The sequence below is a fragment of the Segatella buccae ATCC 33574 genome, assembly GCF_000184945.1.
GTDB classification, from domain to species: Bacteria; Bacteroidota; Bacteroidia; order Bacteroidales; family Bacteroidaceae; genus Prevotella; species Prevotella buccae.
This window is the reverse complement of the sequence record NZ_GL586311.1, coordinates 507,367-565,037: the sequence shown is the minus strand read 5'-3', so window position 1 is coordinate 565,037 and position 57,671 is coordinate 507,367. Positions and strand designations below refer to the sequence as shown.

Annotated in this window: 34 protein-coding genes (1 of these 34 running past the window's edge); 19 read left to right on the top strand and 15 right to left on the bottom strand. The window is 54.0% G+C overall.

The window, feature by feature from the left end; translation table 11 throughout:
• The 6 genes from HMPREF6485_RS02180 to HMPREF6485_RS02150 all read right to left on the bottom strand — a co-directional run.
• A protein-coding gene (locus HMPREF6485_RS02180; RefSeq protein ID WP_004344349.1) for a BACON domain-containing protein crosses the window boundary here: on the bottom strand, window positions 1-742 show its 5' portion. The gene continues 413 nt to the left of window position 1, outside the view; the window shows 742 of its 1,155 coding nt (coding positions 1-742); the start codon lies at window positions 740-742; its stop codon lies off the left edge, out of view.
• 13 nt (window positions 743-755) lie between these two features.
• Window positions 756-2,369: a DUF4302 domain-containing protein gene (locus HMPREF6485_RS02175; protein WP_004341272.1), complete on the bottom strand. Its 1,614-nt coding sequence runs from the start codon at window positions 2,367-2,369 to the stop codon at window positions 756-758.
• 15 nt (window positions 2,370-2,384) lie between these two features.
• Window positions 2,385-3,293: a zinc-binding metallopeptidase gene (locus HMPREF6485_RS02170; RefSeq protein WP_004344346.1), complete on the bottom strand. Its 909-nt coding sequence runs from the start codon at window positions 3,291-3,293 to the stop codon at window positions 2,385-2,387.
• A gap of 29 nt (window positions 3,294-3,322) precedes the next feature.
• Window positions 3,323-4,909: a RagB/SusD family nutrient uptake outer membrane protein gene (locus HMPREF6485_RS02165; RefSeq protein WP_004344345.1), complete on the bottom strand. Its 1,587-nt coding sequence runs from the start codon at window positions 4,907-4,909 to the stop codon at window positions 3,323-3,325.
• An 18-nt stretch (window positions 4,910-4,927) separates the two neighbouring features.
• The gene (locus tag HMPREF6485_RS02160) at window positions 4,928-8,236 is read right to left on the bottom strand and encodes a SusC/RagA family TonB-linked outer membrane protein (RefSeq protein ID WP_004344343.1); all 3,309 of its coding nucleotides are present in this window, start codon (window positions 8,234-8,236) and stop codon (window positions 4,928-4,930) included.
• A gap of 790 nt (window positions 8,237-9,026) precedes the next feature.
• Complete coding sequence (locus HMPREF6485_RS02150; protein ID WP_004341264.1) at window positions 9,027-9,476, bottom strand: peroxiredoxin; 450 nt, start codon at window positions 9,474-9,476, stop codon at window positions 9,027-9,029.
• A 232-nt stretch (window positions 9,477-9,708) separates the two neighbouring features.
• On the opposite strand from HMPREF6485_RS02150, the gene HMPREF6485_RS02145 reads away from it, so the two are divergent.
• The 8 genes from HMPREF6485_RS02145 to HMPREF6485_RS02110 all read left to right on the top strand — a co-directional run bounded on the left by HMPREF6485_RS02145 (window position 9,709) and on the right by HMPREF6485_RS02110 (window position 21,330).
• Window positions 9,709-10,935: an SGNH/GDSL hydrolase family protein gene (locus HMPREF6485_RS02145; RefSeq protein ID WP_004344336.1), complete on the top strand. Its 1,227-nt coding sequence runs from the start codon at window positions 9,709-9,711 to the stop codon at window positions 10,933-10,935.
• Between the two features lie 296 nt (window positions 10,936-11,231).
• The gene (gene rimP / locus HMPREF6485_RS02140) at window positions 11,232-11,699 is read left to right on the top strand and encodes a ribosome assembly cofactor RimP (protein ID WP_004341261.1); all 468 of its coding nucleotides are present in this window, start codon (window positions 11,232-11,234) and stop codon (window positions 11,697-11,699) included.
• Window positions 11,700-11,703: 4 nt separating this feature from the next.
• Window positions 11,704-12,969, top strand: a complete 1,266-nt coding sequence (nusA, locus tag HMPREF6485_RS02135; protein ID WP_004344334.1) for a transcription termination factor NusA — start codon at window positions 11,704-11,706, stop codon at window positions 12,967-12,969.
• Between the two features lie 153 nt (window positions 12,970-13,122).
• Complete coding sequence (infB, locus tag HMPREF6485_RS02130; RefSeq protein WP_004344333.1) at window positions 13,123-16,014, top strand: translation initiation factor IF-2; 2,892 nt, start codon at window positions 13,123-13,125, stop codon at window positions 16,012-16,014.
• A 234-nt stretch (window positions 16,015-16,248) separates the two neighbouring features.
• Window positions 16,249-17,697, top strand: a complete 1,449-nt coding sequence (sufB, locus tag HMPREF6485_RS02125) for a Fe-S cluster assembly protein SufB (RefSeq protein WP_004341255.1) — start codon at window positions 16,249-16,251, stop codon at window positions 17,695-17,697.
• A gap of 142 nt (window positions 17,698-17,839) precedes the next feature.
• Window positions 17,840-18,595: a Fe-S cluster assembly ATPase SufC gene (gene sufC, locus HMPREF6485_RS02120; RefSeq protein WP_004344331.1), complete on the top strand. Its 756-nt coding sequence runs from the start codon at window positions 17,840-17,842 to the stop codon at window positions 18,593-18,595.
• A 4-nt stretch (window positions 18,596-18,599) separates the two neighbouring features.
• Window positions 18,600-19,943 carry a Fe-S cluster assembly protein SufD gene (sufD, locus tag HMPREF6485_RS02115; protein WP_044126202.1) on the top strand — a complete coding sequence of 448 codons (1,344 nt, stop codon included), beginning with the start codon at window positions 18,600-18,602 and terminating at the stop codon, window positions 19,941-19,943.
• Window positions 19,944-20,049: 106 nt separating this feature from the next.
• The gene (locus HMPREF6485_RS02110; RefSeq protein ID WP_004344328.1) at window positions 20,050-21,330 is read left to right on the top strand and encodes an aminotransferase class V-fold PLP-dependent enzyme; all 1,281 of its coding nucleotides are present in this window, start codon (window positions 20,050-20,052) and stop codon (window positions 21,328-21,330) included.
• 101 nt (window positions 21,331-21,431) lie between these two features.
• Here HMPREF6485_RS02110 and HMPREF6485_RS02105 read toward each other — a convergent pair whose 3' ends face one another.
• Window positions 21,432-21,740, bottom strand: a complete 309-nt coding sequence (locus HMPREF6485_RS02105; protein ID WP_004344327.1) for a hypothetical protein — start codon at window positions 21,738-21,740, stop codon at window positions 21,432-21,434.
• Between the two features lie 140 nt (window positions 21,741-21,880).
• Here HMPREF6485_RS02105 and HMPREF6485_RS02100 point away from each other — a divergent pair, with 140 nt between their 5' ends.
• The 3 genes from HMPREF6485_RS02100 (at window position 21,881) to HMPREF6485_RS02090 (ending at window position 24,861) form a co-directional block, all read left to right on the top strand.
• Complete coding sequence (locus HMPREF6485_RS02100; RefSeq protein WP_004341243.1) at window positions 21,881-22,486, top strand: ribonuclease HII; 606 nt, start codon at window positions 21,881-21,883, stop codon at window positions 22,484-22,486.
• Window positions 22,487-22,678: 192 nt separating this feature from the next.
• A complete protein-coding gene (locus tag HMPREF6485_RS02095) occupies window positions 22,679-23,569 on the top strand; it encodes a helix-turn-helix transcriptional regulator (protein ID WP_004344326.1) in 891 nt (296 codons plus the stop codon).
• 269 nt (window positions 23,570-23,838) lie between these two features.
• Complete coding sequence (locus HMPREF6485_RS02090; RefSeq protein WP_044126198.1) at window positions 23,839-24,861, top strand: transposase; 1,023 nt, start codon at window positions 23,839-23,841, stop codon at window positions 24,859-24,861.
• A gap of 158 nt (window positions 24,862-25,019) precedes the next feature.
• Here the strand turns inward: HMPREF6485_RS02090 and HMPREF6485_RS02085 are convergent, their stop codons facing one another.
• From HMPREF6485_RS02085 to HMPREF6485_RS02050, 8 genes are all read right to left on the bottom strand, one after another.
• Window positions 25,020-25,856, bottom strand: a complete 837-nt coding sequence (locus tag HMPREF6485_RS02085; RefSeq protein WP_004344324.1) for a hypothetical protein — start codon at window positions 25,854-25,856, stop codon at window positions 25,020-25,022.
• Between the two features lie 33 nt (window positions 25,857-25,889).
• Window positions 25,890-27,548 (bottom strand): RagB/SusD family nutrient uptake outer membrane protein, encoded by a 1,659-nt coding sequence (locus HMPREF6485_RS02080; protein WP_004344323.1) that lies wholly within the window; start codon window positions 27,546-27,548, stop codon window positions 25,890-25,892.
• Window positions 27,549-27,576: 28 nt separating this feature from the next.
• Window positions 27,577-30,816 carry a SusC/RagA family TonB-linked outer membrane protein gene (locus HMPREF6485_RS02075; protein ID WP_004344322.1) on the bottom strand — a complete coding sequence of 1,080 codons (3,240 nt, stop codon included), beginning with the start codon at window positions 30,814-30,816 and terminating at the stop codon, window positions 27,577-27,579.
• A gap of 1,046 nt (window positions 30,817-31,862) precedes the next feature.
• Entirely contained in the window at window positions 31,863-33,821 is a 1,959-nt protein-coding gene (locus tag HMPREF6485_RS02070; RefSeq protein WP_004344319.1) for a RagB/SusD family nutrient uptake outer membrane protein, read from the bottom strand.
• Between the two features lie 170 nt (window positions 33,822-33,991).
• A complete protein-coding gene (locus HMPREF6485_RS02065) occupies window positions 33,992-37,039 on the bottom strand; it encodes a SusC/RagA family TonB-linked outer membrane protein (RefSeq protein ID WP_407636079.1) in 3,048 nt (1,015 codons plus the stop codon).
• A gap of 368 nt (window positions 37,040-37,407) precedes the next feature.
• A complete protein-coding gene (locus tag HMPREF6485_RS02060; RefSeq protein ID WP_044126195.1) occupies window positions 37,408-39,075 on the bottom strand; it encodes a GH35 family beta-galactosidase in 1,668 nt (555 codons plus the stop codon).
• Between the two features lie 62 nt (window positions 39,076-39,137).
• Window positions 39,138-41,165 carry an alpha-glucuronidase gene (locus tag HMPREF6485_RS02055; protein WP_004344315.1) on the bottom strand — a complete coding sequence of 676 codons (2,028 nt, stop codon included), beginning with the start codon at window positions 41,163-41,165 and terminating at the stop codon, window positions 39,138-39,140.
• A gap of 73 nt (window positions 41,166-41,238) precedes the next feature.
• Window positions 41,239-45,162: a two-component regulator propeller domain-containing protein gene (locus HMPREF6485_RS02050; RefSeq protein ID WP_248622198.1), complete on the bottom strand. Its 3,924-nt coding sequence runs from the start codon at window positions 45,160-45,162 to the stop codon at window positions 41,239-41,241.
• A 388-nt stretch (window positions 45,163-45,550) separates the two neighbouring features.
• Between HMPREF6485_RS02050 and HMPREF6485_RS02045 the strand changes: the two genes are divergently transcribed.
• The 8 genes from HMPREF6485_RS02045 (at window position 45,551) to HMPREF6485_RS02010 (ending at window position 57,450) form a co-directional block, all read left to right on the top strand.
• Window positions 45,551-46,714 carry an SGNH/GDSL hydrolase family protein gene (locus HMPREF6485_RS02045; RefSeq protein WP_004344312.1) on the top strand — a complete coding sequence of 388 codons (1,164 nt, stop codon included), beginning with the start codon at window positions 45,551-45,553 and terminating at the stop codon, window positions 46,712-46,714.
• 12 nt (window positions 46,715-46,726) lie between these two features.
• Window positions 46,727-48,175, top strand: coding sequence for an MFS transporter (locus HMPREF6485_RS02040; RefSeq protein WP_004344311.1), 1,449 nt, complete (start codon window positions 46,727-46,729; stop codon window positions 48,173-48,175).
• Between the two features lie 21 nt (window positions 48,176-48,196).
• The gene (locus tag HMPREF6485_RS02035; RefSeq protein WP_004344310.1) at window positions 48,197-49,612 is read left to right on the top strand and encodes an MFS transporter; all 1,416 of its coding nucleotides are present in this window, start codon (window positions 48,197-48,199) and stop codon (window positions 49,610-49,612) included.
• A 15-nt stretch (window positions 49,613-49,627) separates the two neighbouring features.
• Complete coding sequence (locus HMPREF6485_RS02030) at window positions 49,628-50,749, top strand: endo-1,4-beta-xylanase (RefSeq protein WP_004344309.1); 1,122 nt, start codon at window positions 49,628-49,630, stop codon at window positions 50,747-50,749.
• Window positions 50,750-50,933: 184 nt separating this feature from the next.
• Window positions 50,934-51,896: a glycoside hydrolase family 43 protein gene (locus HMPREF6485_RS02025; RefSeq protein WP_004344308.1), complete on the top strand. Its 963-nt coding sequence runs from the start codon at window positions 50,934-50,936 to the stop codon at window positions 51,894-51,896.
• A gap of 142 nt (window positions 51,897-52,038) precedes the next feature.
• On the top strand, window positions 52,039-53,481 hold the full coding sequence (locus tag HMPREF6485_RS02020) for an emp24/gp25L/p24 family protein (RefSeq protein WP_004344307.1): 1,443 nt from the start codon (window positions 52,039-52,041) through the stop codon (window positions 53,479-53,481).
• Window positions 53,482-53,555: 74 nt separating this feature from the next.
• Complete coding sequence (locus HMPREF6485_RS02015) at window positions 53,556-55,907, top strand: glycoside hydrolase family 3 C-terminal domain-containing protein (protein WP_004344306.1); 2,352 nt, start codon at window positions 53,556-53,558, stop codon at window positions 55,905-55,907.
• A 229-nt stretch (window positions 55,908-56,136) separates the two neighbouring features.
• Window positions 56,137-57,450 carry an ATP-binding protein gene (locus HMPREF6485_RS02010; protein ID WP_004344305.1) on the top strand — a complete coding sequence of 438 codons (1,314 nt, stop codon included), beginning with the start codon at window positions 56,137-56,139 and terminating at the stop codon, window positions 57,448-57,450.
• Window positions 57,451-57,671: the final 221 nt, after the last annotated feature.

Genomic DNA, 57,671 nt, shown 5'->3' with positions numbered 1-57,671 from the left:
CATTGAAAGTGACGGGAATACTCCAGTTGAACGACGGTATTTCGAGGAAGAGTTTGCCTTTCTTGTCAACGATTTTAGCGACATAGGCTATCAAGGGGGTCCCCTCCTTGAAATAGTTCTTGCCACCGAGCAGATATTGCTTGTTGGTAATGTCTGCCAATGCTCCCTGGGTCACCACGATAGAGTCTTTCAAATTGCCGCATTGGTAGTGGAGCACTCCGGTGCGGATGCTGCCCGTTGCGTTCTTGCCATAGTTGACGAACAGGCTGTCGTTGGTGGCGGTTCCTGTGAGCCAGTCGGCGGAAGAGGTGAAGGTGACCTTGTTGGAAGTGGAAATGCGGTAGCCCACTTTTGAGGCTTCATCGCCCACAACAATGGAACTGTCGACATTTATGGAGACCACCATGCCCAGCTGCTGGACCGTGAGCTGCACGGAGTCTTCTCCGCACCGGACGGTGAGCACTGAGGCACGCCCCTCATAGGCTTCGTTGGCTGTAGCCACGACACGCACACTGTCGCCTTGGACGGTGGCTGTGGCCCATGAACTGTTGAGCGTAGCCGTGATGGCCGACGGTGCTTCGAACTTGACGAAACCTGTACCTCCTTTGGAATCAAACAACACGCTCGAGCGCAAAACCTTCAGTTGTGACGTTCTTTCGTATGGATTGTCGGTGTCGTCGTTGCACGAGGTGAAGGAGACTGCTGCTACAAGGAGCAGCATGAGATAATATATCTTTTTCATCTTTGTCTGATGTTTATTGCTTGGAGTTAAAAAGTGGAGCAACTGCTGAAAGAGAGGTGGACGATTGGACCTCCGGAGCTTTCAGATAGGAGAATGCTATCCCCGCCTTGGCAGGTGCAGCTCCATATTGTCTGACAAGTATTGGGGAGGTGATGAGATCCAAAGTTCCTTTGTCATTAGCCTTGGTGGGCGATTTTGCCGTGAAGATGCGGAGCAGGAAACTGCCGAACTCTCCCTTGCCGACTTGTCCTGTGAACCGGGCTACTGTGGCATTGTTCTTTTCGTCATAGTTGAAACGCGCGTTCACGAATACCCCTTTGTTGTATGAGGTCCATAGTCTCTGAGTCTTGTCGAGGAGTATGTCGTAGACGTAATAGGTGCTTCCATCTGTTGTGGAAATCGAACCCCAGTACTGTCCACTTTCTACAGAGAGGGTGGCAGTCTTCTCATCCCACGTTACGGGAACGGTGAACATGGCAGCCTTTTGATAAACCCAGCGGAAACGCACATTCCCCTCATGGCGGTCCAATGTGGCCGAAGCTGTTGACTTCACATTGTCGCCATCCACATAGGCGAGCGTGTAGGTGCCGGCAATGTCTTTGTCAAATTCCACCTGTGTCACCCTGATGATAACCGAATCGCCACCGTTCTTGGTCAGCTTGACTCTTCCTGCACGTGGATGGCCGGTTGTGTTGGCATCGGCTGCCAGTGTGATACCGTTTTCGGTCTTGGTTGCTTTGAGCCAACTTCCACCGGTCTTGACTTCTACTGCGGTCAAGTCCTTTGCAAAGAAATTGCGGGAGAAAGCTTCATCATTGACGACGAGGTTGGTTGGCAGATTATAGAATACTACGCCGTCTGCATCAGTGGCGGTCAGCGAAAGTTTTGCCGCGTCGAACTTCAGTTCCGAGAAGGTCTTGCCGGCGATGGTGACAGGCTGGTAGAGACGGATGCCCTCATTATAGAAAATGTAAGCTTCTGTAACGGATGTCTCACCGGCTGTGAAAGTGACTCTGCGTCCTTCGAAGGTCAGCGAAACCTTCTGGTCGTTGACAGTGCCGTCGGCCTCGGTCAAGTCAAACGAATTTTGAACGCCTTTCACTTCTGCCAGATACAGGGAGGCAGGCTTGGCGAGCTTGCGCAGATACATGGTGTTGAGTGAGCGTTTGCCGTGTATCTTCACGATGTCGGTGCCAACGCTGTCGATGACAAACTCGAAATCGCCTCCGTATGCCTTGGTGTGCTCACCGTTGGGAGTGGCGAAATAATGGATAAAGTCGTTCCCCGAATCAAACGAAAGTACAGGACCGTTGTCTGCCGTCATGCGATAGAGCGATGTCAGTTCGGCAGTGGCATCGTTGGCCAGTTCGCAACCGACAGTGGCCTTGTCTTTTGTGAACTTCACAGTGTAGACAAAACCTCCGTAGAGTTGATTGTCGTCGGGAAAATAATCCAGCACCCAACCTTCTTCCGAGGCTGTCAAAGTGGATTGGGCATTGCTCAAAAACTTCTCCATGCGTTCGGAAGCGGGCTCGGAAAACTTGTCTTCCTGATCTTTCAAGCAGGACTGGAGAAACACAAGTGGAAGTGTTAACAGCAGATATGTTAATGTTTTATAGTTCTTCATAACCGTTTACTTTAATTATTTGACAGTCAAATTCGACGATACATCCACTTTGCCCGACACCACGTCGTCTTCGCGCTGCAAGACGGCGTCACGGAGTCTGTCGATGTCAATATTCCACTGGTTCTTCATATACTCGCGCACGATGTCGAGTTTAGAGGTGATGAGCGGGCCGCCTGTGGTTCCGGCTTCTTTGATCCATTTGTCCCATTGTGCGGATGTGTTGGTGACATAGATGGACAGCATCTCGGCAAAGTCCTCCTGATGGGAGTGCTGCGAATAGGCCGAGATGAAGCCATGAGGCAGATAATAGGATTCCTTTCCGTACTTCTCGGTGCTCCAAGAGTCGCTCACATAGCCGGTACCGGTAATGAGCTGGAAGTCTGCCGAGTAGTTTTTTGTCTGGTTGAGAATGTGGGTGAACTCATGATGAATAGTCTTCAGATACAACTCATTCAACGCGTCACGATCTTTAATGTAGCGTGTGAGGTAGTTGGTGCCGGCCAGGAATATCTTCTTTCCTCCTTCAGCCGTACCAAGAATCATCGTGCCGTTGTTGCGATACTGGAAGTCTCCTGTGGCATAGAGCATCTTGGGGAAATAGGAACGGGTGAAAGTGATGCCGGCCACTTGGTCGTAGGCTTCCACACAAGTGTATTTCACAACCTTTGCCAGCATGATGGCTTTGTCATAGTCGGCCGGCACGTTGTAGTAGTTCATGTCGGTCTCGTTGTGGTTGTAGCGATAGAGGAACTGGATGTTGTAGGGTTCCACATAGTTGTTCTGGAGCCACTTGTCGAAGTCGTTGAGCTCGACATTCGACTTTTTGATGACGCTGACGGAGTTCAGGTCGTCTTCCGAGCAGGAAGCCAGACCCAACCCAACCGAAGTCAGCAGCAGTAGTGTATATATAAAATGCTTTTTCATAAGAAATTCTTTGTTAGAAAGTTATTGTCTTATTGGTTGCGTGGATTGGCTGCCATACCGGCTTCACGTACTTGCATCGGAATCTGGATGGCACGACGCGGATCGTCTTTTTTCATCACGTCGAGCAGTTTGGAAGGCTTTCCGTCAGCTCCCATCTCGCGGCGTACGATTTCAATGCCGTAGCGTTTCACATCCCACCAACGGTTGCCGTAGTGCATTGTCTCGATGCGGCGGAAGCCGAGCACGCACTGCAACATGGTCTCTTGTACAGATCCTTCCTCGTCGATGCTGAAGGCCGGGTGCAGGTGCTTCTTCACGGTAGACATGATGCCGGCTTGGTCGGAGTAGGAATAAGCGACACTCTCGTAGAACTTCTGAATGACTTTCGGGGTCAGCTGTACGGAGGTGTTGGTGATGTTGTGCATCCATACGTTCATGTCAGCAGCCGCCTTGTCATACTGCTTGAGCATGATGTAGGCCTCGGCGCGGTTGAGCAACGTTTCGTCCATGGTGAAGAGAGCCAGCACCGTGCGGTTGTAACCGGTCCGGGCAACGGGATCTTTATATTCGAACAGGTCGGGTATTTTCATCATCAGACAAACATCGAAATTACTGCCGGCCATGGAAAGTGGCTTCTCGTAATAGTCGGCCGTTCCCCATACATTGACGGCATTCATGTCCTCGTTGTCTCCAAGATAACGACCGTGGGAGTATCTCTTGTAATAGGTGTATGCTCCAAGATATAATCCGGCAGACGTATGGAATGTCGAAAGCAGCAGGTTGCAGTTCAGCGAAGCGTCAATGTAGTGGTTGGCAAGTGCCTCCTGCTTCTGTGCCATGCCGCCCAACACCTTCCAGTCGCGGAGGTTGGCTCCCGGGTTGGTTCCCAGACACAGGTTGGCATATTCCACAGCCTTGTCCCACTTTTCATAGAAAAGATAGAAACGAGTGGCAAAAGCATAGGCGGCACGCTTGTTGAAATGGTATTTGGGCACAGTGTAGTTGTCGCTCATCAGTGGCAGAGCAGCTTGAATGTCACGGTCTATCTGTTCGTAGACCTGTGCCACGTTGCCCCGGTCTTTCTTGACATTGATGGCTTCCACAGAGGTGGTCACGGGAATGCCCGGGTCGGTAGCGGAAGTCTTGGAGTTGTAGTTGAGTGAGAACTCGTTCACGAGTACGAAATGGGCGTATGCCCGGCAAAGCAGAGCTTCGGCACGGGAGGTGCGCGCCTGCTCGTTGTCTTGCTTCAACTCGTCGAGCGAGGCCAAAGCCTGGTTGGCCGCGGCTGCGGCCTTGTAGCAGCTGAGCCACAGGTTGTAAGGTGCTTCGTTGCTCGCTTCGGTGATGTCTTTCCAGAAAAACAGCTGGTCGCCGAAGCGGTCGCCGTTGGGATTGGTGGCTCCGTAGTAATCGGTGTTGTCGGAAATCAGCTCGTTGATCACGGCATACTGGTTGGAAGGATAGGCTGTGACCAGCAGGTCGGATATCTTTTCCTGTGAGTCCAGCGTGGTGCGGTTGTCGGGCATGGTGTCGAGAAAATCGTTGCACGATGTCAGCGTAAGTGCCGAGACGATACCGAGCAATACCGGATAGATGATATTCTTCGTTTTCATTGTTGTTCTTTTTCTAAATTAAAGACCTAATCTTACTGTAAGCGTAAACTGTTTGGGCACCGGAACTGCCACACCGCCGGTGTTGAAGAATTCCGGATCCTGTCCGTTGAGCTTCTTGTCGGCATAGATGAGGAAGAGGTTGGTGGCCTGCAGCTTCAATGAAAGATTGTTGACGCCCATGGGATTGAGCCAAGGCTTGGGGAAGTCGTAGGTCAGGGCGATTTCCTTCATGCGGATGAAGTCTCCCTTGGCCACACGCACATCCGAGTAGTTGTAAGCATTGTAGGCGTATTTCAGATTCTCATCTTGGGTGTTCTGCCATCTTGAGGCAATCACGGGCACATCAGTACGCTTTTCGTCTCCGGCGTGAGTCCAGCGGTTGCGGAACTCCTTGGTCATGGAGCTGAGGTCGTCATATTTGCTCTTGAAGACATCATCCAGTCGCACCACATTGCCAAACGAGTAGGTGAGGAACACGTTGAGTGTCCAGTTCTTATATTTGAACACATTGCCCAACGAGCCTGTCACCGTAGGATCCACCGGACCTTCATATTTCAAGAACTTGGTTTTCGACTGGTCGCGAGTCTGGAAGTAAATGCCGGTCGTGGTGATGTTTCCGTCCTGATCGAGGAAGGTGGGCAGTCCGTCTCTGTTCAGTCCTTTGAAGGGAATGGAGAAGATGGAACGCACCGGATAGCCCACGAGGGGATAGCCCGTGCCCTTCACGAGGTCGATGATGCGGGCGGGCGAATAGAGATCGGTGATCTCATTGTGGGCATACGAGAAGATCAGATTGGTGTTCCAAGAGAAATCGGTCGTCTTGATGTTTTGGGTGGACAGGCTGAACTCTACACCATTCGATTTCATTGAAGCCACGTTGGCCACTTGTCCCTCGCCATAGAGCTGGGTGTTGGCATAGCCAATGAGGTCGTAGTTGTTACGCCAGTAGGCATCGATGCTGAAATTGATGCGGTTTTTGAGGAATCCGAGGTCGAGGCCGACATTGAACTCATGCTTCTTCTCGTAGGTGAGTTCGGGGTTGCCCAGTGTCTGTGTCAAACCGGACTCCTGCACGCTGGTGAACGGGCGCCAGGGATTCTCGCTCTTGTAGATAGGCAGGGCGTTGGTCACCGGGGGGCGGTCACCGGTCAGCGAATAGCTCAAACGGAATGTCCCGTGAGTGAGCACATCTTTAAAGGTGTTGGCAAACCACTTCTCTTCATGGGCGTTCCAAGCACTGGAAACGTTCCATGTGGGCAACCAACGGGCCGATGTGGCCTTGCCCAGATAGTTGGTGCCTTCATAGCGCATGGTGCCGGTCACCTGATAGCGTCCCTGATAAGAATAGGTGGCGGTGCCGAAGAAGGCCGCACTGCGATAGTGGGTATTCTTCATGTTGAAGTAGTCGGAACCCTCTTCCAGACCTCTCTTGAACACCTGGTAGGCATACAAGGGCACCTCACCTTTGGTGTATTGAAGGCCCCAGCCGCGGAACCATGTGGTGTGGCGGTCGGTGTAGTTGGTCTCCATACCGGCATAGAAGTTGATGATGTGCTTGTCGGCAATCACATCGTTGTAGCTGGCCGAGATACGCGTGTCCCAGCCGAAAGAGCGGTTGTCGGTGCGCTCGTAGATACCACCGTAGGGCAACACGGAGATGGGCAGCGCATAGACATTGTCGGGATCCTTGTAAAGGAACGGGTTGCGGTCGCGGATGGCGGCAGTGGGCATGGCCCGGTAGGCCTGTGCCTGATTGGATTCGTCCCTGATGTAGTGCTCCTGTGAGGTGGAAGCACCTTTCATGGCTCCGAGCAAGGTCAACTTCAACTTCCTGATAGGTTTATAGTCGATGCTGGCCGAGACGCGGAAATCATTCACGTTCAGGTCCAGATAGTTGTTGTCCAACTCATGGAGAATGTTGAACGGTGCATAGTTGCGCGTGTAGAACTCGTTGGGGTCGAGCGTGCGCGAGGTGTTGATGGCGTAGGAGTAGGGGTTGATGTCGAAGTCACGCTTCACCTCGCCGTTTACGGGATCCACCTCGGAATTGAGCGTTCCGGGAGCTTTCTGCTTACGATAGGAAGCGTTTCCGATGAGGTTTATGTCAATGTATTTGCTCACATTGTAAGTCGTGTTGAGGTTGGCCGTGTAGCGTTGCACTTTGCTCGCTTTGGTCCATCCCGGGTCGAACATGGCCGACAGCGATGCGTAATACTGCGACTTGTCCGTACCGCCGGAGACACTCACGGAGTGGTTGTGCATCACGGCGTTGGAGAAGAGCTGGTCAAACCAGTTGGTGTTTCTGTACTCGGCAGCCCGGAGGTAGGCCAGTTTGGCTTCTTCCGTGTTGGCTACGGCAAACTGCCCCGTGGTGGCATCATATTGGGAGAGCAGCTGGTAGAGCTTGCCATAGACGCCGCTGTTCATGGCCGTGGCTGTCTCGGCATAGTTGAGGAATCCTTTCTGCTGGAGCTCCTGATACACTTCCATCTGGTCTTGCGAGTTCATGATGTTGAAGTTGCTGTAAGAGGGCTTCAGTCGCATGGTGTATTCACCCGTGTAGCTCACGTGTGCCTGTCCGGCCCGTCCTTTCTTGGTGGTCACGACAATCACGCCGGCCATGGCGCGGGCACCATAGATAGAGGTGGCCGAACCGTCTTTCAGAATCTGGAAGCTCTCGATGTCGTCGGAGTTGAGGCCGGCTATGGCGGACGAAATCAGCGTGTTGGCATCACCCGAAGAGAGGTCGTCGGCATCCACGTCTACCACGTCTTCCATGATCACGCCGTCTACCACCCACAGCGGTTTGGAGCTACCGAAGATGGAGGTGGCGCCACGCACGCGGATTTTTGGGGCCGTACCGAATGTTCCGGACACGTTCTGCACGCTCACACCGGCAGCGCGGCCTTCGAGCGAACGGCTGATGTCGGCCATACCGTCGAGTTTGGTGGTGCTGGCATCGAGCTTGGTTGTCGCTCCGGAAAACAGCCGCTTGTCCATGGTGGTCAGACCCGTGACAACGACTTCTTGCAGCGTTTTGTTATCCTGAATGAGTGCCACTTTCATGTTGGCACTGGCATTGATCGTCTGCGTTTGCATACCGATGTAGCTGATTACGAGTTTCTTGCCTGCCGGCACGTCAAGAGTGAAGTGGCCGTCCACATCGGTCACAGCTCCGACCTTGCTGCCTTGCACAAGTACGGAAGCACCGATGATGGGCTCGCCATCCTCTTGAGAAACCACGGTACCTGAGATTTTGGTTTGAGCGAATGCCATTCCTGCGGACAGGAACAGGCCGACCAAAAACAAAGTGAATCTTTTTTCCATAGATTTCCCTTAATTTAATTGAATATAATAGCTTTAAAATTTATGTCGCTGATGCGTGCCATATCAACATGGCATGGCTGGCTTCCGCAAATGTGGGTGGGCGTGGAATGCCGGAAATATATTAAATCTCTGTCTCGTCTTTTTAGGAAAAAATATATAAAACAAATGTAGAAGCGGGCTACAAATTTAAATAATATTTAGAATAGATCCAAATTTTTTTATGCAAAAATTGACTGAAACGGTTAAATCTACCACAAAAATGTGAGTTTTTGATAAGAAAAGTTGTGATTTAAATGTTAAAATTAAGATTGCCGGGTCGGGCCGAAGCGTTTGAAGCCAACGTGGCGGAGCGCTGCGTGCCTGTTTGTCTTTGAGCGGCGAGGGGGCAGTTGTTTTGCCGTTGTTCTGTTGCCGTGTCTTTAAACGTCGTACCGCCGGGGGCCTTGCATGGTGCCGGAGGGGCGTATAGTGCGAAGTATTAAAGAATTGGAAAAGGCTTTACAGTGTGTCTCCCCCTGGGTGTTGCAGCGAGGCGGAAAATGGCTTTCGGAAGTTGGAAAAAGCCGAAACGCATGGTCGTTCGGGCCAAACGACCATGCGAAAGGGCCACACTTGGAAGCCCGTTTGGGCCGGGCGAGAAGCCCGAAGAGGCCGGATGGAAAGGCTAAAGAGGCCCTTTGACCTCGGAGAATGCGGCAAACAACAAAAAAGGAGAGCGTCTGCACGCTCTCCTTGCTGATGCAAAGATACGATGAAATCGGGGGAAATCCAAATCGGAAGGGAAAAAGTTTTACGCCAATATCTGTTCGGCGTGCTCCTTCACCTTGATTTGCCGGGGTGTGAAAATCTGTTCCACGACTCCGTTCTCATCGGTGATGAAAGTGGTGCGGAAGATGCCCATCGACACCTTGCCATACATCTTTTTCTCTCCATACACCCCCAACTCGTTGACGAGTCTTTTCTCCGTGTCGGCGATGAGGGGGAAGGGGAGGTTGTACTTGGCGATGAACTTTTTGTGCGACTCCGCACTTTGCGGGCTCACCCCCACCACGGCATAGCCCCGGGAGAGGAAACGCTCGTAGTTGTCGCGCAGGCTGCAAGCCTCGCTGGTGCATCCCGGTGTGGCGTCGCGGGGATAGATGTAGAGCACGAGTTTCTTGCCTTGGAAGTCACTGAGTTTGATTTCTTTGCCGTCTTGGTCGGTGCCGAGCAGTTCCGGCAGTCTTTGTCCTATTTCCATTTGTCAGTCGTATTTGTTGTTTTGTAATAGATACAAATATACATATTTCCCGTGAAGAGCGTATGGGAGTGGTGGAATTTTAAACGTTATTTAAGGAAAGCGGGGTCGGCAGACTTGTTGGGCGGTGTGCCCGCTGTTTTTCCGCCACCGGCAAAAACGGAGACCGATTATTTGGTGTTGACTTCCACTTTGCGTAACTTTGCACCCTGACAGGATAAAAAAGCGAAAAAGAATGAGACGGATTATGCTATGGGCATGGCTGATGGGCTTGGTGGCAATGACCGCCGGAGCGCAGGGAGTGGCCAAAAAACTGCCCGAGTTGAAGGAAAGTGCCTACACCCACTGGGTGGGCACATGGGCCACGGCGCAACAGCCGGTGGTGAAGTCGTTTATGCCTTACAACAACAATATGAGCAACCGCTCGGTGAGGCAGATCGTGAAGGTGTCTATCGGGGGCACCATGCTGCGCCTGCAGTTGAGCAACGAACTGAGTGCAGAGCCCGTGGTCATCAAGTCGGTGTACATCGCCCACTCCAAAGACTCGTTTGCCATCGATGCCCGCAGTGCCAAATATCTGCGTTTCGGCAAGAACCTCGGTGTGACCATTGCCCCCGGCAAGACCGCAACGAGCGACGCGCTGGTGTTCGACCTCCGGCCGTTGGAACGACTGGCCGTCACGATCAACTATGTGTCGGCCCCGGCCCTCCCCACGGTACACATGGGTTCGCGCACCACCTCCTATGTCATGCGTGGGGTGACAACCGCCCACACCGATTTCAGTACGGCTTTCCGCGAAAACCACTGGTTCAACATCGCGGCCATCGACGTGTTCGACCTCACGGCTTCGGCTGTGGCTATCATCGGCAACTCCATCACCGACGGCAAGAACAGCACCGACAACCGGCACAACCGGTGGCCTGACATGATGTCGGAATACCTGCAAACGAAACTCGGTGTGACCGGCATGGGAGTGCTCAATCTGGGCATCGGCAACAACCGTGTGGCCACGCCGGGCGGCTTCGGCACGATGGCCCGCGAACGTTTCGACCGCGACATTCTGGCCCAAAGCGGGGTGTCGGCGGTGGTCATCTTTGAAGGGGTGAACGATATAGGCGGTGCGCGAGGCAACAGCGAGACCGTGGCCCGCCAGTTGATAGAGGCCTACGAGGAGATGATCAGGAAGGCCCGGGCCCATCGGCTGAAGGTGTTTCTGGGCACCATCACGCCGTTTAAGGGGGCCGGCTATTACTCCCGGTTCCACGAGGCGGCGCGGCTCTCCGTGAACGACTGGATAAGGGCGCAGAAAGGCAAGGTCGACGGCATTCTCGACTTCGACGAACTGCTGCGCGACCCGGCTGCCCCCGAGCAGATGCGTAAGGAACTGCAAAGCGACTGGCTGCACCCCAATCCCGAAGGTTATAGGCTGATGGGCGAATATGCTGCGGAAAAAGTGAAATGAGCGAGGAGTGTTGAAGGCTTTGCTTCCGCATCTCTGTGTTGGGTAAAATGTTTTTCTCCTATTGGGAACATAATTAAGGCTTATGGTAAAATGACCTATTCTGATTTTATTAACATACACCATGCGGCCCTTCCAAGAAAGTAAAGAAAACACATGCGGATACTATAAAAATCGCGCGTGGCATGAAGAAAAACAATGAAATCTTTGCAGGGTAGCGAAATTATTCGTACTTTTGCAGCGTTCAGTGGAATGAGGGGCTCCGGGAGAGCTCCTCATTTTATTTTAATCAGACTTATATGATAGACAAAAACGTCGTAAAAACATTAGTTGAAGAATGGCTCCAAGACAAGGAATACTTCCTTGTGGACATCCAAATCGGGCAGGACGACAAGATAGTCGTGGAGATAGACCATGCGGATGGCGTGTGGATTGAAGACTGCGTGGAGCTCAGCAAGTATATCGAAGACCGGCTGAGCCGCGACGAGGAAGACTACGAACTGGAGGTGGGCTCGGCCGGACTGGGCCAGCCGTTCAAGGTGGCGCAGCAATACATCAACTTCATAGGCAAGGAAGTGGAAGTGCTCGACGGCGACGGAAAGAAGGTCAAGGGACTGCTGAAATCGGTAGACGGAAACGACTTCGTGGTGAGCGTGAACGAAAAGGTGAAGGTGGAAGGCAAGAAACGCCCTGTGGTGCAGGCGGTGGACCACACCTACCGGATGGATGAAGTGAAATATACAAAATATATAATAAGTTTCAAGTAAAGCTATGGCAGCAAAAAAACAAGGTGAAGAGACGATCAGTATGATCGATACGTTCCGCGAGTTTAAGGAAACCAAGAACATCGACCGTACGACACTGGTAAGCGTGCTGGAAGAAAGCTTCCGCAATGTGCTTGCTAAAATATTCGGCAGCGACGAGAACTTCGACGTGATCGTGAACCCCGACAAGGGCGACTTCGAGATCTACCGCAACCGCGTGGTGGTGGCCGATGGCGAGGTGGAAGACGAGAACAAGGAGATCAGTCTGACCGAGGCACAGAAAATAGAACCCGACTACGAGGTGGGCGAGGATGTGAGTGAGAAGGTGGACTTCAACAAGTTCGGCCGCCGGGCCATCCTGACGCTCCGCCAGACGCTGGCTTCAAAGATTCTGGAACTGGAGCACGACTCTCTTTACAATAAATATAAAGACCGCGTGGGACAGGTGATCAGCGGCGAGGTGTACCAGATGTGGAAGCGCGAGGTGCTCATCGTTGACGACGAGAACAACGAACTGATACTGCCCAAGGCTGAACAGATACCCGCCGACCAATACCGTAAAGGCGAGACCGTGAGGGCCGTGATTCTGCGCGTGGACAACGAGAACAACAACCCCAAGATCATCTTGAGCCGCACGAGCCCGATGTTCCTTGAGCGGTTGCTCGAAGCCGAAGTGCCCGAAATCAGCGACGGACTCATCGCCATCCGCAAGATAGCCCGTATGCCGGGCGACCGCGCCAAGGTGGCCGTGGAGAGCTTCGACGAGCGCATCGATCCGGTGGGTGCCTGTGTGGGTGTGAAAGGTAGCCGTGTACACGGCATCGTGCGCGAACTCTGCAACGAGAACATCGATGTCATCAACTACACTTCCAACGTGAAACTGTTTATCCAGCGCGCACTGAGTCCGGCCAAGGTGTCTTCCATCAACATCGATGAGGAAAACCACAAAGCCGAGGTCTACCTGCAACCCGAGGAAGTGAGTCTGGCCATCGGGCGCGGCGGCATGAACATCAAGTTGGCCTCCATGCTCACGGAATATACCATCGATGTGTTCCGCGAAATCGACGAGAATGCCGCTGATGAGGACATCTATCTGGAAGAGTTCTCCGACGAGATAGACCAGTGGGTGATCGATGCCATCAAGAGCATCGGTCTCGACACGGCCAAGCAGGTGCTCAACGCACCACGCGAGATGCTGATCGAAAAGGCCGACCTTGAGGAGGAAACCGTAGACAACGTGCTCAACGTACTCAGGGCCGAGTTTGAACAGTAACGAAACGCAGTTGACGGTTGTTGGGTGATGGCAGTTGGCCGGTAGCTAAAAGGGTGTGACTACCGGTAGTGCCATGTTCGGACTCCCAACGCCATAGACCATAATCCGACAACCACAATCAACAACGAGCACCCGCAACATCAAAGGAAATACATGAGCATCAGATTAAACAAAGCATTACGTGAACTGAACATAGGACTTCAAACGGCAGTTGAATTCCTTGAAAAGAAGAACCACCTGGGAGAGGTGAAGGCCGAACCGAGCTTCAAACTCAACGATGAGCAGTATAATGCGCTGGTCAACGAGTTCAAGCAGGATGCCGAAGTGCGCAGCCAGGCTGAAAAACTGTTCCAGAAAAAAACAAAAGACAAGAAGCGTGAGCCCTCCCGGAAAGAGACTCGTGCCGATGGACTTCTGAAATCGTCCACCCAGCAGCAGTACAAGCCGTTGGGCAAGATGGATCTCGACAACATCGGCAAGAAGCCTGCCGAGAAGTCTGCTGCTCCCGTAGCACAACCCGAAACAAAGGTGGAGGCTGCTGCCGAGAGCCCTGCCGAGACGAAGGAGGCCCCGAAGGCTGAGGCTAAGCCGGTGGAGACGAAGCCGGAAACGGTCGCCGTTGGGCTTGAAGAGGTGAAGGTGGAAACTGCCGTTGCCGATAAAAAGACCGAAGTGGCCCAACCGGAAGCTCCAATCGACAAGGAGGAAAAAGACCGTCCGGAGCCTGTACACCCACAAGAGGAGGTGTCCCGACAACAGACCGAGGACACTGCCGGAACTGTGGCTGAGCCTGAGACCTCGGCAGCTTCGGAGAAGCCTGAGCTGTTCACGCTCAAGAGCGAGCGAAAACTGTCGGCCAACGAACCCAAGGTGCTGGGCAAGATAGACCTGGCCACGCTCAACCAGAGCACGCGCCCCAAGAAGAAATCGAAAGAGGAGCGTCGCAAGGAGCGTGAAGAGAAGGCCCAGCAGGGGCGTGGCGGAAACGCAGCGGGAGGCGAGCGCAAGAAGCGTCAGCGCATCAACAAGGAGCGTGTGGACATCAACGCCGCTGCCAACCAGCAGCAGACCGGTGGCGGAGGCAAAAACTCGGGCAAGAAGAACAAGGGCAAGAAGCGCAACCAGAAACCGTTGGAGGTGAATGAGGAAGATGTGGCACGTCAGGTGAAAGAGACGCTCGCACGCCTCACCAACAAGCAAAACCAAAACAGGAAAGGTGCTAAATATCGCAAGGAGAAGCGCGAGGCCGTGCAGGAGAAACTGGCAGAGGAGGCCAATGCAGAGCGCAAGCAGAGCAAGACGCTGAAACTGACCGAGTTTGTAACCGTGAGCGAACTTGCCACAATGATGGGCGTAGGTGTCAATCAGGTTATTGGCACGCTCATGGGCATCGGTATCATGGTGTCCATCAACCAGCGTCTGGATGCCGAGACCATCAATCTCGTGGCCGATGAGTTCGGCTTCAAGACCGAATATGTGAGTGCCGAGGTGAGCGAAGCCGTGAGCGAGGAGGAAGACGATGAGAACGATTTGGTGCCCCGTGCGCCGATCGTGACCGTGATGGGCCATGTGGACCACGGTAAGACATCGCTGCTCGACCATATCCGCAATACCAATGTCATTGCCGGTGAGGCCGGAGGCATCACTCAGCACATCGGTGCCTACAACGTGAAGTTGGAGAACGGCCGCCGCATCACGTTCCTTGACACGCCCGGTCATGAGGCGTTCACGGCCATGCGTGCCCGCGGTACGCAGGTCACCGATATTGCCATCATCATCATTGCCGCCGACGACTCTGTGATGCCTACCACCAAGGAGGCCATCTCCCATGCCCAGGCAGCCGGTGTGCCAATGGTGTTTGCCATCAACAAGATAGACAAGCCGGGAGCCAATCCCGACAAGATACGCGAAGACCTGTCGCAGATGAACTTGCTCGTAGAGGAGTGGGGCGGTAAGTATCAGTGTCAGGAGATCAGTGCCAAGAAAGGCATCGGTGTGGACGAGCTGCTGGAGAAGGTGCTTCTTGAGGCCGACATGCTCGACCTCAAGGCCAACCCCAACCGCAAGGCCACGGGATCCATCATCGAGTCGTCGCTCGACAAGGGGCGCGGCTATGTGAGCACGGTGCTCGTGAGCAACGGCACGCTCCGTCAGGGCGATGTGGTGATTGCAGGAACGAGCTGGGGACGTATCAAGGCCATGTTCAACGAGCGCAACCAACGCATTCAGGAGGCCGGCCCGTCTGAGCCGTGTATTATCCTCGGATTGAACGGTGCGCCCACGGCCGGTGACACTTTCCATGTGCTGGAGAACGAACAGGAGGCCCGCGAGATAGCCAACAAGCGCGAACAGTTGCAGCGCGAGCAGGGGCTGCGCACCCAGAAGCGTCTGTCGCTTGACGACATTTCCCACCGCATCGCCCTCGGTTCGTTCAAGGAGCTCAACATCATCGTCAAGGGCGATACCGACGGTTCCATCGAGGCACTCAGCGATTCGTTCATTAAGTTGTCCACGGAGAAGGTGCAGGTGAATGTCATCAGCAAGGCCGTGGGCCAGATCAGCGAAAATGACGTGATGCTCGCGAGTGCCTCCGATGCCATCATCGTGGGCTTCCAGGTGCGCCCGTCAGCCGATGCCCGCAAGTTGGCCGACCGTGAAGGCGTGGAAATCAACACCTATTCTATTATCTACGATGCCATCGACGATGTGAAGTCGGCCATGATTGGTATGCTCGACAAGGTGAAGAAAGAAATCGTCACCGGCGAGATAGAGGTGAAGCAGGTGTTCAAGATTTCCAAGGTTGGCACGGTTGCCGGCGGTCTGGTCATCGAAGGCAAGGTACACAACAAGGACAAGGGCCGCGTGGTGCGCGACGGTATTGTGGTGCACACGGCCCCCATCGATGCACTCAAGCGTTACAAAGACGACGTGAAGGAAGTGCCTGCCGGCATGGAGTGCGGTATCAGCCTTGTCAACTGCAATGACATTCTTGAAGGCGATATCATTGAGACCTTCACGGAGATCGAGGTGGAACAGAAACTGTAATGGACAAAAAATAACCCGTCGGCATTCCTTCCCTTGCGCAAAGGGGAGGAAAACCGACGGGCGAAAGATACTATCATGACCACGGTAGGGGTGCTGACAAAATGCACTTCTACCGTTGGTGGTTAGTGATACCGGCATTGTCGGGCTGCAGAGTGGCTCCGGAAACGGTCACATAAGTTACCGGTAATGATGTTGGTATGATATTTGTTATATCCCAGACAAAGGATAAAGTCAATGGAAGAGAACAAAGAAAAAAACGCGTTTGTCAAGCAGGTGGCCGAACAGAAATATGCATTCGGCTTCACGACCGACGTGGATACGGAGATCATAGAGAAAGGACTCAACGAAGAGGTCGTGCGGCTTATCTCGCAGAAGAAAGGCGAGCCCCAATGGATGCTCGACTTCCGCTTGAAGGCTTTCAATCATTGGAAGACGCTCCGGCAGCCCGACTGGGCACATCTCCACATTCCGGAGATTGACTATCAGGCCATTTCCTACTATGCCGATCCGCTGGCCAAGAAACCGGCGAACAAGGAAATAGATCCCGAATTGGAGAAAACTTTCGACAAACTCGGCATACCCTTGGAAGAGCGGCTTGCGTTGAGCGGTACGGCTGTGGATGCCATCATGGACTCCGTTTCGGTGAAGACCACCTTCAAAGAACAGCTCCGTGCCAAAGGTGTCATTTTTTGCAGCATCGGTGAGGCCGTCAAGGAACATCCCGAACTGGTGCAGGAGTATTTAGGTTCGGTGGTGCCCTATCGTGACAACTTCTTCGCTTCGCTCAACAGCGCCGTGTTCAGTGACGGATCATTCGTCTACATTCCCAAAGGCGTGCGTTGCCCGATGGAGTTGAGCAGTTATTTCCGCATCAATGCCCGCAACACCGGACAGTTTGAACGCACGCTTATCATTGCCGACGACGATGCCTACGTGAGCTATCTTGAAGGCTGCACGGCACCCATGCGCGACGAAAATCAGTTGCATGCCGCTGTCGTGGAAATCATCGTCAAAGACAATGCCGAGGTGAAATACTCCACAGTGCAGAACTGGTATCCCGGTGATGAAAACGGTAAAGGCGGTGTGCTGAACCTCGTGACCAAGCGGGGAGAGTTGCGTGGAGTCAATTCCAAACTCTCATGGACGCAGGTGGAGACGGGATCGGCCATCACGTGGAAGTATCCTTCCTGCATCCTCCGGGGCGACAATTCGGTAGCTGAGTTCTACAGCGTGGCCGTCACCAACAACTATCAAGAGGCTGACACGGGTACGAAGATGATACATATGGGCAAGAACACGAAGTCTACCATCATCTCTAAAGGCATTTCTGCCGGGCACAGCCAAAACTCCTATCGCGGTCTTGTGCGCGCCACTCCCAATGCCGAAAATGCCCGCAACTACAGTTCGTGCGACTCTCTTTTGCTCGGTAGCCAGTGCGGAGCACACACTTTCCCCTACATGGATGCCCACAACGAAACGGCAGTGTTTGAACATGAGGCCACGACTTCGAAGATCAGCGAAGACCAACTGTTCTATTGCAATCAACGCGGTATTCCCACCGAGCAGGCCGTGGGACTCATCGTGAACGGTTATGCCAAGGAAGTGCTCAACAAACTTCCGATGGAGTTTGCCGTCGAAGCCCAAAAACTGCTTAGCGTTTCACTTGAAGGAACAGTTGGATAATGAGGGTAAAAGACAATCAATAGTGTCTCAAGGAAGAAATACAATCACGAAACATAAAATATGAATAAAGGGTGAAGGGGTGGCAGAAGAGAAGTGTCCACAACTTCTTACTGCTCACCCCTCACTCCTAACTTTTACAACCATGCTTGAAGTAAAAAATCTGCATGCCACGATTGCCGGCAAAGAAATATTGCGAGGTATCAACCTCAGTATCAAAGATGGAGAAATCCACGCTATCATGGGCCCGAACGGTTCGGGAAAGTCTACGTTGAGTGCTGTGCTCACGGGCAATCCGCTTTATGAAGTGACCGAAGGACAGGCCATCTTCAACGGTAAAGATCTGCTGGAGATGAAGCCTGAAGACCGGGCCCGGGAAGGACTCTTCCTCTCGTTTCAGTATCCCGTGGAGATTCCCGGGGTGTCGATGACCAATTTCATGCGGGCAGCGATCAACGCCAAGCGTGAGTATCAAGGTCTTGAACCGCTTAATGCGGCCGATTTCATGAAACTCATGCGGGAGAAGCGTAAGCTCGTCGACCTTGACAGCAAACTCTCCCACCGCTCCGTGAACGAGGGATTCTCAGGCGGAGAGAAGAAACGCAACGAGATTTTCCAAATGGCCATGCTTGAACCGAAGTTGTCTATTCTCGATGAAACAGATTCGGGACTTGATGTAGATGCCATGCGTGTGGTGGCCGACGGCGTGAACAAGATGCACACACCGGAGACTTCTACTATTGTCATCACGCACTATGAACGGCTGCTTGATATGATTAAGCCTACCGTAGTACATGTGCTCTACAAGGGCCGCATCGTGAAAACAGCCGGTCCGGAGTTGGCTCGGGAAATAGAACAACGCGGGTACGACTGGATAAAGGCGGAAGCCGGAGAGGAGTAAGATGATGGGGAGCGAGAAGCAATATATTGATTTATACCGCGAGACGGCCGGAATGATAAAAAGCCATTCGGCCGGTGTCTTGAATGGCGTGCGTGACAAGGCGTTTGAAGATTTCTGTCGGCAAGGTTTCCCTTCGCGTAAAGTGGAGCGTTACCGGTACACCGACATGTCGAAACTCTTCGAACCCGATTATGGTCTCAATCTAAACCGGCTCGAGATACCTATCAATCCCTACGAGGCTTTTAAGTGTGATGTGCCCAACTTGAGCACTTCGCTCTATTTTGTGGTCAACGATGCGTTCTACACCAAACAGTTGCCCAAGACTGAATTGCCCGATGGGGTCATTGTGGATTCCCTCTGTCGTGTGGCAACGGAGAATCCGGGGCTTATTGAGCGATACTATGCCCGCATGGCCAAGACCGAAGATGATTCCATCACGGCACTCAACACGATGTTGGCGCAAGACGGACTGTTGGTTTATGTCCCCAAGAATGTGAAACTTGACAGGGCCGTGCAGGTAATCAATATCCTCCGTTCGGATGTCGATTTGATGGTCAATCGTCGTGTGCTCATCATCTTAGAGCAGGGGGCAGAGGCTAAGTTTCTTTTCTGCGACGACTCAGCCGACGACCGCCATTTTCTCACTACGCAGGTGATTGAAGCCTATGTGGGCGAAAATGCTTCCCTTGACCTCTACTGTCTGGAGGAAACGCATGTCAAGAATACGCGTGTAAGTAATGTCTATATTGAGCAGCAGGCTTACAGCCGTGTCAACCACAATGTGATTACGTTGCATAATGGTGTCACCCGCAACAAGCTCGATCTGGTGTTCAAAGGGGAAGGTGCGGAGTGTTTTGCCAACGGTTGCGTGATTGCCGACAAGACCCAGCGTGTGGACAACAATACGCTGATTGACCATCAGGTGCCGCATTGCACGAGCAACGAACTATACAAGTATGTGCTTGATGATGATGCCGTGGGGGCCTTTGCCGGTCGTGTGCTTGTGCGCCACGATGCCCAAAAGACCAACTCGCAAGAGACGAACAACAATCTTGTAGCTGCCAAGACCGCCCGTATGTACACCCAGCCGGAGTTGGAAATCTATGCCGACGATGTGAAGTGTGCCCATGGCTGCACGGTAGGGCAGCTCAACGATGCGGCTATGTTTTACATGCGGCAGCGTGGCATCAGTGAGAAAGAAGCCAAATTGCTGCTTGAGTTTGCTTTCGTCAATGAGGTGATCGATAAGATGGAACTTGCGCCGTTGCGCGAACGCCTCCATATACTTGTGGAAAAACGTTTCCGCGGTGAGCTGAACAGGTGTGAGGGATGCCGGCTCTGCAAATGAGTATCCCCCTTGTCTTTCCTCAGCGGATAAGAAGGCAGCCCCATTGCAGGGCTAAGGGAAAGCGTTTGGGCTTTCAAAGAGGAAGTAACCGTGAGACTATAAAGCAATGAAAGAAAACAACGACATATATAATAAGGAGAAAGGTGGCATTCTTTTGCCTGCTGCCGGAGCTGTCGGTGAGGCTGTGCGGGCAGATTTTCCTATCCTCTCTCGCACTGTTTACGATAAGCCATTGGTCTATTTCGATAATGCGGCCACCACACAGAAACCTCTCTGTGTGCTTGATGCCATGCGTGAGGAATATCTCAACGTAAATGCCAATGTGCATCGGGGTGTCCATTGGCTGTCCCAACAAGCTACAGAATTGCATGAGGCTGCCCGCGAAACTGTGCGTCGGTTCATCAACGCCCGCTCCACCAACGAAATTGTTTTCACCCGCGGCACCACCGAAGGCCTCAATCTTATAGCTTCCTGTTTCAGCGATGAGTTTATGGGGGAGGGTGACGAAGTTATCATCTCGACGATGGAGCATCACTCCAACATTGTGCCGTGGCAGCTCCAAGCGCACCGCAAGGGTATTGTGCTGAAAGTGATTCCGCTCACTGAATCGGGGGAGTTGGACATGGAAGCCTACGCCCGGCTCTTCACCGACAAGACTCGCATCGTGAGTGTGACGCATGTAAGCAATGTTCTTGGCACGGTGAATCCCGTGAGAGAATTGGTGCGTATAGCCCATGAGCATAATGTCCCCATCGTGATAGATGGTGCTCAGAGTGCCCCTCATTTCATGGTTGATATGCAGGCCATTGATTGCGACTTTTTTGTTTTCAGCGGTCACAAGACTTATGGGCCTACCGGCATAGGTGTGCTCTATGGCAAGGAATCATGGCTTGACAAGTTGCCACCTTATCAGGGTGGGGGAGAGATGATAGAGCATGTGAGTTTTTCCCATTCCACTTTCGAGCGGCCTCCGCTCAAGTTTGAAGCCGGAACTCCCGATTATGTGGCCACTCATGGTCTTGCCACGGCCCTCGACTACTTGTCGGCCATAGGTATGGACAATGTTGAGGCTCATGAGCAGATGCTCACAAATTACGCTTTGGAGCGGTTGGCTCAAATCGAGGGGATGAAGATTTATGGTCCTTCAGGACATTCGCACGATGCAGTCGTCTCATTCCAAGTGGGTGACATCCATCACATGGATCTCGGTACACTCCTCGACCGGCTTGGTATTGCCATCCGCACGGGGCATCATTGCGCGCAACCGCTTATGGACAGTCTCGGCATCTTGGGTACAGCCCGTGCCAGTTTCGCTCTTTATAATACGAAAGAAGAAATAGACATTCTTGTGGCCGGCATTGAGCGGGTTGCAAAAATGTTTGGTTAAAATGAGGATTAGGAGTCGTGGAGATGAGTCCGTAACGGAGTTGTGGCTTGCTCCCCTTCCCTTTCTTAAACTCCTAATCCTTCTCTCCTCACTCCTCACTCTTAACTTTTCATCTCTTTTCCGTTTCTCCACACGCTCCATGCAAACCAGCCGGCAAACACTGCACGCATGGGGAGGGAGCAGTCTGTGAAAGTCGTCAAAATGAAAGCCCCTTGTGCCTCTAACAGCAGTAGGGTTTGTTTCAGGCTGACCGGTTTCTCCAACACGTAGGAGTAGTATCCCTGTAGCATATCTACCGGCTTTTTCACCTTGTTTATTATATATGCGGAGAGACTGCCGCACACTTCTTTCACATTGGGCATATCCATCCCGTTGGCACTCTCCACATTCAGCATCATGTTCTTTTCCATATTTTCTGTTGTTTAATTGTCTGTAATAGGTAATCTTGTTTCTATGCACAAAATTATTGCCTGTTGGTGCAATATATGTTCACTTTTTGAGTTAATGTGTTAAAGTATTGTTAATTTTAAGACTCGTTCACAAATTCGATATGCTTCAACCACATTTTTATACCAACCTTGTAGAGGCCGGATGCGATGAAGCCGGACGTGGCTGTCTGGCCGGAAGTGTCTATGCAGCGGCTGTCATTCTGCCTCGCGATTACAATAATCCCGCGCTTAACGACAGCAAACAGCTTTCGCACAAGCGGCGCAACGAATTGCGAGAGCAAATCATGCACGATGCCGTGGCGTGGGCTGTGGGTGTCGTTACTCCCGAAGAGATAGATCGTATCAATATTCTCAAGGCCAGTTTTCTTGCCATGCACCGTGCCCTCGATGCCCTCAATGTACGCCCTGAGGCAGTCATCGTCGACGGTAATCGTTTCGTGCCCTACGGTGACCTTCCATACACCGCCATCGTCAAAGGTGACGGAAAATACCAGTCCATAGCTGCTGCAAGTATTCTCGCCAAGACTTTCCGTGATGATTATATGTGCGACTTGGCTCGTCGGTATCCCTACTATGACTGGGAACATAACATGGGCTACCCCACAAAGAAGCATCGTGAGGGGATCCGCCTGCATGGTATCTGCCCCTATCATCGCAAAAGCTACAACTTGTTGGGAACCGGTGAACTGGCTCTTGAGTTCAGGTGATGGGGAGAGGTGTTGGGTGTTAGGTGGTAGGTGTTAATGCATTCTCCTACATCTGAGACCTTTTCTTCCCCACTCCACATTTCAACCTACCATCCATCATCTATCATCTTCCACTTGTTCAGTCCCCCAATCCCCTAACTTAGGGGCTTTGGACACTCCATTATCACCTACCACCTACCACCTTATCCTCCCATGCGTCACGATAAACTTGAAAAGGAGCTGTCGCTTCTGCTCTGCCTCACGGAGAATCACAACTACACCATCAACGAACTTTGCGAGAAACTCTCCCTTTCCCGCCGTATGCTCTATTATTATCTGGAGAGCTTCCGCGACTGGGGATTCATTGTGGAGAAACGCGGACATTACTACAGCATCGATCGTCGTTCTCCTTATTTTAAGCATCTCTTTGAGACTATCAACTTCACCGAAGATGAGGTGCTCACCATGATGAACATATTGAGTAAGGTGGGCGACCGTAACGCTGTGGTGGAGCGTATTAAGCGCAAGCTCGACCAATTCTACGACTTTAACATCCTTGCCAATTCGGAGTTGCGCGAACATGTTGCCCACAATGTCAGTTTGCTCTATGAAGCCATCAAATACAAGCGCATGGTCAAGATACACAACTACTCTTCGCCTCACAGCCAAACGGTCACCGACCGCATCGTGGAACCGTTCCTCTTCATGAACAACAACAATGACGTGCGCTGCTACGAACCGGCCAGCCGCATGGGTAAGACATTCAAGGTTTCGCGTATGGGCGAAGTGGTGGTTCTTGACCGCGAGTGGGAGAACGAAGGTGCGCATAAGCAAGTCTTCACCGACTTGTTTATGTTCAGCGGTGAGGAGAAATATCCCGTCAAACTCCGCCTCGGGCAGCTTTCCCGCAATCTCATGTTGGAGGAATATCCGCAGTCGGCTCCCTGTCTTACGCCCGACGGTCCCCACCATTGGGTCTTTGCCACCGAGGTGGTGAGCTACCTCGGCATCGGTCGTTTCATACTCGGCCTCTATGATGATATCGAGATACTCGGAGACGAGGGGCTGAAAGGGTATATTGAGGGGAAGGTGGGGAGCTGGTGATGGGGGAGCATAGAAGAGAGAGATAAAGGCTGCAACGGCGTTGCAGCTTACTCAACCCTCCCTTGTCCTTTGCTCCTCATTCTCTTTTTCCTTTCCTCCTTGTTCCTTCTCGGCTTTCATTTTCTCTTCTTTCCCTCCTTTTCCTCTTCTTATCCTCTTTTCCATCCCTCTTTTCACTCCGTAGGGTAGGCCAAAACAGCGTTTTGGCCCCTCCCTCAAAGAAACCCTCCTTTTTTCTTGCTTTTCTCCTGATTATTTTCTATTTTCGCATGATTAAGACAGCTACCATGCATCAAAAACCTGAAAACCTCCACAAACTCTACGCCACCGGCAAAAAGCCCAGTATGTTGCGCCACTGTGAAAACCACGACTACACCGACCGCCAAATCTACCTTCTCACCCTCGTCACTGAAGGTCGCCGTCCCCTTTTCGGCCGCCTCCATTATGACATCCTCGGCCATCTCCCCACCAATCCTCGCATTCTCCTGTCCCCTTTAGGCCAAGCCGTAGAGGCCGAATGGCATACTATCCCCCGTTTCCATCCCGAGATAAGCCTGATATCCCTTTGCGTCATGCCCGACCATCTCCATGGAATACTCTTTGTGGAGACCAAGATGAGCCACCATTTAGGCAAGATTGTCAGTGCATTCAAGTCAGCTTGTAACTGCCATTTTCGCGAAATCTTCCCGCAATCAGCCCCATCTTCAGCCCCTTCGGTCTCACACGCACCCTCCCGAGGTCTGCTCTTCGCCCGGGGCTATAACGACAAACTGCTCAAAGGTGAAGAACAACTGCTCAGGTGGCGGCGCTATCTGGAGGATAATCCCCGTCGGCTGATGATGAAGCAGGCTTATCCTGACCTTCTCCGAGTGAAACGCAACATCTCTTATGCCGGCTATTCTTTTTCCGCCATCGGCAATCTGCTACTCCTTGACGCTCCGGAGAAGATACAAATACAATGTTCCAGACACCTGACGGAGGCAGAAATAGAGAGAAAGAAGGAAGAAATGCTTGCCCGGGCCGTGAAGGGTGCCATTCTCGTTTCACCCTGCATCAGTCTGGGAGAAAAGACCATCATGCGCACCGCTTGTGCTGCCCATTGTCCGGTTATCGTGCTTCGGGAGAATGGTTTTGCTGTCCTCGCCAAACCCGGTGGGCGCAGTTTCGACCTTTGTGCGGCCGGCAAATTGCTGTTGCTTTCACCGTGGGCCCATCATAACGAGCGACAGACGATAACACGCGACCGATGTTGCAGTCTTAATTCCATTGCCGAAGCCATTTGTGAACAATAGTTACTATGGAATATGGAAATGGCTGTGCCGTGAAGTGTGAGACGCAAAAGGGCTAACCGCAGTTAGCCCAAGACGAGAGAGAAATAAAATTAACCTTGCGGTTAATTATATACCGTTGTGAGAAGCCCCCACGCAGAGTGGGGGCTTCTGTTGTTTTATCAATGAGTGAATTTGATGTCTTCGATATAAATGGTGCCATTACCGAACGAACCTGCGCTCACCGTCCATTCGAACGGAAGATAGAACTTGTTCTCATCGGCATTGTAGCCCATGAAGTCGTCACCGGTACCTGCCGGAGTGCTGTAAGCCGTCACGGAAACCATGCCATGCGTCTTATACTTGAGACCGGTCTCAAACTTCGTGCCTTTCTCACCGGTAGCATCGGTGAAGTAGAAAGTCTGCTTGGAGCCCGATTGCTTGTCCCACTTGAAGAAGAACGGATAGCCTTTTGCAAACATATTGGGAATGCGATAAAGCTCAAAAGAGGGAGAATACTCTATCTTGATGTTCGACTTTGCCTCTGCATAGAAAACATCATTGAGTACAGCCGTGCCAACCTCCGTATAGTCTTCCTTGGTCAGCTTGATTCTGTAAATCGGATACATCGTTTGCGCCTTGTAAGGATGGGTGTAGGTTTCGGGTATGCGGATTTCAAAATCATACTCTGTGTTAAAAGGTATGGTGGAAGCAATGGCCACCTTGAGCGTTGCCAGCGTATCACCATTGGCAAACGTCACCTTTTCAGGGACAGTGCAGTATTCGGGGACGGTGACCTTCTCGATGGGCACGGTGAGTTCCCCGCTGCCATTGCTGCGATGCAATGTTATGGTGAATTCCGTCGCGGTTTTGCCCAACACTTGATTAGCTTGGGAGGCGAAACTCACGTCATAGCTACCGGCCTGTGCTCCGGGAGAGTAGCTGTCGTCGTCGCTGCACGATGCAAACACGGCGGCCAGCAGAGCCGCAGCCATTAAAAATATCTTATTCAGTTTCATATCTTACAATGATTAAAAGTTGTGATTAGAGATTTAGTCTGTCACGCCGTCGCGCAGGCCCGGGTTCTGTCCGGCCACCGGCTCGCTTCCGCCCGTATTGTCCTTGATACCGAGATTATTGTCTTTTTCTGTCTGTGGGAAGCGCATGTTGAGCCAACCGTCGGTAGCTGAGATGTTGAACTTGAAGGCATCGGGGAAATTAGACTCTATATTTGCATTGAAACGCACGATGTTTTTGCCCAGACGTTTGGCATCGCTTGTGAAGAAGCCCTCTCCCCAAAGTTCCACGCGACGCTGAAACCAGATCTCGTCGGCCAGCGAGCGGGAAGTAGAGATGGTGTATTGCGGGTCGCGGTAGGTGGTGACAAACTTGGTCAGCACCTCCCGTGCCTTGGCTTCATTGCCGCTCTTGGCGAGTCCTTCGGCCTCAATCAGAATCATTTCCTCTACACGCATGAGCGGGAAGTCATTGCTGTTGAGAGAATTGCCCACGCCCGATTTTTGTCCGAACTTCACGTTGGAATAGGGCAGCATGGCAACCTTGTTACCGTCGTCGGTGACGAAAGTGGCAATGGCATCGCCTTTCACGGTCACTTGTTTACCCCCCGAAACGCCCGTCCATGTGAGGTTGGCAATATGGTCGGAGTGGAGTTTGGCATCCAGCCACCAGCCCTTGCGCACGTCAGTGGAGGGTATCAGGCGGTAGAGCAGGGTGTTGATAGCCGGCGTATTCTGGCCGCCAGCCGCATAGCCATTGCCACTGAAGGGACTGAACCAAGAAGATGCCGTGGGGGCACCATCCGCCGTAACCATAGCATCGGTGATGTCGATGCCCCACATCCAGTTGTGTGCCGTGATGTCGTTGAAGCCGGGCACGCTTACTTCGCTGACCGAAGCGGGCGTATAACCTTCCATAGCCTTCTCTGCGTCGGCGGCGGCAGCGGCCCAGTTGCCCATGGCGAGATTGGCGCGGGCACGCAGTCCGTAGGCCACCTTCTGGTCGATGCGGCTCTTGTCAGAGCCACGGTCGAAGTCGGCAAGATGCTCTATGGCATAGTCCAAGTCTTCGAGTATCACCTTATAGACCTCGGCCACCGTTGCACGCGGGTTGTTGGTGTAGTCCACTCCGTCGGCCAGTATGGGCACGCAAAGCTCATCCTTGCTTGTGGTGTAGCTGAACTGGAAGTAAGGGGCCAGCGCCATATAGTCGAAAGCCCTCATGGCACGAGCCTGTGCGATGGCATGGATGGCCGACTGGTCGGTCGTTTCGGCCGGATAGGCTTTGATGATCTCCTGACAAACGCCTATCTGGTTGTAGGGCATCTTGTAGCGCATGTAGGGGTTGGCGTAGTCGGCATTACGTGTCTGCAATGACAATGCTGTGCTAAACCAGTTGTAAACATTGTCAGCCATGACCAAATCGGCACCCTCACAGTCCTGTGAGAGGGCAGCGGCGATGAAGCCGAAGTCATCGGCACGCTCGCGGTCAGGCCATGTAGCCTTGGGTTTTCCCATCATGGTGTACATGCCGGCAATGGTGGCATCGATGCGGTTGGGGATTTGGGAGTTGGTCTCTTTGACCTGATCCTGTGTCAGATAGCCCGACTGCGGTTCCTGGTCGTTGATGTCGGAACAGGATGCGACGGTCAACAGGCCCGTCAGCATCAGCGCTGAAAAACGATATATCTTCATAATAGCTTGCTTGTTAATTGAAATACATTTAGAATGTCACGGAAATGCCTGCCGTCACAGAGCGCATGCCCGAATAGCTGCTGCTGGCCATACCCGAGCCGGAGGTCAGGCCGCCAATGCCGTAGTTGAACCGGGGGTCGAGTCCCTTGCGCTTGGTGAGCAGAAACAGGTTTTCTCCCGAGAAGTAGACACGCACGTTGTTCAGCGCGAGCGGGCGGATCAGCTCCTTGGGCAGCGTGTAGCCGATGGTGAGATTGTTCAGGCACAGATAGTTGGAACTGATGAGGAAACGGTCCTGTGGACTCTGCGAGGAGATGCCAGCATCGTCGGAGGCTGCCGTGCTCAGGCGGGGAATGTCCGAAGAGGTGTTCTCGCTGCTCCACGCTTTGAGCAGGTCTTTGTGCATGGCATTGCCGGCACTGATGCCATTGTGCATGAGGGCCTGGTACTGGCCGTCGTAGATTTTGCCGCCGAGCTGATAAGAGAATTGTGCGCTCAGGTCGAAACCGTAGGCTGCGAAAGTGGTGCCGAAGCCGCCGAACACATCGGGCAGCGTGGTGCCGCAATCATACTTGGTGGCCTCTGAAATGTCGGCAGTTGTCGTGGTGGTTGTGACTTGTTTGCCGTTGGCATCGGTCTTGGTTTCGTCTTTATACCACAAGGCGCGACCATCGGCCTTGTCGGTTCCGGCATATTTGTACAGATAAGTTTCATAGACGGAGCCCCCCACCTTGAAAATGCGTGTGGGGTGTTTCAAGCCTCCAGCCGGGATCGCTGGGTCGAGTGCTGTGACTTCATTGTGGTTGAAAGTGGCGTTGAGACTCAGTCCCCAAGTGAAGTTTTTGGTTTTGACAGGTGTGCCGTCAAGACTGATTTCCATACCGGTGTTCAGCACTTCGCCCACATTGGCATAGTAGCTGGAAACGGCTATGCCCGAAGAGGCGGGAAGCCGCTTTGCCCAAAGCAGGTCTTTGGTCGTGTTGTGATACCACTCGATGGAGCCGTTAAGACGATTCTTGAAAAGTCCGAAGTCTACACCGAGGTTCCAGTCGTGGTGGGTTTCCCATGTGAGGTCCTCGTTCCCCTTCTGCACCATGCTGATGGAATAAGACTTGGTGTCCTCATTATAGGTGGTGCTGTAACGGTCTGCCCAGTAGTACCAGCCGCTCAGCTGCTCGTAGGTGTCGCCCAGATTGTCGTTGCCCACAACGCCGTAGCTCAGCTTCAGCTTCAGGAGGTCCACCCACTTGACATTCTCCAAGAACTTCTCCTTGTTCATCTGCCAAGCCACGCCAAACGAGCCGAACGTGCCCCAACGGTGGCCGGGAGCAAAGGCCGAAGAGGCATCGCGACGCAAGGAGGCATTGGCAAAGTAGCGTTCGGCATAGTCATACATCACGCGGCCGAAGAAGCCTTCCGTCATGTAGTTGTTGGTGAACGAAGTGGCCACCTTCTTGCTCGAGCCGAGGGCATTGTAGAGCTCGCCGATGCCGGGGGCATAGAGGTGGTCGTTGTAGCCGTAGAAGTATTGGTACTTCTCTTTATACTGCTCGTAGCCCAGCAAGATGTTGAAATGATGGACGTCGGCAAGCGTGCGGTCGTAGTTGGCCGTGTAGCGCTGGTTGGTATTGAAGTCGCGCAGATGGTAGACTTCGGCGCCACCATCGACCGAAGAGAAGCTTGCAAATGTGCTGCCAAGATAGTTGTGGCGGGTGTTGGAGGAAGACACGGCCAGATTGGCATCGAGAGACAAGCCGTCGATGGGGGTGAGCAGAGCGTCCCACTGGCCTTGGAAAACGTCGCGGAAGTCCTGATTGCCGTTGTATTCATTGTCGCGCACGGCGTTGCCCACGATGCTCGGACGGGTGAAATTAGTCTGGTTGGAGTCGTAGACGGTGCGCCCGTTCTGCTTCATGATGGAACCGTCGGCGTTGCGAACGTAGAGCGGATAGATCGGGCCTATGTTGTTGGTTATATAAAACAGGTTGCCGGAAGAGGCCCATACAGTGTCGTCGAATGCCGGCGACCGGCTGTCGACATGGGTGAAACTCAGCCCGGTGGTGAGCTTCAGCCAATCCTTTGCCTGATAGTCGACGGTCGTGCGGCCGGTATAGCGTTTGTATTCAGACTTGTTGACGACTCCACCGTCATTGAGATAGCCCACCCCGGCAAAGTAGTTGAGTTTGCCGTTGGAACCGGTCACCGTAGCGTTGTATTCCTGACGGAAAGAGTTGTGGAAAGTCTCGTTATACCAGTCGTCGGGCGTGTAGTAGTATTTGCCGTCGCTATAGCCCAATTTGGCATTGGGGTTGAGCTTGAAGTTGCGGCCTATAAGGTTTTCGCCTGCAGGCACGGTGTACACCTGATAGCCCAGACCGCCGTTGGTGCCGTTGAACAGGTTTTTGTCGGCAAAGGCGTAGGCCTCGGCCGCTGTGGAGCCATGATAATATTTGGAGTTGAACATGGCACGGTAGTGAGTCTCGTAATACTGGCCGGGATCGCTGATGACATCATACTGCGGAACCAGACGCGAGTTGGAACCGAACTTGGCTTCGAACGTCACGCGTGCATCCTGTCCGTCACGCGCCCTTTTCGTCGTGATGATGACCACGCCGTTGGCACCGCGAGCACCGTAGATGGCAGAGGCCGAAGCGTCTTTCTGCACGGAGATGCTCTCAATGTCGTTGGGGTTGATGTTGGCGATGTCGGCAGCGTTGTAGGGTGCGCCGTCTACGATGTAGAGTGGCGAGGAGCTTGCGTTGACCGAGCCGATACCGCGCACACGCAGCGTGGGAGCCGAACCGGGCTCGCCCGAAGAGCTTGTGGCCTGTATGCCGGCCACCTTACCCACGAGGGCACTGGTCGCATTGGAGGCCACATGGGCGGTGATCTCGTCGGCCTTGATTTCTACGGCCGAACCGGTGAAAGCCGACTTCTTGGTCTTACCGTAGGCAATCACCAGCACATCGTCCAGCACATTGTTGTCGGGCACCAATTCAATCTTCATATTGCGGCTTGCCCTCACGGTCTTGCCTTGCATACCGATGTAGCTCACCACCAATTTTGCATTGGCGGGAACAGACAGGCTGAAATTGCCGTCGACATCGGTCACGGTGCCGGTCTTTGTGCCTTCAACCAGAATGGACGCACCGATGATGGGTTGCCCGTCTTCCGAAGAAGTTACGGTGCCACGGACCTCTGTTTGGGCCAAAGCCATTCCTACGCTGAAGAAAAGGCCGGCCAAAAACATCATTAGTCTTTTTTCCATAAATCTCTCTCGTTTAATAATGAATAAATATAATGTGTATAATGTTAATGTCTCTTGTCGGCGTTTGTTCGCGATAAGTGAGTTTTGTAACCGGACAGCGGGTTTCTGCTGTCTTTTTGATAAAATAATCGAAAAATATCTCTCATCTCGCTTGCAAAAATAGTTAATATTTAGTTAATGACCAAAAGAAAATCATCTTTTTTGTGATTTTTGGCGATAAAAATGTGAAAAATGCTATTTTTGTGACGGTATTTTGGTTATAATTTCCGCTTTTTATGCGGTTTTTGGATAAAATGTGTTATCTCGTTTTTGGCTTGTTACATTCGTTAACGTTTCTTCGGTTAATATTTTTGCATGTTATATGCGGTGTGCCGGCGAGTTGTGTCGGCTTTGTCGGGGAATGTGTCGGGGGCGGCGAATGGTGAGAATAAGGCGAATGTGTGGGGAGAGATACATGCGTTTTATTCGTAAAATTAGCCGATACAGGTGTGTTTGTCGGTGAATTTTACGAATGAAGCGAATATAGGTTGTGAGACTGAATTCGTTTAATTCGCACCATTCGCCGACAAAATGTATATAGCGAAAAACTTACTAAGGTTGAGAAAAAGGCTTACACGGCATATTTTTCCGTCTTTTTGCCGATTTAAAGATGCCCGCTGTTTCCGTCAAGAAAAGTGGAGGTGAAATGCCGTTCGGGCCGAACGACCATGCGAAAGGGCCACACTTGGAAGCTTGTTTGGGCCGACCGAGAAGCCGGCTCGGGCCTTTTTGCAAGGCCATTCGGCCCGGATGACATGACTTTTGGGGTGGGAGAATAAAAAAGAGAAGCACGCGCGTGCTTCCCTTGCCGGTGCAAAGATACAACAAAACGGGGTGAAATGCAAATCGGGAAGGAAAAATACGAACAAAGAAAAGAGAAAGAAGCACTGCCCCTACAAGGAGAAATGGAGAGGACGCTTTCCCGGAAACGGAAAAAGGATGCCCCCACAGCGGGGAGCATCCTTCGGTATGAACTGTTTTGTTAACTTAAAGAGTCGGGTCGGTTGTCAGTTGGTGTAGCTCGGATTTTGGTAGGCAGCCTTTTCAGCAGCCGTCATGTCGAGTGCGTCGAGTTGTCCTTGCGGAATCGGGCGCAGGTATTTTTGCGGTGTGATGGTGCGCGTCACGGTCTGCGGGGTGCGGTCGGCAGCGTGGAGGCCGCAGATGGTGTAGGTCTTGGCTCGGTCGGCCCATGTCTGGGTGCGCACGAGGTCGGTCCAGCGGTAGCACTCGCCGAAAAACTCGCGGCTGCGCTCATCGAGGATGTAGTCGATGGTGATGGTGGCTGGAGTGGCAGCAGTCATCTCGGCACTGTAATCAGCCGACTTCTCGCGCTGGCGGTTGTTGTCGTAGGTCCACACGCCGGCCCGGGCGCGAATCACATTGACCAGATTGCGGGCCTCGCTGTTCATGCCCAACTTCACGGCCGCCTCGGCAGCGATGAGGTAGAGCTCGGAGAATTTCAACACGGGGTAGGGGCGCGGGCTGTCGCCGTTGGGGCGGCCCAGACCCGTTCCGTTGTCGGTGCGGTAGATGCCGTTTTTCCACAAATTGAGATACTTGTAGCGGCTTATTTGGCTCGGGCCCACCACCCAGTCGGCCCGTCCGGGGAGCCAACCGGCCCCCACATTGCTCTGTCCGGCCCCACCGTTGTCAGAAGCCGCCGGCCATTGGATGGAAGCGTCGTCCTCGTCGAGGAAGGTGAGGATGGAGTCGCCCGGATTCACGGGCAGCATGTTGGCATTGTAGGCCATCCCCGAGGCGTTGCCGGAGCGATCCCAGTTGCCGCGGAACTGGTAGGCGAAGGTGCCGTCGTAGCGCGAGTCGTAGTGCTTCTCCTTAAACGTGACCTTGGTCACTTCCTGTGGAGTGGCCATCTGCTTCCATGGGCGGTCTTTTCCCTGCACGGCCTCGCGGGCCACGGAGCGGAACTTAGTCCACTGGGCAGAACTCTTGGATGACTCGAGGAAGGTGTAATCCCAACGGCACATCCAACGGGCAAAGTTGCCGGGAGCGTTGCCGTTGGCCCAGTCGAAGTTGGTGCCGCCGTCGTAGTAGTTGCTGCTTTCGGTGTGGTCGGCATAGAGCACGATTTCGCTGTTGCGGTCGTTGGTGCCCACGTTGACGAGGTAGAATGACTTTTGCAGGGCAAACTTGCCCGGATTGGCAATGGCTGTCGTGGCCATCTCGTAGGCCTGCCGGTAATACCAGTTGGCATCGTGGCCGTCGGGATCGGTGCGTGCCGCCTCGGGATAGGTGGGTATGTTGTTGGGATTTTCCAGCCACCAGCCGTAGGTGAGATAGACCTTGGCCAGCACCAGCCGGGCTGCCGTCTTGGTGAGTCCGCCGGTGACGCGGCCCACCTCCGGCAGATTGCTGACAGCCGTGAGCAGGTCGGGGAAGATGGCCTTGGTATAGACCTCAGGCACGGTGTTGCGTTTGGAAAGGCGGGTGGCCGTGGCGTTGAATTTCAGTTCGCCGGCTCCCAAGTCCAGAGGCACTCCACCGAATGTCTGCACCAGCCAGAAATAGTCGAAAGCGCGGAAGAAGCGGGCCTCGGAGAGTAAGGATTCGCTCATGCCGATGGCCGTGCCGTTTTCCAACACGCTGTTGGCGGTGTTGATGTCCGAGAAGGCTGTGTTCCACAGATTGTCGGCCCGGCAGTTGGTGGCGTTGAGTTCGCCGTTGTTCGACATGTCGATGGGCTTGTCGTTCTCGTTGCCGCCGTGCCCGAAGGTGTATTCGTCGGTACCCGTCTCGTTGGCAATCAGCCAATAGCCGTTGCCCCACAGGTTGCGCAGATTGGCATAGAGTGCCGTGATGCCGCCCTCGATACCGCGCTGTTTGGTGGAAAACTCCGGGGTGTAGGTCTCGCGCGGAGTCTCATCCAAGATACCGGAACAACCTGCGAGGGCCATGCCTGCGGCTAAAAGTCCGGTAGCTATTTTGATATTGTAATGTTTCATTGTCGTGAAATTTTGGAATGGATGTTTTAAGGAGTTAAAGGGAGTTAAGGAGTTAGAGGGAGTTAAGACAACAGCTTTGTTGGCTGACCGTCTTGGAGCATTGGAAGAGTCAAACTGTTGTCTTGGCTCCCTTCTGCTCCCTTTGGCTCCTTAACTCCTCCGCTTGCCTTTTAGAATGTGATGTTGAGGCCGAGAAGCCAGTTGCGGGTAGACGGGGTGTTGTAGCCCGCTACGAGCAGACGCGACTTGTAGAAAGTGTTGACAGCCTGATTTTCGTTGCCGTAGGAGTTGGTCTCCGGATCCATGCCCGACTCGCTGTGGTAGGGCGAGAAGAACACGAACGGGTTTTGCACCGTGGCATAGATGCGGGCCTTGGTGATGCCGCAGCGCTTGAGCCAAGACTGGTTGAAGTTGTAGCCCAGCGTGATGGTGCGCATCTTGAGGTAGGAACCACTGAAGTAGGCCAGTGAGTTGCCGTATTTGGGATTGTTGCTGCTCTCGATGCCGCCCGGTTTGGGATAGTCGTTGGTGGGGTTGTCCTCTGTCCAGTAGTTCACACTGATGTTGTTCCTTCGGCCGCTGAGCATGTTCAGATAGCCCTGCGCACCGTAGATGGTGCTGATGAGTGTGCCGCCGTGGCGGAAGGAGGCGACGAGGGCAAGGTCCCAGTTCTTGTAGGCCACGCGGGTGTTGAAGCCGCCTTCCCAGTCGGGATCCACTTTCATGATTTGGCGGTCGGCAGAGCCGTAGGCCCGTTTGGGCAGCCCGTTGGTGTCATATTCGCCGTTGTATTTGATCTTAATCATACCGGCGTTGCCTCCGGGCTCGGCAATTTTGCGGGCCTCTTCCTCATTGGTCTGCCAGATACCGATCTTCTGGTAGTCGTAGATCACATTGATAGGCTGGCCCACAAACCACCAGTTGCTCTCGTCTTGTTCGGCTCCGGAAGCCAGTTCCACGAGTTCGTTCTTGTTGGTATAGAAGTTCAGGCCCGCTTCCCATGTCCATCCGTGATGGTTGTCAAGGATGGTGCCGTTGATGGAGAACTCGAAGCCCTTGTTGCGGGTCTTTCCCACGTTGGCCATGTAGCTCGTCACACCCGCCGAGGCAGGCAGGTTGACGCTCATGAGCAGGTCTTCGGTGTTCTGCACGTAGTATTCCATCGTGCCGCTCAGCCGGCCGTTGAAAAGCGAATAGTCGAGACCGAAGTTCCATGTCTTGGAATATTCCCAACCGAGTTCGGCATTGGGGAGTTCGGACATGTAATAACCCGTGACAAAAGTGCTGCCGAAGTTGTAGGGGCGGGTGGACAACCGGCCGAGTGTCTTGTAGGGTTCAACCGACTGGTTGGAGGTCTCGCCGTAGCCCACACGCAGCTTCAGGCTTTCGAGCCACTTGATTTCTTTCATGAAGTTTTCGCGGGCCATGTTCCAACCGAGCGACACGGCGGGGTAGGTGTGCCACTGGTGCCCCTTGGCCAGACGCGAAGACCCGTCGGCACGCACAGCCACGCTGGCCATATACTTGTTGTCGTAGTTGTACATCACGCGCCCCATGAGCGACTCCAGTCCGCTCTTGTAGTAGCGCTGGTTGGCCGGATCGACCGTGATTTCGGTGGCCTGCCCGATGTTGTAGAACTGGAAGGCATCGGCCGGTACGTCAAGTCCGTAGAGATGTTTCTGCCGGAAGGTGGTCTGTTCGGCCGAATAGAGTCCCACGGCATTGATGGTGTGTTTGCCCCAGGTCTTGTCGTAGGTGAGCAGATTCTCAACGGCCCAGTTGGTCATGGTGCGGTCCATCACCGTGGCGTGCGACTTGGCGTTGGCATTGTCAGAGAACACACCTTGTCCCACATAGTTGCCATAGTCGCTGTGACGGTAGTTGAGACCGATGTTCATGCGGTATTTCAACCCATCCACCCAAGGTATTTTCACTTCACCGTAGAAGTTGTTGTAGGCACCGTAGGCCTTGGTCTGGTCTTTGAAGCCGTCACCGAGACTCTCAATGGTCGACTTGGAGTAGACCCACTGCGTGTCGTTCGACATGTTGATGCGCTGTTTCAGGCTTCCGTCCTTGTTGTAGGGGTTGGCTATGGGTGTGGCACTGAGGGTGTTGTAAAGCCCCAGACTCGCCCCGTTGGTGATGCTGTAGTTGGCGTTGGTGCTGAATCCCACCTTGAACCACTTGCCCAATTCCTGATCGATGGCGGCGTGCATGGAGTAGCGGTTGAAGTTTTGCGTGGGGATGACGGCTTCGTCACGATAGTAGGCTATGCCGAAATTGTAGCTGCCGTGGGCCGAACCGCCTGATACGCCCACATCTTGATTGGTCGTGATGCCGGTCTTGAAGAGCATGTCCTGCCAGTCAGTGTCCACGGCCCCTTCCTCGCCCCAATAGGTCTCGTCGGTGCCGTTCTGGAATTTGTTGGCATATTTGCGCAGTCGGGTAAACTCCTCGGCATTCATCATGGGGTAGCGGTGGAAGAGTGTCTTGGCCCCGATGTAGCCATTGTAGGTAACGGTGGGCCGCTGCTCCTGATAGCCTTTGTAGGTGGTGATCAATATCACGCCGTTGGCACCGCGCGAGCCGTAGATGGCCGTTGCGGAGGCGTCCTTGAGAATGTCCATCGACTTGATGTTGTTGGGGTCGATGTCGTTGAGGCTTCCGGCAAAGGGAATGCCGTCGAGCACGATAAGCGGGTCGTTGCTGGCCGTGAGCGAACGGGTGCCGCGGATGCGTATCTGCATCGATGCACCCGGCTTCGATGAGGTCTGTGCCATCTCTACACCGGCAATGCGACCTTGCAGCGAGTGGGTGATGTCGGCCCCCGGCACTTCCCTCACGATGTCGCCCTTGATGTTGGCCACGGAGCCCGTGACGGCCTCCTTGCGCTGTGTGCCGTAGCCTATCACGACCACATCGTTGAGGCTTTGGCCCGTTTCTTCGAGAGAGATGTTGATGGAGGTCTTGTCGCCCACCGGCACTTCCCGTGTGTCATAGCCCACATAGGATATGACGAGTGTGGCTCCCGGTTTCACATTCAGTGTGAAGTTGCCGTCCATGTCGGTCACGGCACCGTTGGTGGTGCCCTTTTCCATGACGGTGGCGCCGATGAGCGGCCCCATCGAGTCGCTCACTTTGCCGGTCACTTTCTTCGACTGCTGAACGGCGGCGACCGTGTTTGCTGCCTGTGCAGCATTGGCGTGTGGTGAATACATAAGTCCCACTGCGGAACATATTCCCACTGCGATGGTTGTTCTTCTGATTTTCAGGTTCATAGTTGTTGGTAGTTGGTTTTACTTTTCAAGAGAGTTAATGTCATGCGCGGCAAACGTGGGGGCGCAGAGATTGTTTTTGTTGATTGTTCCATGAGCTTTGTTCCTTTTTTGTCTTTATTAGGTTTTAGTTTTGTCTTTATACGATTTAGGTGAAAACTCTGCCTGCAAAGATAGCCAAATAGTCTTTAAACGGCCGAATATACGTTTCAGTGATATTTCTTTTTGTATCATTCCGGTGGAAGGGGGGGCGGGAGGGCTCTTTTTAACAGAAAGGATGAGGAAAGGCGAACGGAAAAGTGACTCCCTGATCAGTATTCATAGAGCTTCACGTGCAGCATCTTGTACTCTCCACATGAGATGCGGGCGTGCCGCCCCTGATGGTCTTGGTCGCCATTGTCACGGCGCAGAAACTTCATGTGCCCCGCCTCGTCGAATGTCACTTGGTCTACATGGCCTATGCCCACTCGTTTCCCCGTAAACGGTTTTTGCTGTATGGGCACACCGTTGCGGCTGTTGCCGTTGTCCACGAATCCGTCTTCGCCGCGCACCACCTTCGTCTCCTGCAGCTTCTCTGTCTTGGACTGAAATACCACCACGAGTCCGTTACCGGCAATGAGATATTCGTTTTTGGCCAGCTTCACGATGAGACCACCGCCTTCGGGCCATTCGCTACCGTCTGTGGCCCGTGCGTCCCACGGCAAGGTGAAGTAGTGGCGGCAGGTGAGCGTGACCTCTCCGTCTTCTATCACCCGCTCTTTGTCCTGACGGTCGAAGAGCAGTCCCCAGTTGTTTGGGGCCGCCCGCTTGCCGCCTTGATGCGACAGCAGCGTGGGAGTGAGCCGGCGCAGCAGGTCGTAAGTGCGAGTTATTTCTCCGGACACTTCCTCCGGTGCCTGATCAATGGCAAAAGGACTGTAGGCAATGGCATCCGCCTCGCCGAAGGTGTAGAGAGCCCTCACCCCACTGTTGCGGTCGAGTCTCACCTCGGGAGTGAAGAAAGGATTGTCCGGCCGCTTATATTGGGCCACCCAGTTTTTGTAGCCCTTGTCGTAGATGTCGGGCGCATAAATGTCAATACTTGGGGCCGCACACTTCCATATAGTAATAAGGTGGGCAAGCGGTCCGGCCGAGGGATATTCACCCGGCTTGCGTCCGCGGCTGTTCATGGCGGCGTTGACGTAGAGTGGGATGTCGTGGATGCTGCGGGCCGTGCGGGCCAACCGCTCCACATAGCGGGCGTAGTGATAGGCTTGAAACTTCTCTTCGGCATAGAAGTCGGTGCCGAAGACCTCAGGCCAAGTGCCTTTCTTGTTGATTTTCAAGGCCGTCAACAGCTTTTGCGGAACGGGCTGTCGCCATGCTTTCTCTGCCAACGGAGAATGGTCGCGGGCCGCTTCGAGCATACCGATCTCGTTTTCTATCTGCATCATAATGACGGTATTTTCTTTTCGGTCGATCTCGGCAATGTGTTGCATCAGCCTTCCAAAAGCCTTGTTGTCGGCTTGGAAAACATCTTCAGAGAAGGCTGAAGCAATCTCAAGCGGCTTGCCGTTGGCTGTGGTAGCGCGGGGAAACCGCTTGCTGTCGCACTTAAACCATAGCGGGGCATAGCAACTCATGGAGTTTTTCCATGCTCCGAACCACAGCAATACGATTTTCAGGCGGTTTTCCCGAGCCACCTTGATGGTCTCGTCGATGAGCGAAAAGTCGAACTTACCCTCTTCGGGTTCCAGCAAGTCCCAACAGGCAGGCACGAATACCGTGTTGAGTCCCAGTCGGGCCATACGCGGAAGCACGCTGTCAATGTCGGCAATGGAGGTGGCGGCCGAGTTGCTTAGCTCTCCGCCGAGAATGAGCATGGGCTGGCCGTTCACCACAAGTTGGGTGGCTGTGCCCTGTTGTTGCAGTTTCACGTCGGCAAGAAGTTGTCCGGATAGCCCCATGAGAGTCAGGAAAATCAAGAATAGTCTTTTCATGAGCATGGTTGTTTAGTATCTTTTGAGAGGGGAAATCATGAGTTGGAAGAAGTCTCCGACCATTATCGGATAGGCCGGCGAGTGAAGGAATGAAAGTATTTCAGGCATACGTCCCGCCATTCGCGGGCATTTTCGACCTGTGTTTTCAGCAGTTCGTTTACGCGGCTCCATCGGCTGCCGGAAGCCTGCCTGCTGTCGTGGTCGGTTTCTTCTACATACGGTCGCATCCGTTGCCAAGTGTCGAGATAGTCTTCCGTGGCTTCCACTCCACGGTTGTAGTGGGCGTTGAGACTTTCCCAAAGGGTTCGTCCGTCGCGCATCGGGTAGTTCCACGGCAAGTGGTGGAACCACAGCAGATACGTTTCGGGACAAGTGCGCAGGTCGTTGTAGAGTGACCGGTAGGGTTCGGCGTATTGGCCAACGGCATCGGTGCCATGGGAAGAACGGTCGAAACCGATGCCGGCCGTGTCGGCCTTGTGATAGTAGACGGGACACCACTCGATGGGATATTCGGCCTTGAAGCCATCGGGTTCGGGCCCGTAGTGATGGTCAAACTTGAAGATGTGGTGCAGACCGAGCGGCATCATGTAGTCCACGCAGGCCTCGCGACTCGTCATCATCACCTCCGTCATGGGGTCAACGAAGTCGGTGGAGGTTGTGAAAGTCTGTTGCAGCCATTCGCGGGCAATATCTTCCGACGACAACTCGGGATTCCACGCCAACCGACCGAAGGCATACCAGTTGGCTTGTGAGAAGTCGTGGCCGCACCATGTCTTGTCTTGCCCGATGTTGCTCACGCCGGCAATGCCCTTCAGACGGGAAGGACTGACAAACGAGAAGAACTCTTTCCACATCGTGGCCAGATAGGTCAGATGCTTCGACTGGCCGAGATACTCCTGCGTGATTTGGAATTCCACCATCTGGGGAGTCTGCTTCATGTTGTCGAAGATGGGGGCGTAGGGTTCCCGGGGCTGGAAGTCGAGCGGTCCGTTCTTGCTTTGCAGCATCACGTTGGGGCGAAACAGCCCGTCAAGTTCCTTAAACTCAGAGACTGCCTGCTTAACACGGTCTTCCCCTTTGTGACGGGCACCATAGACAAACGAACGCCACATCACGATGCCCCCATAGGGTCGCAGGGCATCGGCCAGCATGTTGGCTCCGTCGGCATGTGTGCGACCGTAGTCGAACGGACCGGGCTGGCCCTCGGAATTGGCCTTCACAAGGAAGCCTCCGAAGTCGGGAATGAGCCTGTACAGTTCTTTGGCCTTGTCTTGCCACCACTTGACGACACGTTTGTCGAGCGGGTCGGCCGTCTTTGTGGCCCCCAAAGCCTTGGGCGAACCGAAGTTGACAGAGAGGTAAACCTTAATGCCCCACGGCCTCAGAATGTCGGCTATCATCCTTACAGAGTCGAGATAAGGGCGGGTGAGCATCTTGGGTGAGGCATTCACATTGTTGAGCACAGCCCCGTTGATGCCCACAGAGGCATTGGCGCGGGCATAGTCGATGAGACGCTGCACGCCGGGCGAGGGTTGCCGGCTGCCGAAAGTCTGTGGGCGCAGGTGGCAATTCCAAAAGATGCTCTTGCCGGCATAGCCGCGTTCGATGCTTCCGTCGAGGTTGTCCCAGTGGTTGAGCAGGCGCAGGGAAAAGGCCGGCTGTTCTGTCTTGTCGATGTTGCGACCGTCGTATCCGGCTATCGGGGCAATGCCACCGGTATCGATTGCTCTCGTGTTCTGCAACCGGAGCAGTTCAAAAGCACCGTAGAGCAGTCCTGCCTCGGTCGATGCGCTCACGGTGGCCGAGTAGCTGCCGGTGCAGCCGATGCTGTTGCAGGCAGCCTGTACGCGGTAGCCGTCGCCGAGGTTGAGTCCCTTGTCGAGCACCAGTGTCACGGGGCCACCCAACTGCCAGTGGGCCGCAATCTCTTCACGGGCCAAGGAGAGCGTTGCGCCCCCTGCCGGAGCGATGACTTTCGCCCGCATCTTTGCGTCGTTGGCTTCGTTGCCGAGCCACAAGCCGGCACCATCGTTGGCCTGCAAAGAGACACTACATAGAGATAACAAGACGCACAAAAGGTATTTTTTCATGTTTGCAAGAGCGTTTGATGTTTCTGTTGCAAATATATGAAAAAATACCCTTTGTGCGTCTGTCTATTGTTCCCTATTCGTTTTTATTTGTCTCATAATATTCGGTAGGTGTCATTCCAAAATGCTTTTTGAACACGGTGGAGAAGTGTGTCTGGTTATTGAAGCCCACGGCGTATGCCACTTGCGTAACATTCACGTTGCCCGCCTTGATGAGCCGGGCAGCCTGTTCGAGCCGCAGGTTGCGTATGAATCCTCCTGTGGAGACCCCGGTTATCTCTTTCATTTTGCGGTGGAGCTGTGCCCGGCTGATGCCTACGTCCTCGGTGAGTTTCTCCACATTGAAGTCCGGGTCTCCCAAGTTTTCGTTCACGCACTTCATGATGCGATCCATGAGCTGGTCGTTGTTGCTTTTGAGTTCCACGTCTTCCACCTTCTCCGTTTGCCCCAATGCCCCCGAGAACTTACCGCGCAGGCGGCGGATATTGTCCACCAGATTGTCGATGAGGATGTGCAGTTCCTCCATGTTGAAGGGTTTGGCCAGAAAAGCGTCAGCCCCTTTCTTCAGTCCCTCCAATCGGTTTTCCACCTCGCTCTTCGATGTGAGCAGAATCACGGGGATGTCGCTGATGTTGGAATTGGTCTTGATTTTCTTCACCAGTGTGACACCATCCATCTCCGGCATCATCACGTCGCTTATCACGAGATCGTAGCCCGTGTCGCCGAGCAGTTTCTTCAATGCCTCTTTTCCGTTGGGAGCCGAGTCGAATCGATACCAGTCGCCCAGTTCGCCGGCAATGTATCGGGCTATCTCCGGGTCATCGTCCACGAGCAGTATGCGGAAGTTCTTGCTCGCCTGCCGCTTTTTGGCCGTGCCCGGTTGGTCGTTGGTCTCTTCTTTCTTCATGATTTCCTCCTCTTTCAGGTGGCTGTTGCCCAGCGGCAGGGTCACATCGAGGCAAGCCCCCTGCTTTCCGTCGGTGCGGTTGTAGGCCTTTATCTTGCCCCCGTGCATGTTGACCAGCGACCGACTGAGGTTAAGGCCGATGCCCGTCCCTTCCAGATGCAGGCCGCCGGAGTTGCTGCCTTGATAGAAGCGTTCGAAGAGCCGGTCGGTCTTTTCGTTCTTGAATCCGATGCCGCTGTCGATGATTTTGATATTGGCCTGCTTGTCGTCGCTGTCGATGACGATGGTCACGGAGCCGCCGTCGAACGTATATTTCATTGCGTTGGAGAGCAGGTTGGAAATCACCTTGTCGAAGTTGATGCGGTCTATCCACACCTTGATGGGCCCAATGGATCCGTGTGCCGCGCCGCTGTCGGTCAAGTCGTTGCCCTGCCGGTCGGTGCATTGCAGCGTGATGTTGCGTTCCCGGGCATGATAGTCGAACAGGTGCATGATGTGTACGATGAAGTCAATGAGATCTGTCTCCTGACAATGCAGGTGCATTTGGTCTTTGTCGATTTTCCGCTCGTCCAATATCTGGTTCACGAGCAGCAGCAGTCGTTGCGCGTTGCGGTCGATGGTGTCGATGTCCTGCAGGTTATCGCTGTCGGTGAGCCGTTCCTTGAGTTTTTTGAGCGGCCCCATGATCAGTGTCAACGGCGACCGTATGTCGTGGGTGGCATCGATGAGAAACTTCATTTTCTGCTCGTCGAGGTCGGCCTTGCGCCGTCGTTCGTAGTTGCGGAGCAGGAAAAGCAGCAGCGCACCGCCCACGGTGAGATAGACAAGATAGGCCAGTGGGGAGGCATACCACGGCGATTTCACGATAACGGTCAGCTGCTTGGTCTCTTTGGAGAACGTGCCGTTGTTGACAGCCCTCACCTCGATGACATACCGGCCCGGTTCGAGTTTGGTAAACGGGATGGCGTTGGTGCCCTCAGCTGTTGTCTGCCACTCGCCCCCGTTGATGCGGTAATCGAAGCTGATATTGTCGGCGTTCTTGTAGTTGAGGGTTGAAAACTCGAGCGTGAACGAGTTTTGGCTGTAGGGCAGTTCGAAGTGATCACTCATGCAGTCGATGCTTTTGCCATCGACGAGGAAGTTGGTGAGCAGCACATTGCCCGGCACCGTACTCCTGTTTCTCACGTTTTCGGGATAGAATGTCACGATGCCGTCGGGTGTGCCGAAGCCGATGAAGTCTCTGTCGGTGTGCATCACAGCCCCCTGCATGTATTCATGGCTTTGCAGTCCGTTGCCGTTGATGTGGCCGATGAACAGCCGTTCCCGGTGGTCGTATTGCCATATCCCCTTTGTCGTGCTCACCCAAATGTCGTTTTGGGCATCCCTCACGATGCCGCATATCTGCTTGTCGCGCAGCCGTTCGGCCCCCGGAAACATCCCCACCCGGTTGGCTTTGCTGTCGTACCGGTAGAGCCCGTTGTCGGTACCGATGATGATGTTGCCGTTTTCGTCCTCGCAGAGATAGTTGGCCTGAATGTTTTTCAGGATGGTTGTCCAACCGTAGTTGTCAAACGTATAGGTGTTGGGATCCATGCAGCACACACCGTTGGAGGTGCCCATCCAAAGCATCCCCTGCCGGTCGAAGGCCATGCCCCTTATCCAGTCGTTGCAAAGGTGTCCGTGCCGGCCGCGCTGGCTCATGTTGACCACCTTCACTTCGGCTGTGCCGGTGTCGTAGATGTAGAGACCGTTGCTGTAGACAGAGACGAAGAGCCGCCCCCGTCCGTCGTCGGCGATGCAGGGCACTCCGGCACTGGCAAATCTCATCTTGGCCGTATAGGTGCCCGTCTCGGGGCGGTACTCGTAGAGCGCATTGGGCGTGGCCACCCAGTAGCGGCTGTGCCTGTCGCGGTAGATGATGCAAGTGCCTGCCGGCGAAGCCGGATGGCTGACGATGCGGCCCCCGGTGTCGAAACCGAAGACACCGCTGTTCTGCACCGTACACCATGTCATGCCCCCGTCGCCGGCAGCCAGTGAAGACACGCAGCTGCCCGTTACGAAGTTCTGGTTGGAGAAACTCCAGCTATTGAAGGCCACCTGCCGGTTGTTCACCAGATAGAGCCCTTTCTTGTAGCAGCCCACCCATAGGTTTTCGTCCTTGTCTTCCATGATGTCGTTCACAAACGAGGTGCCGAGGTCAAACCGGCTCTTGTTTTCATTCGTGTAGGGAGCGAAGGTGCGTGCCCCCCGCGGACACATCAGCACCCCGCTCTCCGAGGTGCCCACATAGAGGTTGCCCTGATGGTCGAGCGTGGCGCTGTTGATGGTGATGTTTCCCGTGTAGGAACCGAAGTCGTAGCCTGCCTCGGTCAGTTGGCCGGTGGTGTAGTCGTAGCCGATGATGCCGAACATGCAAACGATGAGCAGGGCGTTGCGCCGTGGCTGGAAAAAGGCCACGGGGGCTCCCGCCGGCGAGTTGTAGCTTGTCATGCGCACCTTGCCGCCCCGCTTGCAGAATCGGTTGAACACCGGTTGGTGGCTGCTCTGCCACAGGTTGCCCTCGCTGTCTTCGTAGATGTGGGTGTAGAACATGTCCGAGTCGCGCGGCGAATAGTCTTTCTCATGTATCACCTGTCCGTGCCCCTTCTTGATGGAGTAGAGTCCGAAACCTGCCGTGCCGATGAGCACGTCCCCCCGCCGGCTCTCTATCAGCGAGTAGATGCGTGGCCGTCGGCCGTCGGGCAGGGGATAGCGCACGAAGTTGTTGTGCCGGTAGTCGTAGCGCATGAGCCCTTTGGCACTGCCTATCCACAGGCTGCCGGCCTTGTCTATCAGAAAGTCGGTGATGGTGTTGTCCACAATAGACGTAGTGTCCTTGTTGTCGTGCAGGAAGTTGGTGAACTTGTAGCCGTCGAATCGGCTCAAGCCATACTCCGTCCCTATCCAAATGTAGCCGTAGCGGTCTTGCGCCAGACACTTGATGAGGCTGCTCGGCAGCCGGTCGGCTGTGTAGAACTGGCCCCGGTCGCCCCAAGCCAGCAGCGTCACGGCAAGGCAGAGGACGGCCATTATATAATAAGGTGTACGTTTCATGTTCATGCGTTCATGTGTGGTTGAAAGATTGTTTGGATCATTCGGGTGACGGAATTGATTCCACCGGTCATTTCGTTTCGGTTTGGTGCGAAGCCCTTGCACCGTCCGTGCAGAGCCTCTGCACAGAGCGTTCGACAGCCTTGCGCGGATGGTGCAGAGCCTTTGCACCACAACCGGGCCGTTGTCCTCGCCATGCGTTTGTTCCCGGACGACCATGTGATGTCTATCTGTTGCAAAGATAGCAAAACTTGAGTGATGTTGAAATGTTTCACTCCGGAAAAAGACAGATAATCCCCGTTATGAAACAAATAGAAATGTATAGGTTACGAATGAGAAAGAGCAAACAGAAAGTTTTGCGTATTTTTGCAGCAACATAATTGCTTTAAACATGAAGAAACTCTACCTCCTCTTGGCTCTCTTTCTGTCGCTGGCCACAGCCGACGCCCAACAGTGGGTGGGCACGTTTGCTACGGCACCGGAGTTTACCGGCAAGGGCGATATGCCCCAAACCACCACGCTGGCCAACACCACCTTGCGGCAAGTCGTGAAGGTGTCGCTCGGTGGCAGTCGGTTGCAGGTGCAACTGTCCAACGAATTCAGCCGGGAGGCGGTGGAAATCAAGTCGGTCTACATCGCCGATGCACGGGACTCGAGCGACATCGATGCCCGCACAGCCACCTATTTGTCGTTTGGTGGCCGCCGCTCGGTGACCATTGAGCCCGGCGAGGCCGTCTATAGCGATGCCCTCAACTATGCCCTCAAACCCCTGCAGCGGTTGGCCGTGACCATCTGCTACGGCAGCCGGGTGCCTGTGAATGCCACCTCCCACCGCGGTTCGCGCACGCATTCCTATATAGCCCGGGGCACGGTGAAGCCCGGGGCGCGATTCCACGCGATAGAGAAACCGGTGCACTGGTATAACATTTCCAAAATCAACGTGTGGTCTGCGGGCAGGGCCGTGGCCGTGCTCGGCAACTCCATCACCGACGGACGGGGCAGCACCACCGACCTGCAAAACCGCTGGCCCGACCGCATGGCCGAGGCCTTGGGCGGACAGGTGGGAGTGCTCAATCTCGGCATTGGCGGCAACTGCGTGGTGGAAGGCGGACTGAGCGAGCCTGCTCTGATGCGGTTCGACCGTGACATCCTCGGCCAGAAGGGTGTGGACCGGCTCATCATCTTCGAGGGAACCAACGACATAGGCACCTGCAACGCCGACTATGAGCAGAAGGCCCGGCGGCTCATCGAGGCCTACGGGGTACTGATAGCCAAGGCGCAGGTTGCCGGCATGAAGGTGTATATGGGCACCATCACGCCCACTAGGGGCCACGGCTGGTATTCTTTCTTCCGTGAAGCGATGCGGCAGACCGTGAACGAGTGGATAAGGACCAACAAAGAGATAGCCGGTGTGATCGATTTCGACAAACTCACCCGCGATGCCGCCGACTCGCAAAGGCTCAAGGCCGACTATTCCGACGACTGGTTGCACCTCAATCCACGTGGCTATGAGGCGATGGGCCGCTATGCGGCGACCGTCATCGACCGTCCATAACTATCGACGCACATGCAAAATAGACAGAAAATAACGTTTGGCGAGAAGGTGGGCTATTCGCTCGGCGACGTGGCGGCCAACTTGGTGTTTCAGATGATGATGATCTATCAGCTGAAGTTCTACACCGATGTCTTCGGCCTGAGCGGTGCCGTCGCCGGCGGTGTGCTGCTCGTGGCCCCGATGGCCAGTGCCTTTGCCGACCCGCTTGTGGGCCTCATCACCGACCGCACTTCCACCCGCTGGGGCAAATACCGCCCTTGGCTGCTTTGGACGGCTGTGCCTTTCTGCACTTTCTATGTACTGGCCTTCAACAATCCCGGCATCGAAGACAAGGGGTTGCTGGCCGTCTACGCCACCGTCTCCTACGTGTTGCTGCTCGCCATGTATTCGTTCAACAATACGCCCTACGCCTCTTTGGGCGGTGTGATGACCTCCGACATCAGGGAACGCACGAGCATCAACAGCATCCGCTTTATAGCCAGCACCGTGGCGCAGTTTGTCGTGCAGGGCTTCACGCTTCCCCTTGTGGCCCGGTTGGGCGGCAGCAATGCGTCCATGGGGTGGTCACGCACCATTCTGTTCTTTGCCTTGCTGGCTTTTGTGCTGCTTGTTGTCTGCTTCCTTTCCACCCGCGAGCGCATCGCCCCACCTCCCCGGCAGCAGAAGAGCGTCAGGAGAGATATCCGTGAAACCTTTGGCAGCGTGTCGTGGCGGGCGATGTTTTTCCTCTGTTTCTCGCTTTACATCGCCCTGGCCGTATGCGGTTCGGCGATGAACTTTTACTTTCAGAGTTATCTCGACCGCCATTCGCTCTTTGAGTTTCTGCGCTCGCTCCACCTCGCCTCCCACGAAGGGCAGGCCTACTCTGTGGGCTTCTCCCTCTTCAACATCGTCAACGCCGTGGTGCAGTTCTTCGGTGTGATGTTCCTTTCGGGCCGTCTGGCCGACAGATATGGCAAGAAGACCGTCTACATTGCCTGCCTTTCCCTCACCGTTCTTTTGCAGGGACTGTTTTTTCTGCCCGGTGCCACCGACGTGAAGTCCGTCTATCTGCTCTGCTTCCTGAAGAGTCTGGCCTATGCCCCCACCATCCCGCTGATGTGGGCCATGGTGGCCGATGTGGCCGACCACATTGAGTATCTCAACCATCGGCGCGCCACGGGCTTTTGTTTCTCGGGCGTGATGTTCGCCTTGAAGCTGGGGCTCGGGTTTGGCGGAGCTTTGGCCGGACTGCTGCTTTCGTTCTTCGGCTATGTTCCCGGGGGTGTGGCGGTGCAGGGAGAGACCGCCGTGCAGGGCATCAGACTCGTGGCGAGTATTGTTCCGGCCGCCCTCTTCTGCATCGGGCTTGCCGCCCTTGCATTCTATCCCATCACCATGCGGTATAATGAAAACATGCAGGCCGAATTGGCTTCGCGCCGCTTGCGTGCCGGGGAAGGGGCGAACGGCAATATCTTGTGATAAAACTTAAAACCAAATAGTATGGAGATGAATGAAGTGATTCAGGAATCCAAAGGATTCTACAAGTTGAATTGGTTGCAGCGTATAGGCTTCGGTTCGGGCGACTTGGCCCAGAACCTCATCTATCAGACGATAGGTATGTATCTGCTGCTGTTCTATACCAATGTCTATGGCATCGACCCCGCCGCCGTGGCCGTGATGTTCCTCATCGTCCGGCTGGTCGATGTGTTGTGGGATCCGCTCGTGGGAACATACGTCGACAAGCACAGTCCGCGGCTCGGCAAATACCGCGCCTATCTCGTGTTGGGCGGCATTCCCCTTTCGGGCTTTGCCATCCTCTGTTTCTGGAACGGCTTTTCGGGTTCGCTGCTCTATGCCTACGTCACCTATGTGGGTATGTCGATGTGCTACACACTGGTCAATGTACCCTACGGAGCACTCAATGCCAGTCTGACGCGCGACACCAACGAGATCACCATTCTCACCTCCGTGCGCATGTTCATGGCCAACCTCGGCGGACTGGCCGTGAGCCTCGGCATCCCCATTCTGGTGGCTGCCATGTCGCCCGACGGCAAGATGAACACTGTTGAAGACGCCGGAGCGTGGTTTGTCACCATGACTCTCTACGCCTTGGTGGGCATGGTCCTGCTCGTGTTTTGCTTCACCCAATGCAAGGAGCGTGTGGTGATGGACCGCGAGGAGACAGCCAATGTCAAGGTGAGCGACCTGTGGGTGGAATTTGTGCGCAACCGTCCGTTGCGCGTGTTGGCCTTCTTCTTCATCACGGCTTTTGCCATGATGGCCATCGGTAACTCTGCCGGCAGCTATTACATGATATACAATGTGAACGGCACTCCCTCGCAGATGTCCGTCTTCATGGGGCTCGGCTCCGTGCCGGCTTTCATCTTCATGCCCATGATACCCGCCATCAAGCGCGCCATCGGCAAGAAGCAGATGTTCTATGCTTTCCTCGGCATTGCCATCTTCGGCATGGCTTTGCTTTATGTCATATCCGTGGTGCCGGCGTTGCGCCATCTGGTGTGGCTCGTCTATGTGGCCCAGTTTGTCAAGTCCACGGGTGTCATTGTGGCCACGGGCTACATGTGGGCACTCGTGCCCGAGGTCATCTCCTACGGCGAGTACACCACCGGCCGCCGCATTTCAGGCATCGTGAACGCCCTCACCGGCATCTTCTACAAGGCCGGTATGGCCCTCGGCGGTGTGGTGCCCGGCCTCATCTTGAGTGTCGTGGGCTTCGACCAGACCAATGCCACCACCCAGTCGGCCTTGGCGCAGCAGGGCATCTTGTGGTTGGTGTGTGTCATTCCGGCACTGCTGTTGCTCCTCGCCATCTTCATCATCTCCAAGTATGAACTTACCGACGATGTGATAGACCGTATCAACACAGAGATAGAAAACCGCTCCAAAGAATCATAACCTATAATCTCACAAATGAAAATGAACAAACTGTTAGCAACACTTACTGCCGCGCTGCTCGTCTCTCCGGCCGTGGCACAGAAGCCTTCACTGCCCACTCTAAAGGAAGTGGTTGGCAAACACTTCCTCATCGGCGCCGCCGTGAACACTGATGTGGTGTGGGGACGCGATGCGAAAGGGGCCGAAGTGGTGAAGGACAATTTCAACTCCATTGTGGCTGAGAACTGCATGAAGGGTGAGAGTATTCATCCCGAGGAGCACACCTACTTCTGGGATGATGCCGACCGGACGGTGAAGTTTGGCGAAGACAACGGCCTGACCGTCATTGGCCATTGCCTTGTGTGGCATTCCCAGCCACCCCGTTGGATGTTTACCGACAAGGAGGGCAAGCCCGTGGGCCGCGAGGTGCTCATCGACCGCATGTACCATCACATCACCGATGTTGTCTCCCGCTACAAAGGCCGCATCAAGGGATGGGATGTGATCAACGAAGCCTTTGAGGATGATGGAAGCTACCGCAAGACACCTTATTATAATATAATAGGGCCGGAATACTTCGAACTGGCTTTCCGGTTTGCCCATGCAGCCGATCCCGATGCCGAACTCTACTACAACGACTACTCCATGTCGAAGCCTGCGAAGCGTGATGCTGTGTGCCGGTTGGTGCGCCACCTCAAAAGCAAGGGATGCCGCATAGACGCTGTGGGGATGCAGAGCCACAATGGCGTGGATTATCCCAATCTTGCCGACTATGAGGCCACGATGGACTCGCTGGTGGCTTGTGGCGTGAAGATTCAGATGACGGAACTCGATCTCAATATGTTACCCAACCCGAAGCAGTTTGGTGGAGCTGAAATCAGTCAGAATTTCACCTACGACAAGCAGCTCAACCCCTACGTGAAAGGACTCGACAAGCAGGCCCAAAAGATTTTCAACGAGCGTTATCTGGCTTTTTTCCGGCTCTACAAGAAGCACACCGCCAATATTGAGCGTGTCACATTGTGGGGCGTGGACGACGGCTCTTCGTGGCTTAACGACTGGCCGGTTAAAGGGCGCACCAACTATCCGTTGCTCTTCGACCGCGAATATCGGCCCAAACCGGTGGTGAAGGAGATTATCAAGATGTACCGGGAGTAGGGAGAGTATTATTAGAGGAATATATATGGAGTTAAAGGGAGTTAAGGAAAAGGAGTTAAGACAATAGCCGGATTGTTTGAAAGCTCCTTGCGTAGTTAAAGCATAATGATATGAGTGGCAATAAAAGCTGTTGTCTTAACTCCCTTTAACTCCTCCTAATCAATCAATAACCAACTGCAAACTTATGAAACCAAGGTATCTTTTTCCTAAGGATTATATGGCCGATCCGTCGGCTAATGTCTTCAACGACCGTGTGTATATCTATCCCTCTCACGACTGGGACAGTGGAGAATGCTTCGACGATGATGGCGGGCATTTTCAAATGAAGGACTATCATGTGCTCTCGCTCGATGACGTGATGGACGGCGAGGTGACCGACCATGGGGTGATCCTTGATGTGGCCGACGTACCCTGGGCCGAGAAACAGATGTGGGACAACGATGTGGTGGAGAAAGACGGCAAGTATTATCTCGTGTTTTCCGCCAAAGACTATAATGGCGTGTTTCGTTTAGGGGTGGCCGTAGCCGACCGTCCCGAAGGGCCTTTCAAGCCGCAGGGCGACCCTATACGCGGTTCTTACAGCATCGACCCCTGTGTGTTCAAAGACGATGACGGACAGATATATTGCTACTTCGGTGGCATCTGGGGCGGGCAACTGCAATGGTATAAGGACAACAAGGCTCTGAAGTGCGAGCATCTGCCTGAGGGTAAGGAAGACCCGCTGCCCTCGCGTGTGGCCCGCATGACCGACGACGTGATGCAGTTTGCCGAGATGCCGCGGCCCGTGCTCATTGTTGACGGCAACGGGAAGCCCCTGCCGGCCGACGACCCCCACCGTTTCTTCGAGGCCAGCTGGATGCACAAGTACAAGGGCAAATACTATTTCAGTTACTCCACCGGCGACACCCACTATTTGTGCTATGCCGTGGGCGACAATCCCTACGGGCCTTTCACCTACGGAGGTGTGATACTTGAGCCCGTTGTCGGGTGGACCACCCACCACAGCATCGTTGAATACAAAGGCCGGTGGTATCTCTTCCACCATGATTGCGTGCCCAGCAACGACACCACTTGGTTGCGTTCCGTCAAGGTGATGCCGCTCTCATACGACGAGGAAGGGCGCATTCTGACAATGAAGAGCGAGTGAACGTGTGCATTACCGGACTGTGGGCAAATTGTTGCCGCAGTTCGGTAATGCTTTCTTTTAGAGCCTGATGTTGCCGGCGGAAGCGTTTTTCCTTATGCAAAGCGATAAGAAGTAAGAAAAAATCACTATCTTTGTGAGCGTTATGTATAAGGTGTTTTTGTTGCTGGCGGCATTGGCTTTGTCGGCGGTTTCGTGCCGTCGGGCGGCTTCGGGTGCTCTCGGAGGGGAGCGGTCGGTGTTGGCAGTCTGTGCAGACAGTGCCGAACTGTACATTGACAGGCAGGATTTCAGTGCAGCTATGATGCAACTGAAACATGCCGAGAAGTTTGCCGGCGACACCGGCGACACGCTGGCGCTTTATCGGGTCTACCATCACATCGGGTGGATTAACGAGACGCTGGGAGCCGACGAACGCGCCTTGCAATATTTCGACAAGGCCATGACCGCTGCCCGCGCCATGGCACGGAAAGATCTGATGGTGGATGTGCTCATCAATCAGGCCAACGTGCTCTACAATATGAACCGTCCGGACAGTGCCTGGCACATCACCCTCGAAGCCAAGAGGCTCTATCCACATGCCGACCGCAGCCAGCAGTCGCAAATAATGAAGAACATCGCCTATCGCGAAATGCTTGCCGGCGAACTGGTTACAGCGGAAGAACATGCCTACAAGGCTGCCCTGCTGGCCGAAGACTCTTCGGCTGCCGGCAATGCCGTGTCGCTGTTGTGCTACATTTACTTGAAACAAAACAAGGATGAGCGTGCCCAGATGCTTATGAGCATTCTCCCTAAGGGCGATGCCACGCTGCAATACAACCGGCTGCTCGTCAAGAGCGACTATCTGGAGAAGCATGGTGACTATCGTGGGTCACTGGATGCCTACAAGCAACTCAAGGAGATGAGCGACTCGTTGAAGTCGTCGGGCCGCAATCTTGACATTCTCCGGGTGCAGAGTAGGATGGATCAGGAGATACAGCAACGTGAGAAGCTCGAACAGCGGCTGTGGTTTTCGTTGGCCATCATTGTCCTTCTGCTGGTGATATTCGGACTCACGGTGTGGTATTACCGTCGCACACAGGCCCTCTACAAACGTTTCCGCGACCGCATAAGTGAAGTGCGGCAAGACTTGGCACTGATGCTTGGGCGGCGTGATGCCACGATAGAGGAACTCAAACGGTCGGTAGACGAAAAGGTGGGGCGGCTCGATGCGCTCAAGGAGAAGTTGCCCGCCCGCTTGGCCGGCGACCAAAACTATGACTCCATCGCCCAAACCAAACTTGGCATCGACACGCTCCATGCCATTCTCTGCCACAGCAATATCAGTCAGATGGGCCGTCGCGAGCAGAAGGCCGTGGCGGGTGTGATGTGGAATATTGACCGCCGGCTCGCCGCCATCATTGACAATCCCGACAATGCCCTGACCCCGAAAGAGACGTTCTTCTGTATCATGGAGCGCAACGGGATGTCTGATGCCGAGAAAGCCCGGTCGTTTTGCTGTTCCGAACAGGCCGTGCGTTCCACCAAAAGCCGGTTGGGCAAGAAACTCGACTTGGCACAGATTGTCCATCTTTCCCCATCCCCCTGACTCCCCATTCCTCACTTCCAACTTCCCACCCCTCACTTTTCAACTCTTAACTAATAACAAAACCCAATAAGACAATGAAGCACAAGAAACTCGGCTTGGCCCTCGCGGCAGGCCTCTTATCCACAACAATGATGGCACAACAGATTCCACAACTCACAGCAAACAACATCGATGAAGTGCTGGCAGCCATGACCATCGAGGAGAAAGCACAACTTCTCGTAGGCGGTGGTAATCCCGGCTTCGTGGGCTCCGGCGCTATGCTGGGCCACCAGAAGAAGATCGTGGCCGGTGCTGCCGGCACGACAGTAGCCATACCCCGGTTGGGCATCCCCGCAACGGTGGTGGCCGACGGTCCGGCAGGCGTGCATATCGATGCCCACCGTGACGGCACCGACCAGACATTCTTTGCCACCGGTTTTCCCGTGGGCACCTGTCTGGCTTCCACATGGAACACGGCACTCGTCGAACAAGTGGGCCGGGCCATTGGCAACGAGACGTTGGAGTATGGCGTTGACGTGATTCTCGGCCCCGGAATGAATCTCCACCGCAATCCGCTTTGTGGTCGCAACTTCGAGTATTACAGTGAAGATCCGGTGGTGACGGGCCTCATCGGCACGGCCATGGTGCAGGGCATACAGAGTCAGGGCGTGGGTGTGAGTGCCAAACATTATGCCGTCAACTCGCAGGAGAGCGACCGTACACGGGTCGATGAGCGCGTGAGCCAACGCGCCTTGCGCGAACTCTATCTCAAAGGCTTTGAGATGATGACGCGCCGGAGTCAGCCGTGGACACTTATGTCGGCCTACAACAAGATTAACGGCACTTACGCACAGGGTAGTAAGGATCTGCTCACCACCGTTCTGCGCGATGAGTGGGGCTTCAAGGGCATCGTGATGACCGACTGGATAGGTAAGCGCAAAGACCTGCCCGTGGCACAGGAAGTGACTGCGGGCAACGACTTGATGATGCCGGGATATCCCGCACAGGCGCAGGAAATCATCGACGACGTGAAAGCCGGGCGCGTTGACATCAAGGATGTGGACCGCAATGTGCGCAATATGCTCGAATACATCGTCCGCACACCACGCTTCAAGGGTTACAAGTTCTCCAACAAGCCCGATCTCAAGGCCCATGCAGAAATCACGCGTCAGAGTTCCACCGAGGGTATGGTGCTCCTGAAGAATACCGGAGGCACGCTACCCATACGCCATCTCAAGACCGTGGCCCTCTTCGGAGTGAACAGCTACGACTTCCTTTCGGGTGGTCTGGGCTCGGGATGTGTCAACGTGCCCTACGTGGTGGATATGGTGACAGGGCTCAAGAATGTCGGAGTGAGCACCACACCGCAGCTCACCGAGATTTACCAGAACTACGTGAAGTATGCCAAAGCCAAACTCAAGGCCGACAAGAATCCCATGATGTGGTTTCTCGATCAGGGACAGCCCAAGCTTGATGAGATAGAAATATCCGAGCGTTGCGCCGCCACCGAAGCCAAACTGGCCGATGCGGCCATCATCACCATAGGTCGGCAGGCCGGCGAGGGTATGGACAGGCAGATAGAAGGCGAGTTCAACCTCACGGACAACGAGAAGAAGATGATCTTCCGCGTGAGCGACATCTTCCGCGCAGCCGGCAAACCCGTCATCGTGATTATCAACTCGGGCAGCGTGATGGAGACCGCTTCGTGGCGCGACCGTGCCGATGCCATCCTTGTGGCTTGGCAACCGGGAGAGGAGGGAGGCAACTCCGTGGCCGATGTGCTCACGGGCAAGGCCAATCCTTCGGGACATCTCACAATGACTTGGCCCATTGCCGCCACCGACCATCCTTCGACTAAAAACTTTGCTCCGCAATACGACATGTACACCTATCGCACGATGGAGGATTGGGGAGCGGGCAACATTCCCGGTGTAGACTTCTGCAACCATGAGGAAGACATCTATGTGGGCTACCGCTATTTCGACACTTTCCGCCGTCAGGTGGCCTATCCTTTCGGCTACGGTTTGAGCTACACAACCTTTGCGTTTGCCAATCCTTCGGTGAGGGTTAAGGGCAACAACGTTGAAGTGAGCATCACGGTGAAAAACACGGGCAGCGTGGCCGGCAAGGAGGTGGCACAGGTCTACGTGCAGGCTCCGAAAGGGGCCTACGAGAAACCGGCCAAGGAACTGAAGGCCTTTGCCAAGACCCGTGAGTTGAAACCGGGCGAGAGCGAAACCTTGAAGATGGTCATTGAGAAGCGCGACCTCGCCAGTTTTGACGAGGCCGGAAGCCAATGGAAGGCCGATGCCGGCACTTATGTCTTCAAGTTCGGTGCCAGCGTGGAGGACATTCGTGCCACCTCGTCGCTCAAACTCGACGGCTACACGGAGAAAGTGAACAACGTTTTGGCTTCCCAACAGCCGCTCAATCTGTTGAAGCAGTAACCACCATATAATTAAAGGGGACTTATGGACAAGCAAAAAGAATGCTGCCCATAAGTCCCCTTTCTTTTGTCGGTCCTTCCCCTTGGTCATTCCAAGAGCGATATTTGTCCTATCAGACAATTCCGTGGGCAAATTCTTGTTTTTTATCCCCCATATTTTTGTTTTCTCGGAGATAACGCCTATCTTTGCATTATATAAACCGCCATTTATATAAATCACCGTTTATATTATGAAGTTCTACGATAGAGAAAAAGAATTGGAACTGCTGCGCAACAGCGAAGCACAGGCCGAAAAGGCCGCTTCATTCACAGTGCTTATGGGCAGGCGCCGTATAGGCAAGACCTCGCTTATACTCAAAGCGCTTGAAGGGAAACCTTTTGCCTATCTGTTTGTGTCGCGTGACAATGAGGCCATGCTGTGCGACAAGATGCAAAGAGAACTCCAAAACTCTTTGGGCATCAATGTCTTCGGGCGGATTTCGCGGTTTCGCGAACTGTTTGAGGTGATCATGCAGGCTTCACAGACCCGGCACTTCACGGTAGTATTTGATGAGATACAGAATCTTTACCGCATCAATGCGGCTCTTTTCAGCGAAATGCAGGAGATATGGGACCGTTATCACCGCTCGTCACATATCAATCTTATTGCTTGTGGGTCGATTCACACGCTGATGAAGCGCATTTTTGAAAACCGTGCCGAACCGCTTTATGGTCGCGCCACTTCCAAATTCACCCTTCGCCCGTTTGATACCAGCGTGCTCAAAGAGATATTGGGCGATCACGCTCCGGCTTATCAGCCCGACGACCTGTTGACCCTTTACATGATAACCGGTGGGGTGGCCAAGTATGTGGAGCTGCTCATGGATGCCGGATGTTTCAGCCGGCAGGAAATGCTGGATTATGTGTGCCGGCAAGATTCCTATTTCCTGACCGAGGGGCGTGACCTTGTGAGCAATGAATTTTCCAATGATTACAATACTTACTTCTCTATCCTCCAGCTTCTTGCATCGGGTATGACGCGCATTTCGGAGATAGACGGTGTGCTTGGGAAGTCGTCCGGTGTTTATCTGGCCAACTTGGAGAACAATTACGAGATGATTTCAAAGGTGCGCCCACTCTTTTCCAAGGTGGGGTCGAAGGTCAGCAAATACGCTATCAGAGACAATTTCCTGAATTTTTGGTTCCGCTTCGTCTATCCCTATCAGAATGCGATAGAACGCAATCAATTACATTTGGTGCGTGAAGGGATGGAAGAAGGCTATAGCCAATTTTCGGGTCGGGTGCTTGAAACCTACTTTCAAAGCAAGGCCATGGAGAGCGGAAAATACACGGAAGTGGGCAACTGGTGGGATCGGAGCGGCGAAAACGAGGTAGACCTTGTGGCAGTGAATGAGCAAAACCATACGGGATTCATCGCCGAGGTGAAGCGCAATCCGCGAAAAATAAGCCTTCCCGCCTTGGCAAAAAAGGTGGAAGCATTGCCCCAGGCCACTTTTGGGAAATATCAATTCACGTTGGGCGGTTTGTCGCTCGACGATATGTAGACCGACGGACAACCTTGTGTCCTTTTGCGCCGTCAGCCCCCGAGAGCAACTGTTCCCGGGGGCTTGATGGCGTATTGGAGAGTGACTGGGGAGCCCATTGGACGAATGTGCGGCAATCTTCCGGCTCTTATCTCATGATTCAGCCGATATGAATGGGGGAATATATTCGGGCCACTTGCCGACAAGATTGATATGTCAGTTCAGGATAAGAAAAGGATGAT

Coding starts and splice junctions, on each gene's coding strand:
- HMPREF6485_RS02175 (WP_004341272.1), bottom strand. CDS start 2,369: ATGAAGAACTATAAAACATTAACATATCTGCTGTTAACACTTCCACTT.
- HMPREF6485_RS02170 (WP_004344346.1), bottom strand. CDS start 3,293: ATGAAAAAGCATTTTATATATACACTACTGCTGCTGACTTCGGTTGGG.
- HMPREF6485_RS02165 (WP_004344345.1), bottom strand. CDS start 4,909: ATGAAAACGAAGAATATCATCTATCCGGTATTGCTCGGTATCGTCTCG.
- HMPREF6485_RS02160 (WP_004344343.1), bottom strand. CDS start 8,236: ATGGAAAAAAGATTCACTTTGTTTTTGGTCGGCCTGTTCCTGTCCGCA.
- HMPREF6485_RS02150 (WP_004341264.1), bottom strand. CDS start 9,476: ATGGAAATAGGACAAAGACTGCCGGAACTGCTCGGCACCGACCAAGAC.
- HMPREF6485_RS02145 (WP_004344336.1), top strand. CDS start 9,709: ATGAGACGGATTATGCTATGGGCATGGCTGATGGGCTTGGTGGCAATG.
- rimP (WP_004341261.1), top strand. CDS start 11,232: ATGATAGACAAAAACGTCGTAAAAACATTAGTTGAAGAATGGCTCCAA.
- nusA (WP_004344334.1), top strand. CDS start 11,704: ATGGCAGCAAAAAAACAAGGTGAAGAGACGATCAGTATGATCGATACG.
- infB (WP_004344333.1), top strand. CDS start 13,123: ATGAGCATCAGATTAAACAAAGCATTACGTGAACTGAACATAGGACTT.
- sufB (WP_004341255.1), top strand. CDS start 16,249: ATGGAAGAGAACAAAGAAAAAAACGCGTTTGTCAAGCAGGTGGCCGAA.
- sufC (WP_004344331.1), top strand. CDS start 17,840: ATGCTTGAAGTAAAAAATCTGCATGCCACGATTGCCGGCAAAGAAATA.
- sufD (WP_044126202.1), top strand. CDS start 18,600: ATGGGGAGCGAGAAGCAATATATTGATTTATACCGCGAGACGGCCGGA.
- HMPREF6485_RS02110 (WP_004344328.1), top strand. CDS start 20,050: ATGAAAGAAAACAACGACATATATAATAAGGAGAAAGGTGGCATTCTT.
- HMPREF6485_RS02105 (WP_004344327.1), bottom strand. CDS start 21,740: ATGGAAAAGAACATGATGCTGAATGTGGAGAGTGCCAACGGGATGGAT.
- HMPREF6485_RS02100 (WP_004341243.1), top strand. CDS start 21,881: ATGCTTCAACCACATTTTTATACCAACCTTGTAGAGGCCGGATGCGAT.
- HMPREF6485_RS02095 (WP_004344326.1), top strand. CDS start 22,679: ATGCGTCACGATAAACTTGAAAAGGAGCTGTCGCTTCTGCTCTGCCTC.
- HMPREF6485_RS02090 (WP_044126198.1), top strand. CDS start 23,839: ATGATTAAGACAGCTACCATGCATCAAAAACCTGAAAACCTCCACAAA.
- HMPREF6485_RS02085 (WP_004344324.1), bottom strand. CDS start 25,856: ATGAAACTGAATAAGATATTTTTAATGGCTGCGGCTCTGCTGGCCGCC.
- HMPREF6485_RS02080 (WP_004344323.1), bottom strand. CDS start 27,548: ATGAAGATATATCGTTTTTCAGCGCTGATGCTGACGGGCCTGTTGACC.
- HMPREF6485_RS02075 (WP_004344322.1), bottom strand. CDS start 30,816: ATGGAAAAAAGACTAATGATGTTTTTGGCCGGCCTTTTCTTCAGCGTA.
- HMPREF6485_RS02070 (WP_004344319.1), bottom strand. CDS start 33,821: ATGAAACATTACAATATCAAAATAGCTACCGGACTTTTAGCCGCAGGC.
- HMPREF6485_RS02065 (WP_407636079.1), bottom strand. CDS start 37,039: ATGTATTCACCACACGCCAATGCTGCACAGGCAGCAAACACGGTCGCC.
- HMPREF6485_RS02060 (WP_044126195.1), bottom strand. CDS start 39,075: ATGAAAAGACTATTCTTGATTTTCCTGACTCTCATGGGGCTATCCGGA.
- HMPREF6485_RS02055 (WP_004344315.1), bottom strand. CDS start 41,165: ATGAAAAAATACCTTTTGTGCGTCTTGTTATCTCTATGTAGTGTCTCT.
- HMPREF6485_RS02050 (WP_248622198.1), bottom strand. CDS start 45,162: ATGAAACGTACACCTTATTATATAATGGCCGTCCTCTGCCTTGCCGTG.
- HMPREF6485_RS02045 (WP_004344312.1), top strand. CDS start 45,551: ATGAAGAAACTCTACCTCCTCTTGGCTCTCTTTCTGTCGCTGGCCACA.
- HMPREF6485_RS02040 (WP_004344311.1), top strand. CDS start 46,727: ATGCAAAATAGACAGAAAATAACGTTTGGCGAGAAGGTGGGCTATTCG.
- HMPREF6485_RS02035 (WP_004344310.1), top strand. CDS start 48,197: ATGGAGATGAATGAAGTGATTCAGGAATCCAAAGGATTCTACAAGTTG.
- HMPREF6485_RS02030 (WP_004344309.1), top strand. CDS start 49,628: ATGAAAATGAACAAACTGTTAGCAACACTTACTGCCGCGCTGCTCGTC.
- HMPREF6485_RS02025 (WP_004344308.1), top strand. CDS start 50,934: ATGAAACCAAGGTATCTTTTTCCTAAGGATTATATGGCCGATCCGTCG.
- HMPREF6485_RS02020 (WP_004344307.1), top strand. CDS start 52,039: ATGTATAAGGTGTTTTTGTTGCTGGCGGCATTGGCTTTGTCGGCGGTT.
- HMPREF6485_RS02015 (WP_004344306.1), top strand. CDS start 53,556: ATGAAGCACAAGAAACTCGGCTTGGCCCTCGCGGCAGGCCTCTTATCC.
- HMPREF6485_RS02010 (WP_004344305.1), top strand. CDS start 56,137: ATGAAGTTCTACGATAGAGAAAAAGAATTGGAACTGCTGCGCAACAGC.